This is a genomic window from Pseudorhodobacter sp. E13, assembly GCF_003991405.1.
In the GTDB taxonomy this organism is placed as follows: Bacteria; Pseudomonadota; Alphaproteobacteria; order Rhodobacterales; family Rhodobacteraceae; genus Pseudorhodobacter.
Map to the genome: position 1 here is coordinate 1 of NZ_RPEN01000147.1, position 56,445 is coordinate 56,445.

The window sequence follows — 56,445 nt, forward strand, 5'->3', positions numbered from 1 at the left end:
ATTTGCTTTGCACATCGCCTGCCGGGCAACGGTCGAAAGCTTCTTCAAGTCGCTGAAAGCCGAACTGGTCTGGCGAAGGAACTGGCAGACCCGCCGCGAGGTCGAGATCGCCCTCTTCGAATATATAAACGGCTTCTACAACCCGCGCCGGAAACACTCAGCCCTCGGCTGGAAATCACCCGTGGCCTTCGAACAGAGGGCCGCTTAACATGAGCACCTGACCGGAACAGAACCGGTGCAGGTCCAATGCGCTCCTCGTCGGCCGGTTTCATGGTTCGCGCCTCTTTGGATCGTTCGACAGGGGCTTCACGAACAACTTGGCGAGAGCCAACTCCGCTCGCGCCAGTCCATCTTCCGTCAGGGCGAGCGATTTCGCCTTGCCGATGGGATCGTGGATCAGCCCCTTGGCGTGCAGCCGGTCGGTGATCGACCAGTCGATCCCTTTCCAGACGCGATTGCCGTCATGCAACGTCAGGCTGAGGATCGCCAGCGCCGCGTCGTCGAGCTTGTCGGTGTCAAGGTCCGGTTCCGCCATGTATTGCCTCCTTCACCGACAGGATGCCGTCGTCTCCGGAAATTCTCAATGGCGGAAGGGGCTTGCGAGGCTGCAGGGAAAAAGAACGGTTGGATTTCTGTTCCTTTCCACAAACGCCACTGGCATCGAAGTGTTCAGGTGGTGCGAGGAACTGACCCTATATTTTCAAATGGTTACGGGCTCTACACCGAATGCGCGCAGTCGAGAGTTTCAGAGAATATCGGGGGCAAGAGAACGTGTTCGGCCGCTGTGGTGAGGACGCCAGTGCAAAGCCACACCCGCATAACCCTTGAATATAACGGAAAAATCTGGCCGCATCCGGATCGGGAGAACGCTTTCGAGAGGGCAAGTGGCGGATGGGGTGGGATTCGAACCCACGGTAGAGTTCCCCCTACGCTAGTTTTCAAGACTAGAGCCTTAAACCACTCGGCCACCCATCCCGCTCGCAGTTCTGATACCACGGGGTGTGGGGATTTCAAGGCTGTGTCGTGGCTATTTTGAGGGATGCCGCAGGGTTTTGTGCGGCTGTTCACCAGAAATTAAGGCGCCCGCGATCAAATGGGAAAACAGGCCCCGGTTTTCGCCAAGGTCTAGGAAGGAGGCCTCATGACATGTCGGTAGACTGCAAGATCACAGCGGCAGAGGGTGAGCGGTTGCGCCATGTGGTGCAGGGGCGAATTGCTGCGACGGATGAACCCGGTTTGGTGTACACCGCAATCCTTGGGGCAGGGGTGTTCGTGTGCTTGCATGATCCAGTCAGTGCGGCGGGCGGGGTTGCGCATTTTCTCTTTCCGGCTGGCGGCGCTCAGGGGCGCGACGATATGCGGTTCGGGGCGTCTGCGATTTCCGGCTTGGTGGCGCAACTGGCCGCCCTTGGTGCGCAGCCTTCTCGGCTTGTCGGCTGCGTTTATGGCGGCGCAAAGCTGCATGTCGGTCAGCGCGATCTGGAGCAACGCAACATCGCCTTTACGCTGGCTTATCTGCACCAGTGCGGCATTGACCGTATCACACAAGGCACCGGGGGCGATCAGGTGCGGCGCGTCCGCTTTTGCCCAACCACCGGCGCGCATGAGGAGGTGTTTCTGACCGAGGGTTTGCCGCATGAGACTTTGGCAGGGTTTGGGGCGGGCTGAGAGCCGCCGAAGGCCTGCATCAAGACAAGCGAGGCTCGCGTTGCAGGATGTAGATATCCATGATCCAGCCATGCGCCTCGCGCAATGCCTTGCGGCGGGCCACAATGGCGGGCGCCGTGTCGGTCAAGGGGCCGGACAGGATGCATTGCTGCGGCATTCCGACATAGGCGCCCCACCAGATTGTCACGCCCGCCGCCGCGATGTGTTGGAAAGAGGTTTCACCGTCCAGCATAACCGCAATCCGGTCGCTGCCGGGGGGCCAGCCCTTGTCGCGCAACTGCCGCCCTGTGGTCACGGTAAAGGGTGCGGCCAGATCATTCAGCGGGATAGCATGCGCCGCCGTCAGCCCTTGTAATGAGGTGATGCCCGGCACAACGGTGATATTGGGCTGTGGCCGCAGCCGCGATGCGATGCGCAATGTGCTGTCATAGAGCGAAGGGTCGCCCCAGACCAGCAGCGCCACCCGGCCTTTTGGTGCAGGTGCCGCAGCGATGGCCTTGGCCCAGACGGCGGCGATGGCGTCATGCCAATCTTCGACACGCTGCACATAATCGGGCGTTGCCGGGTCGCGCTGGGGCAGGTCAAATTCAACGATGCGCGTTGCCGTGTTGGTCAGCACATCGGCACAGATGCTGCGGCGAATCTGGGCAAGCTCGGCTTTTTCGTCGCCTTTGCGGGGGATCAGGATCAGGTCGGCGGCGTTCAGCGCCTTGATCGCTTGCAAGGTCAGGTGGTCGGGGTTGCCGGTGCCGATACCGATCAAGAACAGCTCTGTCATGGTTGTCTCTGCCCCCGAAAGCTGAACCCGGCGGGCAATGTGCCGCCGGGTCCGGTGTTCACTCTGCGTCTTTTGCCCACAATTGGCCGGCAAGCCAACCCAGCACTGCCCAGACCACCAGCGCCGTTCCCAGCACGCGGGCCGAAAAGATCGCCCCAACCTCTGGCGGGGCAGAGCCCCAATAGGCATCGGGCAGTGGTGCGCCGATCACATGCGGTGCCGCCAACAAGACAACGGCGGCGACCGTGGCAATATAATCCTTGCCATAGGCCAGCAGCGCAAGCCCTGTTCCGGTGGCCAGCACCGTGCCCCACCACCAGATTTGCCGCGCGGTCAAATCAGCGGCAATGGTGCCCGGCAGTTCCGGCGCAAGGCCAATCGCAGGGGCAAGCTGAAAGCTGAAGAACCCCGCTATGCCCCAGAGCAACCCTTTGCGGGCGTCAATCAAAATGCCGAAGCTTTGCGCAAGCCCGAAGCCCGCGGTCAGCAGCAGCGCATAAGCGACATAGATCAACCCGGCAAACAGCACCGTCAGCGCATTGCGGGTCAGGCCCGTTGGGGCTGCATCGCCGTCATGCGAATGGGTGCCGTGATCATGCTCTGCGGTTGCGGCGTGGTCACTGTGTTCGGCGACAGGGGCGGGCGTGTTGAAATGGGTCAGCGCGCCGGATTCATATTGTTCGCCCAGCAGAATATACTGTTGGACAAAAGCGAAATGCAGCAGGGCCGCAAGCAGACCTGCCACAAAACCAGCGATCAACGCGCTGGTTACCATTCTTTGGATCATCTGACTGTTGCGTCTGCCTTAGTGGCAGGGAAAGCCAGTTGCGTGGCGAATGTCATGCGCCGCATCATGCAGCACCGAAGATTGCGCATGGCCTGCCACGAACAGCACCGTGCCACCCAACAGGGCAACGAACAGCACCGACAGCAAGGCCGAGGATTTTGCGGTGGCTTGGGTTTTCGTCGTCATCATTCTTCTCCTGACCGTCACACCCGACGGCGTTAATGTTTCCTTCGCAGGGCCGGTCTCCTGACTCGCGGGTCGTCGCTGCTTTCCGCCTTCCCAACCGGAACCCCGGTCAGTGGCAATTTGGAAAGCCGCTCGCCGCATACAGTCGCGGGGGCGGTTGGGGTTTGGGCGCCGCATTTGGTCCGCCCGTTCCCATTCCCGTTTCAGTTCGGGCGCTTTGCGCCAGTCGAACACCTTGCCCTTCCATTTGCCGCGTTTGCGAAGGTCGGGTCAAGGTGAAATGCGGCGCAGGCTGGGGGATTTGCGACCAACACGCCGCTTAACCGGGAATTCGCGCCAAAGCCTTGAGCCGGAGCGCCCCCAACAGCCGGGCATCGGCAAAGTTTCCATCCGGGCTTTGCAGATAAAGCCGCAGGAAGGTCAGGATATCGTTCAGATCGGCCTCGGTGATATCGCCGAACAGATAGGCGGTTTTGCCCGTGGCACGGCAGGCCAGCGTGGAAGGGCGCGCGCAGCCCGACATACACTCCACCCCCGCGATCGTCACGGGCAAGCCTGCCGCCGCAATGGCATCGCCCAGCCGCGCGGCAAGCGGTGTCTGGCCCGCGGGGCAAGACTGGCAGAGCGTCAGCGTTGTCATTCTGCCTGCGCCAATGGGCCGATAAGGATCAGCGCGGGGCCGTCCGTTTCCTCTTGCGCGACCAGCCCGGCCAGCCCGGCCAATGTGCTGCGGTGCAAGGATTGATCGGGTTTTGAGATGTTCTGCGCCAGCAGCACCGGCGTGTCAGCGCCCAGCCCATGCGCCTGCAACTGATCCGCCAGCACGCCGCAGGTGCGTTTGCCCATGTAAACCACGGTGGTTGCCGCCGGGTCCGCCAAGGCGGCCCAGTTCAGGCCTTCGGGCAAGTCGCCCGTTACATCCGCCCCGGTCAGAAACTGCACCCGGCGCGAGGTCAACCGCCGTGTCAACGGAATCCCCGCCGCCGCCGCCGCCGCAGAGGCCGCAGTGACACCGGGGATGATTTCAAACTTGATCCCGGCATTGCGCAGGGCGGTGATTTCTTCTTCCAGCCGCCCAAAGATACCTGCATCGCCGGATTTCAGCCGCACCACATGCGCCCCGGTCGCCGCATAATCGACCAGCAGGCGGCTGACATGGTCTTGCTTGGGCGAGGCGCGGCCTGCGCGTTTGCCCACGCCCACAAGGTCCGCCCCGCGTTTGGCATGTTCCAGTATCGGCCCCGAAGACAGATCATCAAACAGCACCGCATCGGCCATTTGCAGGCGTTTGACGGCAGCAAGCGTCAGCAGATCCGGGTCGCCGGGACCAGAGGAAACGAAGGAAACAAAGCCGGTCATGTTGCGTGCCCGATCAGGTGGAAATAGGTGCCCGTTGCCATGCCACCTTGTGGATTGCGGCGCAAGGACCCGGTTTCGGGAACAGTAGCGCCTGTGGCATCGCGGGTTTCGGCCAAGGGCGCGTCAGGTTGCTCCAGAATCGTGGAATAGTGAAACTCATGCCCGCGCAGCTTTGTGCCGGGGGCATGGCCGGGAATGGGATGGGCCAGCGTGGCGTGGCGATAGCCAAGGTGCATCTTGCGCTTCTCGTAAGAGGTGACAAGCCCCAGCAAGCCCGCCATTTCGTGCCGCGTGCCGTCCTTGTCCACCAGCGCCGCGCCCATGGCCATATAGCCCCCGCATTCGCCATGCACCGGGCGGGTTTGGGCAAAGGCCCTGATTTTGCGCCGGAAAACAGCGGCGCTTGCCAGTTTGCCTGCATGTAGTTCCGGGTAGCCGCCGGGCAGCCAGCAGCAATGGGCGCTGTCATCGGGGCCTTCATCCGCCAGCGGGGAAAACGGCAGAATGGTCGCGCCGCCTGCGCGCCAGCCCGCGATCAGATGCGGATAGACAAAGGAAAACGCCGTGTCGCGCGCAAGGGCGATGCGCTGACCGGGCGGCGGGGTTTGTGGCTGTGGCAGGCTTGGGGCCGGGGCCGAAGCGCTTGCCGCCACAAGTGCCGCAATATCAAGATGCGTGCTGATAAATTGGGCCGCACGGTCCAGCATGGCCGCAAGCTCGGGGTTTTCTTCGGCTTGCACCAGCCCTAGATGCCGTTCGGGCAGTGTGATGTCAGGGTTACGCGGCAAGGCCCCGAAAACCGTGATGCCTGCTGCCTCCATCCCCGCGCGCACCAGCGCTTCGTGCCGGGGGGAGGCGACGCGGTTCAGGACAACCCCGGCAAAGGGCAGGTCGGGGCGCAGCTTGGCAAAACCCAGTGCTACCGCCGCCGCCGATTGCGCCTGCCCGGACACGTCGATCACCAGAACCACGGGCCAGCCCATCAGGGTGGCGATATCGGCGCTGGCCCCGCTTCCGGTTTCCCCCGGTTGGGACACACCGTCAAACAACCCCATGGAGCCTTCGGCAAGGATCAGCTCTGCGCCTTCAGCCTGCGCGCGCAGGTCGAACAGCAGCGATTGCGGCATTGCCCAGCTATCAAGGTTGAACGAGGCGCGGCCCGACGCGGCGCTGTGAAAGGCAGGGTCGATATAATCCGGCCCGCTTTTGAACGGCTGCACCGCTACGCCCTGCGCCCGCAGCGCCGCCAAAAGCCCCAGCGTCACCGTGGTTTTCCCGGTGCCCGAGGCAGGGGCGGAGATCAGCAATCCCTTGGGCATCAGACCGTATCCGGAAAGCGCGGATCGGTGCCGACCGGGCGATAGCGGCGGTCATAGTCGCCCGCGTAAAGGCGGCTTTCGTCAAAGCTTTCGGCCCCGATGGCGCGGCCCACAAGGATCAGCGCCGTGCGCTCCATCTCGGCCCCGATCGCGGTTTCCAGCGTGTCCAGCGTGGCCTTGACCACGCGCTGATCGGGCCAGCTTGCGCGCCAAACCACCGCCACCGGGCAATCGGGCCCGTAATGCGGTGTCAGTTCGGCAATCACCCGGTCCAGCACATGCACCGAAAGATGGATCGCCAGCGTGGCCCCGGTGGCCGCAAAAGCGGCAAGGGTTTCACCTTCCGGCATGGCCGAAGCACGCCCCGAGGTGCGCGTCAGGATCACCGATTGCGCCACGCCGGGCAAGGTCAGTTCCGCCCCCAAGGCCGCAGCGGCAGCCGCAAAGGACGGCACGCCGGGGGTTACATCATACGGAATGCCAAGCGCGCGCAGGCGGCGCAACTGCTCTCCCATCGCTGACCAGACCGACAGATCGCCGGAATGCAGCCGCGCCACGTCATGGCCTGCCGCATGGGCCGCAGCGATTTCGGCCATGATCTCATCCAGCGACAGGGGGGCCGTGTTCACGATATGCGCGCCGGGTGGGCAATGCGCCAGCAGCGCCTGCGGCACAAGCGAGCCTGCGTAAAGGCAGACCGGGCTTGCCGCGATCAGGTCACGGCCCCGCAGGGTGATCAGATCGGCAGCCCCTGGGCCTGCGCCAATGAAGTGAACGGTCATGGGGTTTTTCCTTCAGCAATTGCCATCGTCGCGCTGCCATCGGGGGCGATGATGCGGGGACGTATCAAGATGGAATAAGGGCCAGCAGCGGCCAGTGCCGCAGCCTCGGCCACAGACGTCGGGCCGTAGCGGTCGGGCTGTTGCGGGGCAGGCGTTTGGGCGCGGTCTGTCGCCAGATCGGCCAAGGCGACCCGCAACAGCGGGCGCCTTATTTGCGCGGCCAGCGCGTTCAGCGCGGGGTGGTCGGCCTTGTCGGCAACGACGGCCAAAGCATCCACCGCCACATTGCCCAGCAAGGCCCGCAGCGTGGGCAGGCTGGCCGTGGCGCGAATCCCGAAACCTGCCACGATCATAGCACCACACTCCATTGCACCACGGGGCGGGCAGGCACCCAGCCGCGCATGCCGCCAAGCGGTGCTGCATTGGCCAGTTCCACCCGCAGCAGGGTGCCGCCCTTGGCCGCGTGCCATTTTGCCAACAGCATTTCGGTTTCCAGCGTCACGCCGTTCATCACCAGCCGTGTGCCTGTGGGCAAGCGGTCAAACAGGCTTTGCACCAGCGCCTCTGACCCGCCGCCACCGATGAACACCGCATCGGGTGGTGGCAAGTCTGCGGGAAGGGCGGGCGCGGCCACTTCGGCGCAGATCACCTGCATCTGCTGGCCCAACCCAAAGCGGGCGATGTTTTCGCGGATATTGGTGACCCGTGCGGGCTTTGCCTCCATCGCCACAGCGCGCCCCCCCGCAAGGCACCATTCCACCGAGATAGAGCCGGAGCCTGCGCCGATATCCCACAGCACCTCCTCCGGGCGGGGGGACAGGGCGCAAAGGGTCAGGGCACGCACCGGGCGTTTGGTGATCTGGCCGTCATGGGCAAAGGCGTCATCCGGCAGGCCGGGGGTGGCGGGCAGGCCGATGGCGGTGGCAACCTCCAGCCCCACCGTGACGGGGGCGGTGATGTCGGTCAACGCGAAACCGTCGGCCTTGGTGCTGCGACAGCGTTGCCGCGGCCCACCGAGGCGTTCCAGCACATGCAGCCGCGTCTCGCCTCCGCCGCGCTGGCAAAGCCATGCGGCCAGTTCGGCAGGGCTTTGCCCATCGCGCAACAGGCACAGAACCTTTGCCCCCCGGTGCAGCGCCGGCAACAGCCGTTCAAAGGGCGCGGCATGCAGGCCAAAGCAGCGCAGCGATTCCAGCCGCCAGCCCAGATGATTGGCCGCCAGCGCAAAGGTCGACGGCGCGGGAAAGCTGCGCCAGTCCCCTTTGGCCAGATGCGGCAGCAATGACCCGCCTGCGCCAAACCAGAACGGATCCCCCGAAGCCAGAACGACCACAGGCCGCCCGCGCCATTCCAGCACCGGGTCCACCGAGAACGGCACTGGCCAAGGCCGCCCCCGCGCCCCCGCCGCCACCAGTTCAAGGTGGCGCGGGCCGCCAAAGATTGCTTCGGCGCGGTCCAGTGCGGCGCGGCTATCGCTTGACAAACCGGCCAAGCCGTCTTCATTCAACCCGATGATGCTTAGCCAAGGGTCAGCCATGCGCATCCTCCTGTTGGGTGGAACCACCGAAGCCTCTGCGCTTGCCCGCAGTCTTGCGGCGCAGGGCGTGGCGGCTGTGTTCTCCTATGCCGGGCGCACCGATCATCCCGTGGCCCAGCCCTTGCCCACGCGCATCGGCGGCTTTGGCGGTGTGGCGGGCCTGTGCGATTATATCCGCGCCGAAGCCATAAGCCATATCATTGATGCCACGCACCCATTTGCCGCGCAAATGAGCCGTAATGCGGTCGAGGCAAGCCTTGCCTGCGGCGTGCAGCTTCTGGCGCTGGAACGCGCGCCGTGGCAGGCCGCGCCGGCGGATGACTGGACCCATGTGCCCGATATGGCCGGGGCCGTTGCCGCCTTGCCTGATGCGCCGGACCGGGTGTTTCTGGCCATCGGCAAGCAGTCCCTTGATGCCTTTGCCGCCAAGCCGCAGCACCATTACCTGTTGCGGCTGGTCGACCCACCCGGCGCGCTGCCGCTTCCCGATGCCCATGCCATCATCGCGCGCGGCCCGTTTGACGTGGCGGGTGATACCGCGCTGCTGCGCGCGCATGGCATCCGCCATATCATTGCCAAGAACGCAGGCGGCAGCGGGGCCGCGGCCAAGATTCTGGCCGCCCGCGCGCTGGGCCTGCATGTGGTGATGATCGACAGGCCGGTTTTGCCGCCGCGACAGGTGGTTGGCACTGCGGGCGCGGTGATGGCGTGGCTGGGTCATAGCGCGGATCGCGGTGTGTAAACATGCGGCCCGATGCGCCGGGTCTGGCTGTTGCCCACGATCACCACGGTGCGCATATCGGCCATGTCGGGCGTGGCTTCGGCCAGGGTCACGGTGCGGATCGCCTCATCAGCCGTGGACACCGCGCGGGCAAAGGTGATCAGGCGGCCGGGGTCACAATGCGCGCGCAACACCTCCAGCACGCGGGTGAATTGATGCGGGCGGCTGGCGGAACGCGGGTTGTAAAACGCCATCGCGAAATCGCCCTGCGCGGCAAGGGCCACCCGTTTTTCCACCGTGGCAAAGGGTTTGAGGTTGTCGCTCAGGTTGATCGCGCAAAAATCATGGCCCAGCGGCGCGCCCGCCCGTGCCGCCGCCGCCAGCATCGCGGTGATGCCGGGCAGGATACGGATATCCAGATCCAGAAACTGGGGGGCCGCCTCCAACGCCTCGAAAATCGCAGAGGCCATGGCGAACACACCGGGATCGCCAGAGGAGACGACAACCACGCGCTTACCCTCGGCAGCCATGCGGAGCGCATGTTGGGCGCGGTCCATCTCGACCCGGTTGTCAGACGGGTGCAGCGTCAGGCCGGGGCGCGGGGCCACGCGGGCGACATAGGGAATATAGCCGACAACATCGGTCGCTTGCGCCAGTGCCTCTGTCACCTCTGGTGTGACGAGGCTTTCCGAACCGGGGCCAAGCCCGGCCACGATGACCCAACCGCTCATTCCGCCACCTCTGGCCGCCGGCCATGACCATGCACAAGGACGATGGCGAAATAGGGCGTCTCGGCACCGTTCACCTCTGCCAGTTTCACCACGCGCTGCTTGGGCATGGTGCCATGTTCCACCAGCCACGCCGCATCCAGCCTGCCCGTTGCTTCCAGCGCGCGGCGCACCTTGGGCAAGTTGCGCCCGGTTTTCATGATCACCAACGCGTCCGCGCCTGCCATATGCTGCACCAGATCGTCCTCGGGCAGGGTGGCCATCAGCACCGTCATCACATCATCGCCCCAAGTGATCGGCACACCAGTCGCGTTCCAGCAGCCCGTCATGCCCGTGATGCCGGGGATCACCTCCATTTCGGCGCGGCCTTGCAAGCGGGTGTAAAGATGCATGAAAGACCCGTAAAAGAAGGGGTCCCCTTCGCACAGCACCACCACCTCCCCCGGCAGCGCCGCCAGACGGTCGGCCCAATCATCATAGAAATGCGCCAGAATGTCGTTATATTCCGCCGTGTTGAACAGAATTTCCGTGGTGACGGGGTATTCCATCGCATATTCGGTCGCACCGGGGGCAAGCAGCCCCTCAACGATCTGGCGCGCTTGCCCCTTGCGGCCCGCTTTGCGGAAATAGGCGATCTGGGTCGCCGCCCGGATCACGCGGTCCGATTTCACCGAGAGCAGATCGGGGTCGCCCGGCCCAAGGCCTGCGCAGATGATGCGGGCCATGGTTATTCCTTCCGGCTGGCAAGGGCGTTGACCGCCGCAACCGTGATCGCAGACCCGCCAAGCCGCCCCGAAACCACCAGTGACGGCACCGGCGGCGCGGTGATCAGCGCCTCTTTGCTTTCGGCCGCCCCGACAAAGCCTACAGGGCAGCCAATGATCGCGGCAGGGCGTGGGCAGCTTGGGTCTTCCAGCATGTTCAGCAGGTGGAACAACGCAGTCGGCGCATTGCCAATCGCCACCACAGCCCCGGCGAGTTTGGGTCGCCACAACTCCAGCGCCGCCGCCGAGCGGGTGTTCTGCATTTCGGCGGCCAGTGCGGGAACAGAGGGATCGCGCAGGGTGCAGATCACCTCATTGTCCTTTGGCAGACGTTTGCGGGTGATGCCTTCGGAGACCATATAGGCATCGCACAGGATCGGCGCGCCATCCTCCAGCGCCGCGCGCGCGGCAATCGCCATGCCCGTCGTGAACTGGATAAACTGTTCCAACCCCACCATCCCCGCCGCATGTATCATGCGCACGGCGACAATCTCCTCTTCCGGGGTGAAGCGGGCCAGATCGGCCTCGGCGCGGATCATCGCAAAGGATTGCAGGTAGATGGCAGCGCCGTCGGTCTCATAGCTATGGGGCATTGGCTGTCTCAAACATCAGGTCAGGGTTTGCCGAAAGATCGGCAAAGGTGAAGTGCTGCGGCGCAAGATCAGAGGCGCGCGCATTGTGCAAGAGCCCATAGCCGCCTTGTATGGCGACCAGAACCTTATCGGTGGGGGCGGGCAGGGCGCAGCCTTTGGCGCAGCCCGACACATGCAGCACCTCGCCTTGCGGCACATGCGGGGCCAAGGCACGGGCAAGGGCGCGGGTGGCACCCAGCGCTTGCGGGCAACCGGGGGCACCGGTGCAGGCGATCACCCGCAACAAGGGGTCATCGGGGCGGGCGATCATCTCGGGCAGGGCCGGGTCATCGCGCAGGCCTTCAACCAGCACCAGCCGCCACGGGGTCGCGCGAAGATTGCCAAGCGCGGCAAGGGCACGCAGGCTTGATGCAGAAAGCTGGCCAAAGGCAGGGCCAAGCAAAAGGCCCTGCGCTGTGGGGCCGGGTGCGAAAACGGGCAGCGCGGTCTGCGCCATCGCTTCGGTCGCGGCTTCGGGCCGCGCGCCTGTGGCGATATGGGCCGCCATACGGCCACGCCCCTGCGGGCAGCCGCCGCTGTCCACGAACCAACGGGCCAGCGCCACGGCCCGTTGTGCGGCATTTTCTTGTGTCACTTTCTCGCCCCGGTCCATCCCATCCGCGCGCAGGATCAAGCCTGCGCCCGCCCGCTCTATCCGAATATCGGCAGAGGCGGCGCGCAACACGGGCACAGGCCCGGTATCCACTGCATAGCCAAACTTGGCCGGGGTGTCCGGCGCATCGGGCGCGGCGAGTGCGACCTCCAACGCGGCGGCGATGATTGGCGCGGCATCGCCTGTTTGCCAGAACGGCGTGGTCAGAATGTTGCGGCGGGTTTCAGCCTCGGCGCTGGCATCCAACAGCCCCAAATCGCGCAATCCGGCGATCAGCGGGGGGTGGCTCTGCGCGGTCACACCCCGGATTTGCAGGTTCGCGCGTGAGGACAGGTCCACCAGACCGTTGCCATGCGCCTCGGCCAGATCGGCCAAGCCGCTGGCCTGCGCTTGGGTCAACCGTCCGGCATGGGGGCGCACCCGCACGACCAAACCATCGCCCGACATCATCGGGCGCAAGGCACCGGGGCACCAGCCCTGTATGATGGGGCCAGTCATGCGCCTGCCTCCAGCGTGGCGGCGATGGAATTGCGCCGCGTCAGCCACAGGCCCGCATCGCGCAGGGCCTGAAACCGGGCCTGCATCGCGGCCAAGGCATCGGGATTTTCCCGCGCCATGAACTCGACCAGATCGTCGCGGCCCAAAGTCGCCTCGTGGTAAAGATCAAACAGATGCGGCGGCACCGCGCGGGTCAGATGCGCGAAAGAGGCAAGGTGATCCAGCGTTGCGGCCACCTCGGCGGCACCGCGAAAGCCGTGGTTCATCATGCTGGTCGCCCAATTGGGATTGGCGGCGCGGGCACGGATGACGCGGGCAATCTCTTCGGCCAGACTGCGGGCGCGGGGGGTGTCGGGGCGGGTGGCATCCAGATGATAAAGCGCGGGGGCCTGCCCGCCCAAAGCCGCCACAGCCGCCGCAAACCCGCCTTCATGCGCGGCATAATCGGAGGCGACCAGCACATCGGTTTCCGCCAGATCCTGCACATGGGCAAAGCCATCGGCGGCCAGCACGCGGGCCTCTAACGCTTCGCGGGCGTGATGGGCGCTGCCTTGCGCGTCAATCGCCCATTCCGACCCTTTCAGCCAAGCCTCGCCCGCCTGCGCGCGGCCTGCATCGGAATAATCCTCCAGCGCGTCGGTCATCGCCATGCCGTAAAGCCCCGGTTTCGGGCCAAAAACCCGGTGGGTGCGCAGGGTGTAGGGGTTATCCTCGGGGGCTTCATCGCGCTCGGCCAAAGCCTCTGCCGCCGCTTCGAACAATTGCGCAAGGCCAGGAAAAACATCGCGAAACAGGCCGGAAACGCGCAGTGTCACATCTATCCTGGGGCGGCGCAGCAGGGCCAGCGGCGTAATCTCGAACCCCGACACGCGTTCGGACCCTTCGTCCCAGCGCGGGGCCATGCCTGCCAAATGCATCGCCATCGCGAACTCCTCGCCCGAGGTGCGCATAGAGGCCGATCCCCACAGGTCGATCACCAACCCGCGCGGCCAGTCGCCATGGTCTTGCAAATGGCGGCGCAGCAGCTCCTCGGCCAGTTTCACGCCTTGGGCATAGGCGCTGCGGGACGGCACGGCGCGCGGGTCCACCGAAAACAGGTTGCGGCCCGTGGGCAGCACATCGCTGCGGCCCCGATAGGGCGAGCCTGATGGGCCGGGGGCCACGCGGCGGCCTGACAGCGCGGTCAGCAGACCCGCCATCTCTCCGCCCGCGCCGAACACATGCAGCCCTTCGCCATATTGGCTTTCCTTGACGTCACAGACGAAACGGTCAATCCGGGTGATCGCCTCGGCGGGGGAGGCATCGGGCGCAAGGCCAAGATCATCCTCCACCCCTGCGGCCTGCGCCTCGGCCCGCACATCGGCGATCAGGCGGCTGCGGCGCGCGGGGTCCAGCCCATCAGCGGTGGAATATTCATCCAGCAGCCGTTCCAGCCGGGTCAGCGCCACGGGCGTTTCCGATTGCGCCATCGGCGGCGGCATATGGCCCAGCGTCACGGCACCGATGCGGCGCTTGGCCTGCGCGGCCTCACCCGGATCGTTGACGATGAAGGGGTAGATCACGGGCAAAGCCCCGGTCAGCGCCTCGGGCCAGCAATTGGCCGACAGCGCCACGGATTTGCCCGGCAACCATTCCAGCGTGCCATGCGCGCCGATATGGACCAGCGCATGCAGCCCTTGCGCCCGCAGCCACAGGTAAAAGGCCACATAGGCATGGCGCGGCGTGCGCGAAACATCGTGATAGTCATCGTCGCGGGACTTCACCTCGCCGCGTTCGGGTTGCAGCGCCACCAAGGTTTCGCCGCGCTTCAGCGCCTTGAACTGGAAGGCATCGCCTTGAACATCGGGGTCAGCCTCGGGTTGGCCCCAAGCGGTGGTCAAAGAGGTTCGCAAATCCGCGGGCAGGGTTTGCAGCGCCGCGCGATAGGCCGCCAGCGGCCAAGTCAGCACGCTTTGCGTCAGGGCGGTGCCAAGCGCCGCGCCCGGTTCGGCGGCATAGCCTTCGGCCTGCAATCCGGCCAAAATCGCCTCGGCTGAGGCCAGCGCATCAAGCCCTACCGCATGGGCAAGCTGATAGGTCTTGCCGGGATAGGTCGACAGGATGAGCGCCAGCAGGCGCGAAGACGGGGGCGTTTGTGCCAGCCGGTGCCAAGCCGCCACCTTTTCAATCGCGGCCTCGATCAAGGCTGCATCGGCGCGGTGGGTAAAGCGGGAATATTGCAGATCAGGGTCGCGCGGGGTGGGGGATTTGAAGCTGACAGCCCCGGCAAAAATGCGGCCATCCACCTCGGGCAAAACCACATGCATCGCCAGATCCGCAGGCGAAAGCCCCCGGTCCGCCGCCGCCCATTCCTTGCGGCGCGCGGTGGACAGGCCAACCTGAAACACCGGGCATCCCGGCGTATCAAGCGGCGAGGTGCCATCCGGTCCCTTGGCCGAAAACGCCGTGGCGTTGATAATCGCAACCGGGGCCAGTCGGTCCAGCGCCGCGCGCACCCAATCGGCGGAAACCGGTGCCTTCAGCGAATTGGCAAACAGTCCGACCGCGTTGAAGCCGCGCGCGCGCAGGCCATGGATCAGCGCATCGACCGGGGCCGTATCGGCAGAGGTCAGATAACTGCGATAGAAGGTCACGGCGACCGTAGGGCCATCCCCCACAGGTTCCTGCACCACACCTTTCGCTGGGTCATACCAGCCACATTCCGGCACCGATTTATCGCCCGGCACCGGCCCGGCATAAAGCCCAGCGGCCAGTGCAAGTTGCGCCAAGGCCGCCTGCGCCGCCACCGCGCCGCCTGCCTCGCACAGGGCCGAAAGCCTGCGCAGGGTGGAAACCGGCAGGGTCGACAGCGCATCCAGCCGCGCATCGGGGCGGCCATCGGCAGGCAGCACCGCCAGCGCGATGCCCCGGCGGCGGGCAAGGTCTTGCACCTGTGCCAGCCCGTAAGCCCAATAACTTTCACCACCGATCAACCGGATCAGAATGGCCTTTGCCCCCACCAGCGTCTGTTCGACATAGGTATCCACCGACAAGGGATGCCGCAGCGCCACAAGATTTGCCAAACGGGTCGAGGGCAGGCTGGCCCGCCCCCGTTCCCAGCCTGCCGCGAAAGCGCCAAGGTCACTGTCGGAAAAGGACAACACCACCAGATCGGCAGGGCTTTGCCCCACGTCAAACGGCGTGTCCGTTTCCTCTAGCCCATGGCTTTCGCGAAAGACGACATGCATGGTTCAGGCCTCAAGCACCGCGCGGATGGCGGCTTCGTTGATGTCATCATGCTCGGCGATGACCACCAGACGGGTCTGGCGCGGGGTATCGCCCCAAGGCCGGTCATATTGTGCGCGGAGACGCGCGCCAACGGCTTGCACCAGCATCCGCATCGGTTTGCCCTGCACGGCGACATAGCCTTTGACGCGCAGGATGTTCTGTTCCTGCGCCAGCCGGACAATGGCGGCTTGCAGCGCCTCGGGGTTGGCGACCTCGGGCAGATCAATCACCACGCTTTCGAAATCGTCATGTTCGTGGTCATCATGGCCATCGTGATGGCTGGGGCGGGCGTCAATGTCATCTTCCGCCGCAGCCCCCAGCCCAAGGATCACGCGCGGGTCGATCACGCCATCGGTCATGGCGATCATCGGCAAGTCACGCGGGGTTTCGGCGGCAATGACGCGGCGCGCCTCGGCCAAGCCAGCGTCGCCCGCCAGATCTGCCTTGGACAAAAGGATGATATCGGCGCAGGCGATTTGGTCCTCGAACACCTCGGACAGCGGGGTTTCGTGGTCGATGCTGTCATCGGCGGCGCGCTGGGCATCCACCGCCGCCACATCCGGCGCAAAGCGGCCAGCGGCCACGGCCTCGGCATCGGCCAGCGCGATCACCCCATCCACGGTGATCTTGGACCGGATCGCGGGCCAGTCAAACGCCTTGAGCAAAGGTTTCGGCAGCGCAAGGCCCGAGGTTTCGATCAGGATATGATCGGGGCGCTGCGGCAGGGCCATCAATGCCTCGATCGTCGGGATGAAATCATCGGCCACGGTGCAGCAGATGCAGCCATTTGCCAGTTCCACGATGTTTTCTACCGGGCAGCTTTCATCGGCGCAGGATTTCAGAATATCGCCATCAACCCCCACGGTGCCAAATTCATTGACCAACACGGCAAGACGCTTGCCTTGCGGGTTCATCATCAGATGCCGGATCAGCGTGGTCTTGCCAGAGCCGAGGAAGCCAGTGATCACAGTGACCGGGATTTTGGACAGATCAGACATGCGGGGCCTCCTCGGGCAGGGTCAGGGGGGGAATGCGGGCAATGCAATTCTTGCGGAAGTGTTCGGACCTTTCGCGCCACGGCACTAGCCCATCCGCGGCGGCTTGATAGCGGGCAGCGCCATCCAGAACCAATTCGGCCTGTGCTGGCGTCAGGTTGCCATAGACATAAGACCAACGGTCGCCACCACCGCGCAGCGCCACGGTGCACCCGCGCGTGCAATTGGACAGACATTCCACCGCACGGATGCGCAGACCCGCAGGCGCGGGCTGGGCCCGCATCGCCGCCAGAAGCTGCGCGCCGGGGCGGGTTTCCGCTTCGACTCCCCCCTCGGTGTCCACAGACGCGGATTTACAGGTCACACAGACCAGCAGCTCTGCCGGGGGCAGATCGGCGGGGATGGGTTTTGGCGCGGTCGGTTCTGTCACGCGTGGTCCTTTTGTCTTGGCGGACCGGGGCAAAGGACGGGCTGATAACAGCGCCCGACACCGGGGCACCCCGCCCGGAATTCGTCTCATCTTCGGCTGGCAGGTCTCCCGGCTTGCGGATGTCAGGGCGGTTGCCCTGTCGGTTCCCCCTCCTTCCCAGCATCTCGCCAGTGGATTTGGGCAACCTCTCCGGTCACGGTCGCGGGGGCGGCTGTGTTTGGGGCCGCGTTGACGACCTTGGCACATTCCCTTTTCACCCGATAAGAACCGGGCACCAGCAGGGCACACTTGGCGTATCTGCTTGGCCGGAGTCAAGCGCTGCATTGCCGCTATTGGTGGGGCAAGGGGCGCGGCCTTGGGTTGTAGTGGCCGCCAAGCGGTGCCAAAGATGCAGCACCCAGTTACCAAGAGGACCGCCGCCATGGACGAAAAGCCCCCCGTCGACAACGCCCGCCACGCCAGCAAAATGGCCAAGAAGAAGGTCGCGCGCGACAAGATCATGGCGACCAAGGCAGGCGACAAGGGTTTGGTGATTGTCCATACCGGGGCGGGGAAGGGCAAATCTTCGTCCGGGTTCGGGATGATCCTGCGCTGCATCGCGCATGGCATGCCCTGCGCGGTGGTCCAGTTCATCAAAGGCGCATGGGATACCGGCGAGCGGCGGCTTATCGAGGCGAATTTCTCCGAGCTTTGCCAGTTTTACGCGATGGGCGAAGGTTTTACATGGGAAACCCAGGACCGCGAGCGGGACGTGGCGGCGGCAGCGGCGGGTTGGGCCAAGGCCAAGGAGTTGATCCTTGATCCCTCTGTTCAATTCGTGCTGCTGGATGAAATCAACATCGCCCTGCGCTACGATTACCTTGATATCGCCGAGGTCGTGGCCTTCCTGCGCGACCACAAGCCGCCGATGACCCATGTCGTGCTGACTGGCCGCAATGCCAAAGACGAGCTGATCGAACTGGCCGATCTGGTGACAGAGATGACGCTGATCAAGCATCCGTTCCGGTCTGGCATCAAGGCGCAAAAAGGCGTGGAGTTCTGAATGAAAAAACGCATGCTGACCGAGATGGGCATGGGCACATCGCTCCGCCGTCAGGATTATACCGAAGCGGCGGTGCGCGCGGTGAAAGACGCGCTGTGGCATAATTCGATCAATCTGGCCGAACTCTTTGGCCGCGATAAGGCCGAGATGCTGATTGATCTGGAAATCGGCGTGCAGCAACCCGACCGGGTGGATACGGCGGCGCTGGCGGCGGTGTTTCCGTATGGTCAGGTTACGGTTTCGGTGGTCAAAGGCGGCTTGGACGTGCCGCGCGCCGATGGTGGCAAGCCCACCGTGATTGCCAATGCCGCGATTTCTGTGTCGTTTGAGATGGGGGCCTGAATGCAGCGCTTCATCATCGAAATGGGTATGGGCAATGACCAATACGGCCAAGATTATACCAAGGCCGCCGCCCGCGCGATTGAAGACGCGATCCGCCATTCCGCTATCCCGATGTTCGAGGCGATCGGCCTTGCGCTTTCGGAGATGGAGGTGCGCGTGACCGTGGGCGTGCAAAACCCGCAGGCGGTGGATTGTGCGGCGCTGGCGTCCAAACTGCCGCGCGGCAAAGTGACGGTCACGGCAACCCATGGCGGCTTGAACGTGGTCAACCCCGATAGCGGCAACACGCTTGTCATCGCCACCGCGGCGGTGGAGGCCTTTCTGCCGAAACAAGGCTGACCCCATGCCAGCGATCATGATCCAGGGTGCAGGCTCCAACGTCGGCAAGTCGATGCTGGTGGCGGGGCTGTGCCGGGCGGCCCGGTTGCGCGGGCTGTCGGTGCGGCCGTTCAAGCCGCAGAACATGTCCAACAATGCCGCCGTAACGGCAGATGGCGGCGAGATTGGCCGCGCGCAGGCCTTGCAGGCCATGGCCTGCGGGGTGGAGCCGTTGGTGGATATGAACCCGGTGCTGCTGAAACCTGAAACCGATATCGGTGCGCAGGTGGTGGTGCAGGGCAAACGCATTGCCACGGTAAAGGCGCGGGAGTATTCGGCGCTGAAGCCATCCTTGATGGCCCCGGTGCTGGACAGTTTCAACCGCTTGAAATCGCAGTGTGATCTGGTGATCGTCGAAGGCGCGGGCAGCCCCGCCGAGGTGAACCTGCGTGCAGGCGATATCGCCAATATGGGCTTTGCACTGGCAGGTGATGTGCCAGTGGTTCTGGTCGGTGATATCGACCGGGGCGGGGTGATCGCGCAGATCGTCGGCACTCAAGCCGTGCTGGACCCCGCAGATAACGCCCAGATCGCGGGCTTTATCATCAACAAGTTTCGCGGCGATGTGTCCCTGTTCGACGATGGCTATGCGCTGATTGAAGGCCGGACGGGCTGGCGCGGCTTTGGCGTGGTGCCCTTTTTTCCCGAAGCCTTCCGCCTGCCCGCCGAAGATGCGCTGGATATTGCCAAAGCCGCAGGGGGGGGCGCCTATAAGATCGCTTGCCTGACGCTGTCGCGCATTGCCAATTTCGATGATCTGGACCCGCTGGCGCAGGAACCGGGCGTCTCGCTTCGGATGATCCGCGCGGGTGAGGCGGTGCCGGGCGATACCGATCTGGTCATTATCCCCGGCTCCAAATCCACGCGGGGCGATCTGGCTTATCTGCGCGCGCAGGGCTGGGATGTGGATATCGCGGCGCATGTGCGGCGCGGCGGCGCGGTTCTGGGAATTTGCGGCGGGTATCAGATGCTGGGCCAATGGGTGCGCGACCCGCAGGGCCTTGAAGGCGCGGCAGGGGATACGCCGGGCCTTGGCCTGCTGGATATCGAAACGGTGATGAGCGCGGATAAAACCCTGACGCGGGTGCAGGCGCAGCATGTGGAAACCAGTTGTCCGATTTCAGGCTATGAGATTCACATCGGGCGCAGCGATGGCCGCGACCGCGCGCGCCCCTTTGCGCGGGTGGACGGCGTGGCCGAAGGTGCGGTTTCGGCGGATGGGCGCATCATGGGCAGCTATCTGCATGGCATGTTCTCGGATGACCGCTTTCGCGCGGCGTTTCTGACCGCCCGCGGCGCGGCCCCTTCGGGCCAAAGCTATAGCGAAACGGTGGAACGCACGCTGGACGCCTTGGCCGCCCATCTGGAGGCGCATCTGGACATCGACGCCCTGTTCCGCCTTGCCCGTTAGGCCCGGTTTCGTTGACCTGAAGGCCAATTTGGCGTATCCTTCCTTTATTGATTTAAGAGGAGTTTTGACCATGCGCAGATTAATGTGCCCGGCGGTATTTGCCCTTTCGGTGCTGGGCGGTGGTGCAGCCTATGCCCAAAGCGCCTATACCACCGAAGAACTCGTTGATTTCTACATCAATTCCATCGACATGGGCGCGACCCGTGGCATTTGCATCGGCACGCCGCAGGAATGTGAAAAACCTGCCGCCCCGGCTGGGCTGGATATGCTGGTCACGTTTGAACTCGATTCGGCCGATCTGACTGCCGAGGCCCAGCAAAACCTCGCGGTTTTTGCGCAGATGATGCAGGATGAACGGCTGGAAATCGCGCGTTTCGTGGTTGAAGGCCATACTGACGCGCTGGGCACCGATGAATATAACGTCGAATTGTCCGAGGCGCGCGCGGTCGCGGTGAAAACCTTCCTGACCGGGATGGGGGTATCCGAAGATCGCCTCTCCTCGATCGGTCTGGGCAAATCCAAGCCGCGCACGGGTAATGAATATGACCCCGAAAACCGGCGCGTGGAGCTGCGCATAGACCTGCGCTGAACGCCTGAACCATCAACAAAAAACGCCCCCGAAATTGGGGGCGTTTTTTTTGTGCTGCATCAAAGGATCAGAACGAGCCAGAGCCGAGCAAGGATTTCTTGATCTCTTTCTTCACCTTGGCCGGGGCGTTGATCTTGCGCTTGGTAACAGGGTTGATCTTGCGCTTTGCCGCCACAGGCTCGGCGCTGGCCCGGGTGGCTTGCACCTTTTCCTGCGCCTTGGCCCGCACCGAAGGGGCAACCCGCGACACGCGCACCGCGCAAACGACATTCTTGTCGGCGGACAGTTGCTTGATCAGGTCTTCGGTGGGTTCCAACGTGTCAGGCACGATCCGCTTGGCAAGGAAATAGCTGGTCAAAGCCGTCCGCGACCCCCGGCCCCAGTCGCCATCGATGGCCAGTTGATAGCAACCAAGGCGACGCAATTCGGTTTGCGCCAACATGGCCAGATCGCGGCTGTCCTGTTCCGGTGTGGTTTGGTCTTGCAACAAGGTCGGGTCGATGGAAGCCAGCAGATTGCGGTTGGCCTCGGTGTCGGGCGTGATCTCGCTGCCGGCAACGCGCAGCCGTTCCACCGTGACCGCGTTGATCCCGATTATGCCGCGGGTTTCCCAGGACAGCGCCGCCAAGCGGATCGGCGGTAATTCACCATCGGCAGCCCCTTCGGCAACCGGTTCCTGCGGCAGCAGCGTGACATTGGTTTCCGGGATGGAGGCGATGGTTTCCCCGGTCGTCGGCGCAGGCGGTGCCGCCTCTGGCGTCACGGCGGCGGTTTCGATCGTGGCGGGTTCTGCTGCGGGGGCTTCGGGCACATCGCCGATGGTCACGCCACCATCCACCACTTCCAGACTGTCCAGCCCCACCGTCGGGGCCTCGGTCGGCACTTCGGTTGCCACGGTTTCCAGCGTGCTGGGGTCCACTGCGGCAACGGTGACAACCTCAGCCGTTTCGGGGCTGGCATCGCCAATCGTCACACCGCCATCATCGGCGGCCATTTCAAGCCCAAGGCTGGCCACCTCAATCGCGGCATCCGCAGCCTGCAAGGAGCTTTCGGAAAAGCCCGAGGCGCGCAGCAGGTCCAGAAATTTCTTGCGATCATCCGGGGCCAATTGCGCCAGCAATTCATAGTCGGCATCGCTCAGCTCTTGCTTGGCCTCAGCGACGGGGTTGAAATAAAACTGTTCGCGCAGCGACGATTGATCCCATGGGGTTTGCCGCCGGAAGGTGCGTTCCTCGACCTCGTTGCGCACCCGGATCATCATATCGGAAATAGAGATGCCGGGCGTTTCGATATGTTCCAGCAGCGCGGTGGTAAAGGGGCTGTTGGGGGCCTCTCCGGCGCCGTCAAAGGTTACGGCGCCCGGTTCGGTGGCAAAGGCCACAAAGGTGCCAACCCCGGTTTGCAACCGTGCCAGACCATCCGCCGCCGCCCCCGTGCCCCGCACCGATTGCGGCACCGGGTCATTGCGGCAGGCGTCCAGAAAAATCAGCGTCTGGCGGCGGCGATCCTGCAGCCGCGCGATGATGCCATCAAGGTTCCACGTTTCTTGCTGGATCGCCTCGCGGCTGGACAGTTTTGCATCCACCGGCACCAGATAGTTGGAACCGTTCATCTGAAACGCATGGCCGGAGTAGAAAAACACCGTGCTGTCCGCGCTTTCCGCCTCTACCGCGAAGGCATCCACCTTATCCCAGAACGCCTCTGCGCCGACATCGGTGAGCAGCGTCACCTCAAACCCCAGCCGTTTGAGCGATTCCGAAATATCGGTGGCATCGCGTGAGGCGTTTTTCAGCGGCGATACGGTCGTGTAGTCAGAGTTTCCGACCACAAGCGCGAGTTTTCGCGCTTCGGCCTCGGACAGGCCAGCGGTGACAAAGCACAGCACCAGCGCAGGCAAAATCTTGGCCCGGCGCGTGGCGGGGCCCCGGAAGGCAAGGGGAGGAATGGTCAATGTCTTGCAATTCATCAAGCTTTTCCAAAATCTCGGGACAATACCTTACCCTACAGGTTTTTCGGCATTTTCGCGAGTCCGAATGACAAAATGTGAACGGTTTGGCCCTTGGGTCTGGGCCGATTCCCGCGCAGACCGTGTTTTCTTGAGCGGTGCGTGATTTTCTGCTATGGATGTTGCAGGGGGCTTGGGCGGCACACCGAGTATTGACGGTGGCTGCTTTGGCTTATGGAGAAGCGATTATGCGCGTCATCTCACTTTTTGGCTTGGGTATTCCGGTTTTGGCGGTGTCCGGCGCAGTGGCCTATGGGTCGATCCGGGAAATCTCGCGCAGTTTGGCGCCGGCCCCGGTGGCAGAAAGCCGCTTGTCAAACTTTGGTCATCCGGCGCAGGGTGCCGCCGCCCGCACACAGGCTGCACTGACGCAAGTTGCCCCCCAGGCGGCGCAATCCTTTGTGGCCGCAGGGCAAACGGCTTGGGACATGCCGCAGCCCGCCACCTTTCAGGCCCCGCGGTTTACTGATGATCCTTTGTCCCCGGCCCGCATTGTCGCGCTGAGCGGACCGGTGCCAGAGGGGCAGGGGCGTGAAGCCAGCCCCGCCTATGGTCAGATCGTGGTAGAGGAGGCCGCAGCAGGCAGCTTTGGCACTGCCCGAAAGCCCCGGGTTGTGGTGACAGCCAAGCCTCGGGCTGACCGTCCGCGTGCGGCAGTGGAAAACCGGGTAAAGCGCCCGTTCAAGATGCCGTGGCAAACCGGGATTTTCCAGTAACCCCCACCCGCCGTAACCTGCGATGGGCGCGCTTATATCATCCTTTTGCCGCAAGCGGCGGCTGTTTATGTTGACATGCAGCCGGTGCTTGCCGCTATTCTAACCAGATCGACGCTTGCCACATCCGGTGGGCCTTATTCACTTTTGACTGAGGGAGTTTCTGCAAGTGTTTACCTCTCGACGTTTTTTCACGGCGATGTTTGCGGCGATGGTTTCAACGGTCGCTATGGGGATTTCAGACCCAGCCCTTGCGCAAACGGGCAATATTGAACTGGAACTGAACACCGCCAATGACGAAGGCGCAGGCTGTCGCCTGACCTATGTTGCCACCAACAACACCTCTGTCGCGCTGGAAAAATCCTCGTATGAGGTGGCGGTTTACAACACCGAAGGCATCGTGCAGCGGCTTTTGGTGCTGGAATTTGGCTGGTTGCCCGTGGGCAAGACGCGGGTGGTGCAATTTGATTTGCCCGAACAGGGCTGCGCGGCGATTTCGCGGATTTCGGTCAACGGTCCGGTTGAATGCCTGTCAGAAGCGGGTGAGCAAGATGTTTGCCGCGACAATCAACTGCTCAGCAGCCGGGTTCGAACGATTCAGTTCAACTAAGCCTCCTTTGCCCGCGGTAACGCAGGGGCAGGCACAAGCCGAGGATGGGACATGCCTGATATTGCAGGTTTCGACGCTGTCACCCTTTTGGTGTTTGCGGCGCTTATTGTGCTGTCAGCCGTGGCGCTGACGGTGACCTTGTTCAAGATCGCACAGTTTGCCTTGCTTGGGCTGGGACGCAAGCGCGTGGCCATGGCAGCGCTGGGCCAGTGGCAGGCGGGGCAAAAGGACAAGGCGCTGGCGGCAACGGCGGAAAAAGGTGTGCAATTGCGGGTTTTGCATGCCGTGCTTGCCGCATTGACCCAAAAGCCCGAAGCCGCCGATTGGGCCGAGGAGTTGGGCCGCCAAGCCGCGCTTGCCGAACTCGGGGCGATGTCGAAATGGATGCGGGTGCTGGAGGCCGTGGTGCAGGCCGCCCCGATGCTGGGCCTTTTGGGCACGGTCGTCGGCATGATTGACGCCTTCGGCACCTTGGCGCAAAGCACGGGTGGGGTGGACCCGGCGCTGCTGGCAGGCGGCATCTGGACCGCACTGACCACAACCGCCATCGGGCTTGCGATTGCTTTGGTCTTCTATTTCGTCGCGATCTGGCTGGAAGGGCGGATTGACAGTGAACGGCAGGATCTGGAAACCTTGCTGTCTGTCGCGATCCATGGGGCCGCCAAAACCGCAGCGCAGCGCGGGGGGTAGGGCATGGCAGCGCAGGGCGGGCTTTCATTGCTGGATGCAGGGCAGCGCCCGCGCCGCTATGGCTTTGCCCTGACGCCTTTGGCCGATGCCATGTTCCAATTGCTGATCTTTTTCATGCTGTCCTCCACCCTCTCGCCTTATTCGCTGATCGCGCTGACGGGGGGGGCGGCGGCGGGGCAATCTGCCATCACCGGGCAAGCGGATGCGCAGGCGCAAAGCCCCAGCCCCGATGATGCACTGGTGATCTGGCACCTGTCGCGCGGGCAGATCCGCGCGGGCGATCAAAGCCTGCCCCTGTCTGATCTTGCCAGCCTGATGCCCGCGCTGGAACAGCAAGGCATTGATGAGGTTCTGGTTTTCCCGACCCGGTCCGCCACCGTCCAGGATATCGCCACGGTGCTGGAGGTGTTGGGCCTGCATGGCGTGGCAAAGGTGCGGCTGGTTGCGGGCAGTCAGGTCGGGGGGGGCTGAGGGATGCGTGCCGCCCGTCTTGCCCCGCACCGTCCGCGCCGCCAGCCGGATTTTTCGCTGGCCATTGTGAATATCGTTTTGCTGCTGGTGTTCTTTTTCCTGATCACCGGCTCGCTGGTGCAGCAGGGGGAAACCAGTGTGAACCTTGCCGAAACCTCTGACCTGCCGTTGGAACGCTTGCCGCGCCCCTTGCTGCTGATCGACAGGCAAGGGGGGATGGCGCTGGATGGCCAAGCGGTCACGGCAGATCGGCTTGCCGCCGCCCTTGGCCAAACCCTGCCCGAGGCGCTTTATGTGCTGGCCGATAGCGCGCTGACCGCCGACCGCTTGATGGCGCTGACCACGCGCCCGGATTTGCAAGGCGTTTCCCTGCGGCTTGTCACGTTGCATATCCGGCCAGAGGCAAGGCCATGACGCAGCGCAGCACCATCGGCCTTTGGGCCGGATCAGGGGCGATTGCCACGGCGGTGCATCTGGTTTTGGTGCAGCAAGGGCTTGCCGCTTATGGCGCGCGCAATCAGGTCGCGCCGCCGCCGGTGATGCCACAGGTCGAGATTCTGGCCGTTGCAAGCTCTGTCGCCGGAGAGCAGCGCCCAGTGGAAACCGTCGCCGCCGTGCCAAGCGCCCGATTGCAGCCCAAAACCAGCACCGAGCAGCGGGCAGAAACCGCCACAGCGGCGCGGCTGGCCGCCAAACCGGCAGAGGCGTCACGTCTGGGGGCGGTGGCAAAAGCCGCCACCGTGGCCCCCGCACCGCGCCAGACCACAGCGCCCAGCCCTGCGGCACAGGCTGTGGCCGTGGCCCCCGCACGCGCCGCGACCGAGGCAAGCAGCGTCACCCCAACGCGCCCCAGTGCGCCTTCGGTTACCAGTGTGAAAAGCACGGCGCAGGTGGTGACCGCAGTGCCAAAGCAGGCACCTGGCCTGTCCCCGCCCGCGCTTGCGCCCGTGGCTGTGGCACCAGTGTCCGTGGCGGCGGCCCCCGCCCCCGCGACTGCGACCGTGGCACCAGTCTCTCCCATATCTGCCCCGGACAGGGCTGCGGTGCAACCCGTGGCCCCCGTCAGCGCCGCTGCGCCCGAAACGGTTGCCGCAGTGGCCGAACCGGTGCCATCCCTGCCACCCCGCGCCGATACACTTGCCCGGGACGGCATTGCCGCACCCGAACCGGACCAGACGCCGCAAGAAAATGTGCAAACCTATCAATCGGTTCTGGATGTTCTGGCGGAAATGCCCAAGGCCCCTTGCTTTGCCGCCTTGCCCACACTTTCCGACGAAAGCGCCTTTCAGCTAGAGGTTTTCGCCCAAACCACACAAGAGCTGTCGGCCTTCGCCAGCGCGCTTGCGGCCAAGATCGGCCAGCCACCCAACACCACGATGAAGCCGATCAGCGCGGCGCAATGCGCGGCGGCGGCCTATGTGATCGACGGGCCTGCCTATCCGCGCTTTGATCTGTTCTTTGACATCCCGCAGCGCGAGATCAAAAGCGGTGAGGCGCTGGAAGGGCGCATCGGCAATACCTCTGGCGGGTTCATCAGCTTTTTGGTGATTGATGACGAAGGCACGGTGCAAGACCTTGCCGGCTATCTGCAATTCGTGCCGGGCGGGGCAAAGTTCCGCATTCCGCTGTCCCTGACAGGCAGCCCGGTGGTGACGCAGCAATTGCTGATGGCGATTTCTACCCCGGCGCTTTTGCAAACGGTGATTGATATGAACGGCACCAAGGCAGAGGATTTCTTTCCTGCCCTTGCCGCCGAATTGCGCAGCAAGGGCCAATCCGAAGATGTGGCCCTTGTCGCGTTTTCAGTGGAATGAGGCTTAGTTTTCCAGCCGGAAAAAGCGCAGCGCGCCGATGGCGGTCTGGCGTTCGCGGTCCAGTTCTGAGGTCATGAAGGGCACCAAGGCGCGCGCCGTCACCCCATTTGGCACCGCATCCAGCTTTTCAACCGGGCGCTCGGTCACAACCGCCAAGATCATCTGCGGTGTCGGCTCTGCCCCCGCTGCCAGATTGACTGTAAAGCTGAAACCCAGCGTGCCATCAGAGCTGCGCGACAGCCAAGGTTTGAGGTTGGTCGCCCCGCCCGCCCCATTCACAAGGAACAGCGACACCGCGCGCCCGGCCAAGCCTTCGACCCGGCCTGAAACGGTTTCCCCGCTTTTCAGCACATCGGTTTGATTTTCAAGGATAAGGCTCGGCGCGATGCCCCGGTTTTCGCGTAGACTGTTCATGAAATCCAGCACCGGGCATTGCGTGTCATTGATCAGGCGAACGCCGACATTCGGTTCCACCCCGAATTCGGTTTTGAACGCAGACACCAGCGCCGAGAACGGCTCGACCTGCGTGCCGAACCCTTCAAGTTCCACCTGCCCGTTGGACGAGGACACCAAGGAGATATGACTGCATTCCCCGGCGTTAAAGGTTTTCACCCAAGCGATCTGGCGGCCCAATTCGTCCAGCGGATTGGCGCTTTCCTGCGCGGCCCGTGCGGCGGCCTCTGCCTCGGCTTTTTCGGCATCCGCTGCAGCTTGTTTTTCGGCGGCAAGCCGGTCTGCCTCGGCTTTGGCGGCTTCCTCGGCGGCGCGGGCGGCGTCTTCGGCGGCTTTGGTATCGACGGCTTGCTGGTCGGGCACCGCAGGCGCCGGCGCGGGGGCCGGATCAAATACCCCGGCCAGCCATGCCCCCCCACCGCCAATGGCCAGCACCCCCACCAAAGCGGCCGCAATCATTCCGCCTTTGCCGGATTTCGCGGGGCCCGCAGCGGGTTGGGTTGTGGTTTTGGGGTCAGGAATACCGACAAACTGCGCCGAGGTGACAGCAGGCTGCGGCGCAGAACCCTTGGCAGCAGGCAGGGTAGAGGCGATAATGGTGCGGTCGGGGTCGTGATCTTCGGCGTAGCTTAGCGGATCGGGGATCAGCGAAGGGTCTTCCAGCATCGCGATGACCGCATCCATGCTGGCAGGGCGGTTGACCGGATTGGGCTGCAACATATGTGCCAGCAAGGGGCGCAAACCATCGTAAACGCCGCTGACATCCGGCACTTTGGAGCGGCTGCGCACCGCCTCGACCATATTGCCGCCCATGCTGACGGTTTTGCCCTGACAGGCCGCGACCATCAGCAGCGCAAGGCTGTAAATATCGGTGCGCCCGTCAATGCCGCCATCATAGGCGCCCAGTTGTTCCGGCGCGACAAAGCTGAACTTGCCCGCAAACTGCCCTTGCAGCAGCGTGCGGTCGCCCTTCATCGAGGATTTGGCGATGCCAAAGTCGATCAGCTTGGCATGTTCAACCCGTTCCCCTTCCAGAATGACGTTATCGGGCGACAGATCGCGGTGCACAACGCCCGCGCCATGCGCGCGGCTTAGGCCCGAGGCAAGGCGGGCCAGCAAGATCCGCACCTCGGCTTCGGGCATCGGCCCTTCCTTTATGCGGTCGCTCAGCGATTTGCCTTCGACGAATTCCATGATCAGGCTGGGGCGGCCGATCTCGGGCGGGTTCATATAGGTGTGATAGCGCACGATCGCATCATGCGCCAAACGGCCCAGAACCTTGGCTTCCTTCTGGAACAGCGCCTCGATCATCGGGTCATGCGCCAGTGCAGGCAGCACGATTTTCATCGCCACCGGATCGCCGGTATGGATGTTGCGGCCGCGATACACCTCGCCCATGCCGCCCCGGTTAATCAGTTGCTCAATCTCATAGGTTCCGGCAATCACCATGCCAGACGTCACCGTCGTCGCCACGGGTGTCTGCGTCACTGGCGGCTTGCTGGTCGGAGTGACTGACGCCGCCGGATTTGCAGAGGGTTCCCCACCATTGGGAGGGATGGAATTTTCATCGGCCATTATGTTCAGTCTTCCGCTTTCCAGTCGTGCATCGCAATTGGTGGCCCATAGCCCGGATTGGTGGGCGCGTCGGCGTTGTCATAGGCATCACTGGGCAAGCAGCGCACCACCAAAACCGTCACATTATCCTTGGCCCCGCGTGACAGTGTCAACTCGATCAGCCTGTCGCACGCTTCCTGTGCCCCGTAGTTCTGCAAAAATTCGGCGATTTCTTCGTCAGATACATGGCCTGTCAGCCCGTCAGAGCACAATAAGAAAACGTCGCCCACCTGCAAAACGCCGTAGTTTTCATCGGTCATGGGCATGTCAGATACACCTATCGCCCGTGTAATGACATTTTTGCGCGGCCAATGGGCGGCCTCTTCCTCGGTAATCGCGCCTTCGCGCAACAGTTCCATCGCTTCGGTATGGTCTGTTGTCATTTGCTGGAACACATCGCCGCGCATCAGATAGATGCGGCTGTCGCCTGACCAGATGCAGGCGAAATGCTGTTCATAGGCCAACAGCGCAACCACTGTTGCGCCCACCGTGGCCCCGTCCAGCTTGGCGGAATGGTTGCGGATATCTTCATGCGCGATGGCCAGACGGTCGATGAAACGGGTTTTCAGATCCAGCGCCGAGGTTGGAATCCCCGTCCATTGCGCGCTTTCGGCGATGGCCCGGCTGGCAAAATCGCCGGCCTTGTGGCCCCCCATGCCATCGGCCACCAGCCATAATCCGGCGGCTGGCCGGGCCAGATAACTGTCTTCATTATGGTCGCGAACGCGCCCCTGATGCGTCGCTGCACCGGTATCAAATGCGAAACTAACCTGGTGCATCCCTTTCTCCCTGAATAATGATCTTTAGGCCGCAAAGGCATTGGAAAATGATTTGATCCTTTGAGAATAGGCAGAAATCCATCCAGACGCAAAGGCGCTCTGTGCCTTTGCCAAAGAATTTGCGCGCAACGGTCGGCGGGGCAGGGGGCAAGGGCGGCCGCATGAAAAAGGCCCGAGACAGCGTCCCGGGCCTTTGATTGCCGTGATCGATGGCGTCAGAACGACAGGCGGATCTGGGCCGTAACACTGGAAGATTTCTTCACATTGCTGCCAAAGCGCGTATCCAGCCGGACGTTGGCGTTCAACTGCTTTGCCCCTGCGCCGCCACCTTCCAGAATACGCACATAGTTCACACCCATGCTCAGCTCGCCGAAGCCGCCGATATTCTTGGTGGTGATGGTCTGCGTGCCACCCAGACGGTCGGTAAAGACCGATTTCCGATCCGATGCGAAATCGTGGTAGTAGTTCGCACTGCCGAAATAAGTGGTGCCCGCATTGCCTGCCGGGGCGATGATGGTTTTCGCAATCGTGCCACCGACAAAGCCGACGATGGAGTTAAAGCCCTCGATCCGCAGCGTTTCGCCATTGTCGAAGTTGACGGTCGCCGCCGATGTCCGCGTGTAAGACAGACCACCGGTCGGAACAAAGTTCAGCCCGTCATCATTCAGGTCCATCCGATAGCTCAGGCGGCCCGTCACGTTAACCGAATTGGTGCTGAACTTCGATTTGGCGGCGGACAGGCCAAGGCCGAAGAAGCCCGGATTAACCGTCTCGCTCAGGGTGAAGTCGGACTTTTCAACCCGAACCTGCACATCTGCCGTGATCCGGTCTTTGCTGAAGGCCGCATAGGCGCCCACGTATTTCTGGTCGAAATCCGAATGGGTCACGCTGGCAACTGCCGTGCCGCCACCGCTGACGCCGATAGACACATCCTGATCAGAGCTGCCCTTGTTATAGCCGATCATGGCACCGAAAGAGCCATCCCAGCCATCAAAGAAGCGCCCATCGTTGCAGCCAAAGTCATAGCCGCCCTGCACCCCGAAATATTTGGCCCGAACCGAGCTTTCAGAGGTAGAGACGCCGTTGTTGCTGGTGCCCGATACGGTGCTGTTGCCATAGGTGCCACGGAAATACCCGCCATGTGAGCAGCCTTCCTCGGATGCAAGGCCGCTGACGAAGGGGCTGGTCGGCCGGTTCACGACTGTGCCGATCAGCGATTGCACCAACGACGCATTGGCCGCAACGCCGCCGATCCCGGCGCTGGTCTGGCTGACGATTTCCAGATCATCGCCATTCTGGGCAAGCGAATAGATCACCGCACCGCCGGCCCCAAGGCCGGAATAGGTGAAGCTGTAGCTTGAAGGCACATTGCCATCCAGCACCTTGATCGGCGTGCCCAGATAAGGGGCGACCCCGTTGGGCAGCTTGTTCTGGAAGTCAAAGTTCAATGTGCCGCTGATCGCGCCCGTCACCGTCACAAGATCGCTTGTGCCGCCATTCGGGTTGATCAGCGCGCCACCGCCATCGGTTGCCAGCGGCGAACCCATGTTCAGATCCAACACAAAATTGGTATTGCTCAGATTGCCGTTGATCACCATACGATCCGTGGTGGCATTGGCAAAATCCGGGCCTGAGGGCAATTCCGGCGTCAGCAAGCTGACCGTGCCGCCCCCAGTCAGCCCGCCCAGCGATGTATTGCCCAAAGCGGTCAATCCCAGGAAGGGCTGGGCCACTGTCGCCGTCCCCGTATTGGTGAACACACCCGAAACAGACCCGTTCGTCAGGATGAATGTGCCTGCATTGGTGGCCGGGCCCGTCAGCGCGCCGCCCGTCAGGTCAAACACCCCGGTCGTAGAGTTGTTGACCGAACCCGACAGGGTGGCCCCCTGCGCGTTGAAGGTTGCGTTGTTGGTCATCGCACCCGAAACCGTGGCACCATTCGCATTCACGATGCCATTGTTGGTCAGCGTGGTGGTGCCAAGTGTGCCACCCGCCGCCAGATCAACAACCCCGGCCCCGCCATTGGTCAGCGTGCCGATCCCAGTATAGCTGTTCGCCCCGATGTTCAGGTTTGCCATGTTGGCAAAGCTTTGTCCGGTTGCGGTCAGCGGCCCCAACACATTGAAGGCCGCAGTGTTCGTCACGGCAGAGTTCAAAGCCCCTTGCGCATTCACGCTGCCGCTATTGGTCAGCCCGCCACTGGTGCTGATGGTGCCCGTTGTGGTCAGGGTTGCGGTGTTGGTGATGGACCCGGTCAAGGCAAGGTTGTCCGGTGCCGTTACCAGCATCGTCGCAGCGTTCGTGATATTGCCTGTCACCGCGCCCGTTGCCGTCAGCACGCCAGTGTTATTGGCCACGCCACCGGTAAACGTGCCGCCGTCAATATTCAGCACACCACCAGCGTTGGTCGTCGCACCCGTGACACTACCGCCATTCACGTCGGCCGTGCCGTTCACGCCTACGTTCAGCGCACCGCCAATGCTGCCGGAATGGGTCAGCGTGCCATCAGTCACATCCGCATCGCCAGTGATCGTTCCGCTGTTGACAAAGCCGACCGCGTTTTGCGCCAACGAGGCGATGGTGCCGCTATTATCCCCTGTCCCGGTATTGGTGACAGCCCCGGCCGTGCCAGTGTTGGTAAAGCTGCCCGCGTTGGTGACATCGGCAACCACGCCATTGTTGGTCATCGTGCCCGAGCCGGAAACCGTGGTCGCCCCGGCAATCTCGCCGGTCACAGTTAACAAGCCGTTTACCGTGGTGTCACCGGCATAGTTATTCGCGCCCGACAGGGTGGTCGTAGAGCCGCCATTGACATTCAGGCCACCGCTGCCAGTGATGATGCCCGAAATCGTGGAGCCGCCGCTCAGCAAAGTCAGGTTCCCGCCATCAAGGGTGATGCCGCCTGCGCCAGAGACGCTGGCCACGGCTTCATTGCCGCTGATGTCCAGGGTGCCTGCGTTGGTCACAGCCGCTGCCGCCGCCAGCGCGCCACCATCGGTGGACAGCGTTCCGCCGGTGATGTTCAAAACGGTGGAGGCCAAGGTGCCCGCGCCATTTACCGCCAGTTCGCCACCGCTGACGGTGGTCGCGCCGGAATAGGTGTTGGCCCCGGTCAGCACCTGCGTGCCGCCCGTCACCTCCAACGTGCCCGCATCCGCGATCACGCCCGAGAAGGTGCCGCCGGTGGTGCCCAAGGTCAGCGCATTGCCGCCGTTGTTCACCGCGCCCGCCCCGTTCAGCCCCGACAGAACCTCGTCGCCGCCAAGGTTGAGCGTGCCATCGACGGTGATAAGGGCCAGATTGTCGATCTGATCGTTGCCACCGGTCGCCAAAGTCGCCCCTGTATCCACATCGACCGAGGCCATGTCTGTGATCGAACCAAATGCCCCGATGGTGGTGGTGCCCCCCGCGATTGTGGTCGCCCCGGTGCCATTGGCCACCCGATCCCCCGCCAAGGTGCCGTTGATCGAATTGGTGCCGTTCAGCACTGCGGTATCCGTTGCGGTGATCAAACCGCCCAGATCAATGGTGCCATCGGTCATCGTGACCGTCTCAGCCTTGACGCTGCCCGCGACCGAACCTGCGGTCTGGATGAAATCGGTTGCCGTCAGCACATCGCCGCCGTCGATCAAGCCGCCGTCTTGGGTAACCGTGGCTTGCGTCACGGCTGTGTCGATGGTCAGCGTGCCATTGGTCAGCGTGGTGTTGGCCGCGGTATCCCCAAGGCTGCCGCCCGCCGCAACGGTCAAGCCGCCTGTGGTGTTGATCGTTGTGTCACCGCTATAGGTGTTCAAGCCCGACAGGGTGGTGTCAGAGCTGCCATTGACATTCAGACCACCGCTGCCAGCGATGATGCCCGAAATCGAGGAGGTGCCGCTCAGCAAGGTCAGATCACCGCCATCAAGCGTGATGCCACCTGCGCCAGAGACGCTGGCGATGGTTTCATCGCCGCTGATGTCCAGGGTGCCTGCGTTGGTCACAACCGCTGCCGCTGCCAGCGCGCCGCCATCGGTGGACAGCGTTCCGCCGGTGATGTTCAAAACGGTGGAGGCCAAGGTGCCCGCGCCATCCACGTTCAGGACGCCACCCGAAACGGTCGCCGCCCCGGTAAAGCCGTTGGCCCCGGTCAGGGTCTGTTCGCCGCCCGCGACGGTGAACGATCCTGTGCCGTTAATCTGGCCTGCGAAAAGGTCGTTGCTGGGGGTGTTCACTGTCAGGTTCGACCCTGCCGTATTCACAACGCCCGTGCCCGCGCCATTCAGGCCCAACAGGGTTTCATTGCCGCCAAGGGTCAGCGTGCCGTCAAGCGTGATTTCGGCCAGATCGTCGATCTGATCATTGCCCCCGGTCGCCAAAGTCGCCCCCGCATCCACCGTGACCGAGGCCATATTGGTGATTGCGCCGGTCGCCCCGATAGTCGTGGTGCCGGTGGCTATTGTTGTCGCCCCGGTGCCATTGGCCACCCGATCCCCCGCCAAGGTGCCGTTGATCGAGTTAGCATCGTTCAGCGTTGCCGTGCTTGTCGCCGTCACAAGGCCGGTGTTGCTGATCGTGCCATTGGTCATGTTGTAGACAGGCGTTGTGACGGTGCCTGCCACCACGCCACCGCCTTGGGTGAACGAAGTTGCCGCCGTCAGCGTGCCGCCCCCGGTAATGGACCCTGCGTCTTGGGTGACAATGGCTTGCGTGGTATCCGCAATCACATCCAAAACACCATTGGTAAGCGTGGTGTTGCCTGTCGTCGCCCCAAGTGAGCCGTTTGCCGTGACCGTGCCGGTGGTGTTGATCACCGTGCCGCCGGTATAGGCGCTTGGCGCGTTGATGGTGGCCGAGGCGGTGCCCGTCACCGACACCCCCCCTGCAAAGCTGTTCGGTCCGTTCACCGTGGCATTGGCCGCGCCAGACACCGACAAACCGCCGGCAAAGGTGTTGTTGCCGTTCAGCGTGGTGTCGGAGGTGCCCGTCACCGTTACGCCGCCAGCCCCGCTGATGACTGCATCAACCACCGATGCGCCAGTGTTCAGCGTCAGGTCCGTTGTGGCCCCTGTCAGGGTAACAAAACCCGATCCGTTGAACGAGGCAATCTCCTCTGCGCCGGTCAGGGCGAGGGTGCCGCCTGCGCTGGTCATCGCTGTTGCCGTGTCCAGCGCGCCGCCATCGGTGGACAGCGTATTTGCGCCAAGCGCGACACTGGTAGAGACCAATGCACCATTCCCGGTCAGGGTCAGGTTGCCACCTGCCAGCGTGGTTGCCCCTGTGTAGGCTTGCGCTTCTGTCAGCGTCAGCGCGCCGCCCATCACCTCAAGCGAGGTTGGGCCGGTGGGACCAGCCGCGATCACGCCGTCAAAGGTGCTGGTGCCAGTGGTCCGCAAGGCGGCAGCCCCGCCGGAGTTGATCACGCCGCCGGGTCCGGTCAGCGCATTCACAGTGGTGTCGGTTCCGTTCAGATCAAGGAAACCCGGGCCTGCGATATTCGTTCCGGCAATGCCGCTCAGCAGCAGGGCGCCTGCTGCGGCATTGCCAATCTGCAACGTGCCATTGACGATAGAGACTTGCGCCGTGCCGTCCGACACGCCACCGGTCGGGGCGGCGACAACAGTGCCTGCGTTGCCTGCGTTCCCGATGGTCAACGTGGTGCCGACCCCGGTAATTGTCGCATTTCCGGCAAGCGTCAGGCTGGTGCCTGTTGCTGCGGCAATCGTGCTATCCGCCAAAAGGGTGAAATCGGCTTTGGTCAACACGGTATTCGCCGTGCCCAACAGGGTGCCACCGTTCAGGACAACCGATCCGGCCGCGGCCCCCAAGGCATTGGCGTTATCAATCGCCAAAGTCCCGTCGGTGATGGTGGTTGTGCCAGTATAATTGCTGGTGGTGCCGGTCAGGTTCAGAATACCGGAGCCAACTTTGGTGATCCCGCCGGTGCCGGTGATCTGGCCTGCCATTGTGGTGGTTGCCGTGGCATCGCCCACCGTCAGCGTGTTGCCGTTCAGCGCCAGCGTGCTGCCCGCAGCCCCCGCCAGCGACCCGATCGTTTCGCTGTTGACATTGGCAAGCGTCATGGTGCCGGTGTCATTCAACACGACCGCCGCCGTATCCAGCAGCGCATCGCCGTTGTCCAGAATCAACTCACCCGCATTGCTTACCGTCACAAGCGCCGAGTCGATGGAACCCGTCAGCGTCAGCGTGGAGTTGCCATTCACGCCGGTCGCGCCTGTGTAAAGGTTCGTTCCGGTCAGTTCCAATGCGTTGTTGCCAGAGGTGTTCAGCCCGCCCGTGCCCTGCATGACGCCGTTGAAAACCGTGCTGAAATTGCCAGAGGTTGTCAGGTTCGCTGCGGTCAGGTTCACCGTGCCGGTGCCGTCGATCGCGGCAATGGTTTCATCGCCCTCAACGTTGAAAATGGCCGTGCCAGTCATGCGCACGCCATCATCATCCGCAATGCCGCCGCCGCCGGTTGCGCCATCGGTGGTCAGAATACCGCCCGCATTGATATCAATCGGGTCTGCGCCGGAAACATCAATCACACCTGCGCCCGTCACCGTGACGGTCGCCCCCGTGATGTTCAGATCCGAAGACGTGATCGCGCCGGTGACCGAGGTGGTTCCCGCTGTCGCTTCCGCTGCTGCCGCCCCGGTCAGGGTGCCGCTGATCGACCCGCCCTGCAAGGACGCCGTTGTGGCCGCCGAAACGGTGCCAGACAGCGTGCCGGTGTTCTGGGTGAAATTGCTTGTGTTCAGCGTCGCATTGCCGCTGATCGTGCCATTGTTGTTCAGGTTTACCGTGGCTACGGTGTCTGCTGCGGTGCTGACATCCAGCGTGCCGCCAGCCACATCCACCGTTGCGGCAGCAGCAAGGCCGCCATTGGTCACGTTCAGGGTGCCATTGGTGTTCACGTTCACATCGGTAGAGCCGATTGCGCCCGTCAGCGCAATCGTGCCTGCGTTCACGGTAAGCGCCCCGGTGGCAGCCGCACTCGTGCCCGAAATCGTAACGGTGCTGGTGCCCTGCTTGGTCATGTCACCCGCGCCGGTGATGACGCTGGTAATTTCTGTATCCGTGGCATCCCCAAAGGTCAGCCCCTCGTTCAGTGTAACGGTCGTGCCCGCCACACCGGCCAGACGGCCAATCGTTTCAACCGCAGTGTTCACCGTCAGGTTGCTCGTGCCCGCCAGGCTTACCGATGCCGTATCCGCCAAAGAGGCACCATCCACGATCAGGCGCGCATCGTTTTGCGCCACAATCTGCGTCGATGCGATAGACCCCGTGACGTTCAATGTGCCGCCGGAAATATCAGTCAGGCCCGTGTATGTGTTCGTCGCAGACAGCGTCAGCGTGCCAGAACCGATTTTCTCAATCGGACGCGCACCGCCGGTCTGGGAGATTTCGCCAGATTGCTGTGCCGTATCAGCGCCCAGAACTTCCAGCCGCGTGTCATTGCTGTTCAGCACGATCGGCGTCGCCATATTGACGTTGTCGCCATAGGAAATATCAGACCCGAGCGTGGTGATCTGTTGACCGCCGACAAAACCTGCCGCGCCTTCAACGCGCAAGCGCGCAGTGCCGACCCCGCCGCCGACAGTTACCGTGGCCACGCCCGCGTTATCGCCGTTCAGGCGCAAGGTGCCATCCTGCACCGTCAGGTTGGTGGCGGTGTTGGTGCCCGAAAGGGTTTGGGTGCCGGTCCCGACCTTGATCAGGCTGCCCGCGCCGCTGACCGCACCTGAAAGGGCGGTATCGGTGTTCAGCCCGCCTGTGGTCAGGGTGCGGGTGCTCAGATCAACCGTGCCGGTCCCGTCAAGGCTGCCAATGGTGTCGTTCCCGGTCAGCACCAGCGCGCCATCGTTGACCAGAACCGTTCCCGTCGCCAAACCGCCTTGGGTCGTCAGCGTCTGCGTGGCGTTGATCGTCACATCGGTCGATGTAAGCGCGCCCGTTCCCGAAAGCGTCAGGTTGCCGCCCGACAGGGTGGTGGTGCCGGTATAGGTGTTCGCGCCGGTCAGCGTGGTCGTGCCGCCTGTCACCGCGAGCGATAGCGCGCCGCCCCCATCTTGAATCACGCCGCCGAAATTGGTCGTCCCTAGCGTGTTCAATGTCCCTGCTGCGCCGGAGTTGGTCACGGTGCCCGTGCCTGTCAGGTTCACAACAGATGTCGCGTTTCCGTTGATGTCGAGCGTTCCGCCGCTCGCGATATTCGTTCCGTCAAAGTCGAACGAAAGCAACCCGTTGCCAGTGAAGGCATTGCCAATACGCAATGTGCCGCCAGCGATGTTTGCGCTGAGTGTGCTTGGACTAGATGAAATGGAAGTGGTCGCCGCAATCTCAACCACACCTGTTTCGGTGCCGCTGCCGAATGTCACCGTTGTGGGAGCGGCATGCGAAAAGTCAAGGTTGGTTGCTGAAAGCGATAGTGTCTGCAATGTGCTGGCAGCAAGGGTGGAGCTTCCATCAATGCTGATGTTCGTTTTGGTCACGGTCGCATTGGAAGTGGCGAGTAGCCTCCCACCGTTCAGAACAAGATCGCCCGCGCCAAGCGCTGCGTCGTTGTTTATGGCAACGGTGCCGCCGGTGATCGTGGTGTCACCGTTATAGGTGTTGGTGCCGCTCAGCGTCAGCGTGCCTGCGCCGGTTTTGGTCAACGCGCCGCCCACGCCCGAAATCGTGCCCGCAACCGCAGAATTTCCCGCGCCTGCAACCGTCAGGGCGTTGCCACCCAACTGCACGGTCGAGGTTCCGGTGGCCGCTGTAATCGTGCCGATAGTTTCGCTTTGCGTCAGCGTCAGATCCGCCGCACCATCCAGAATGATGGCCGCATCGTCCTTTACCGCACCATCCGCCGATGCCGAAACGCTGCCCAAGGTCAGCCCGGCACCCGTTGCAACAAATACCGTGTTGCTGTCGATGCTGCCGGTGATGGTCAGACGCCCCGCCGTAACGGTTGTGCCCTGTGCCGCGCCGACGCCGCTGTTGCCATAGGTGTTGTCCGCCGACAAGATCAACTCACCCGCGCCGATCTTTTCCAAGGGGCGCACGCCGCCGACGTCGTCAGAAATTACGCCGGATTGCGTGCGGGCCGGGCCTGCATCCACTTGCAGCTGGGTGTCATTGCTGGTCAGGTTGATCAGCGCGGCGCTGTCTGCCAGATATTCGATCACCGACCCTTGGGTCGTGATAGTCGTGCCGTTGTTCAGGGCTGTGCCAATGATCAAACGGTCCGTTCCCGGCCCGGCCGTGCCATCGCCGACCTGAACCGAAGTCAGGCCGCCAACCCCTGCATTCAGGGTCAATGTGCCATTGTTAATGGTCGCCGTGGTCAAGCCTGTTGCCGCGCCACCAATCGTCAGGTTGCCGCCATTGACCGCCGCCGTGGTCAGCGCGCCATTGGTGACAGAGGTCGTCCCGGCATTTGCGTTCAGCGTGCCGATAGCATTGGCACCCGTCAGGTTCACTGTCCCGGCGCCCGACCGCGTGAGGCTGCCTCCGGCCCCCGTTGTGATCGCACCAGACAGCGTGGCGGTGCCTGCTGCCTCAATCGTCAAGGCGGTATCGGTCGTGGCCGTAATCGCGGAATTGTTGGTGACAGATCCGATGACCTCAACTGTCGCGGTCGCCCCGGTTGTGATGGCTGCGCTGTTGGTCGTGCCGCTTGCGCCGATCTCAAGCTCACCACCATTGATGCTGATGGCCGTCATCGTGTTGCCTGTGTTCGACAGTTCTAGCGTGCCACCGGTCACACCCACATTTGCCACTGAAACAACACCGCCCAGCGTCAGATCATCCGTTCCGCCTTTGGTAAAGGTCCCGGCACCACCAAGTGTGCCCGCAAAACTGCGCGCCGCGGTATCAGCCGCATTCGTCGTCAAGGTCTGGCCCGCGGCGATGGTTGCGCCGCCGCCCGTACCAGAGAACGCGCCGATGGTCTCGCTCGCGTCGACCGCCAATGTGCCACCGTTGACCACCACAGCGCCCGTATTGGCAATTGCTGCTCCGCCCAAAAGCGTCAGCCCACCTGCCGTCAGTGTCGTCGCGCCTTGATGCGTGTTGGTGCCCGAAAGCGTCAGCACCCCGGCAGATTTACTGACGGTCACCCCACCAGTTCCAGAGATGTTGCCGGAAAACGCCGTTGTCCCCCCGCCCGCAACCGTCAGTGTCCCACCAGTCATCGCGATTGTGCCAGAGCCACTCAGGTCAGCGACCGTTTCATTTCCAGATGATTCCAGCGCGCCATCAACAATCAGATTGGTGCGGTCCGTGGCCGTCGAACGATGGCCAAGCAACGCGCCGCCCGCCGTTTGCAATGTGCCGCTGGCTTGCACATTGATGGTTCCGGCAACGATCGACCCCGTATTTGTAACCTCTGTCGTTCCTGTGTTCACAAGAACCGTTTCAGTGCCATCATCCAAAGCTGGGTTTGTTCCGCCGACCACATCACCCGCAATGACGCCAGCCTGAAGCTCCACATTGGTGGCCTGAACGACGCCAAGCCGGCCAATCTCGGCTGTCCCCGACATGGTATAGGTCGCGGCACCGGTATTAAGCCGAAGATTGGCAACTTGCGTGTCTGTTGCGAAAGTGCCGCCGCTATGGGTCATGGAATTGGCATTTAGCGTACCGCTTTGGGTAATCGTTCCGCCACTTTGAATGATGGTGCCAACCAAATCTGCGCGATTGCCTGTGAATGTACCGGTATCCTGCACCGTGAGTGTGCCCGCGTCATTCATGTTTGGGACTGGCGTGCCGGCGCCGCCATTTATGAACTCACCGTTGCCACTGATTGTGATATTGCCGCCGATAGTGCCGCTACTGTGGTTGGTCAAAACGCCATCAGAAACAATCACATTGCCGGTCACACCTACGCTACCACTCAGCCCAGTTGCGCCACCTGTAACAGTTAGATTGCCGGAAACGCTACCCGCAGCCAAAGTGGAGGTGCCGCCAGAACTAAGATTGCCATCAAAAACACCAGAACTTGATATTGTTGTGCCGGCCACCGATGCGACATCCCCACTCACGGCGCTGTTGGTATCATACAGGAACAGCCCTGCCGCGCCAGAAAGTGCAATTGTCGGACTCGTGAGGGTTGCATTACCATGGATATGAAGTTGCCCGCCGGAGGAAATAACCACCGATGCAACGTTTTGGTTTATGCCAACCATCCTTGGCTGATGCACTGCAGTAGTCCCACTCGGTGCGGTTCCCTGAATAATCACCGCACCTGTCGCGAGAGGAACATTGTCTCCATCCCAGTTCAGCCCGACATTCCAACTATCGGTCGTGGCATTTCCAGCTGTGCCTTCGCCATCCCACGTCTGGCCCAGTGCCGGGCCGCCCAAGGTGATCCCTGCCACCAGCGCCGTGCTGGCCAAAAGCGAGGCCCTGCGCGAGGATTTGGCCGAAGTGGCAAGATCGGTTTTACGAGAGGACGAAGCAACAATAGCGTTCATGGCAGGATCCATCAATTTTAATTGGCGCGCAGGCGCACAGAATACAATTGCTTGCAGCCTAGTCGCGCGGGGGAAGCTAGGGCAACTAAAAACTGTGAAAATACGCAGCTTCTATGCCTTCGGATATCAACATCGGCCCAAATCACACGCTTTTCGCGCAAAAATCCTGCCCAACCAAGCCGTTTAGGCCGCGATCTTCACGCGCAGCCACGGTGCCCGAAGCGGTGCAATTTCAGGCAATTCGGGCCATGCGTGCCGCTGCGGCAGGCAGTGGCCGGATTCCGGCTCAGTTAGCGCGATTTCACTGTCTAACCTTGTGACGAATCGCGAAATGACTTTACCATGTGGTCAAATAAACCAAACAACAGGGATCGGAGCGCAGAATGCACAAGATGAAGTATACGCCGACACGCCGTGCCATACTGATGGGGGCAGGGGCCGTGCTGGGGGCTGGGCTTTTGCCGGGGGCTCTGCGCGCGCAGACCCCGTTGAAAGTTGCGGGCATCTATACGGTTCCGGTGGAACAGCAATGGGTCAGCCGCATTCACATCGCGGCTGAGGCGGCAAAAGCTGCCGGGGTGATCGACTACAGCTATACCGAGAACACCTCCAACACCGATTACCCGCGCGTGATGCGCGAATATGCCGAAAGCGGCGTGCAACTGATCGTGGGTGAAATTTTCGGCGTGGAACAAGAGGCCCGCGAAGTGGCGGCGGATTACCCGGATGTGGCCTTCCTCATGGGCTCCAGCTTCATGCCGGATGAGGCGCTGCCCAATCTTGCGGTGTTTGACAATTACATTCAGGACGCCAGCTATCTGTCTGGAATCATTGCGGGTTCCATGACAAAGGGCAATATCGGCATGGTCGGCGGCTTCCCCATTCCGGAAGTGAACCGCCTGATGAATGCCTTTATGGCGGGCGCGCGCGAAATGAACCCGGAAATCAAGTTTCAGGTCAGCTTCATCGGCTCGTGGTTCGATCCGCCCAAGGCCAAGGAAACCGCTTTCGCGATGATCGAAAACGGGGCGGATATGCTTTATGCCGAACGCTTTGGCGTCTCGGATGCCGCGATGGAAAAAGGCGTGCTGGCGATTGGCAATGTGATCGACACGCAGGCCGATTACCCGCAAACCGTTGTTGCCTCGGCGCTTTGGCATTTTGAACCAACCTTCAACGCCGCCGTTGCGGCGGTGCAGGCGGGCAATTTCAAGGCCGCGAATTATGGCACCTATTCCTTCATGAAAGAGGGGGGCTGTTCGCTGGCCCCCTTGGGCACGTTCGACGGCAAAGTGCCCGAGGCCGCGATGGCGCTTGTCGCGGAGCGCGAAGCCGCGATCAAGGCGGGCACATTCACCGTCGAGATCAACGACACAGAACCGACCGCCTCGTGACAGCCCAAACCTTGGGGGCGCAGGACGTTGTTCTGCGCCTCAACCAGATCACGAAACGTTTCGGCGCGTTAACCGCGAACGACGCGATCAGCCTGACGCTGCATCGTGGCGAAGTCATTGCTTTGCTTGGGGAAAACGGGGCAGGCAAGACCACGCTGATGAATATCCTTTTCGGCCAATATACCGCTGATGAGGGCAGCGTTGAGGTGTTCGGCCACCCCTTGCCCCCCGGCAATCCGCGCGCCGCACTGGCGGCGGGGCTTGGCATGGTGCATCAGCATTTCACCCTCGCCGATAATCTGACGGTGCTGGAGAATATTCAGCTTGGCACCGCGCCGCTGTGGCGCATGGCGCTTGGGGTTGCTGCGGCGCGGGCGAAACTGGCGCGGCTGGCGGCAGATTTCGGGCTGGAGGTGGACCCGGATGCGCAGGTGGGCAGCCTGACGGTGGGCGAACGGCAGCGAGTCGAAATCCTCAAGGCGCTGTATCGGGACGCGCGGATTTTGATCCTTGATGAGCCCACCGCCGTGCTGACCCCGCAGGAAAGCGATGCGCTGTTTGATACCCTGCGCCGGGCGGTGGCGACAGGCCTGTCCGTGATCTTTATTTCCCATAAATTGCATGAGGTTATGGCGCTTTCTAGCCGCGTTCTGGTGCTGCGCCACGGCCGTCTGGTCGGGCAGGTCGCCACGGCCGAGACGGACCGCCACGCGCTGGCCGCGATGATGGTCGGGGCAGAGGTTGCCGCCCCCGCTGTGGCCCCGATGACGCCCGGCCCCGCGCGCCTGACCTTGCAGGCGGCCTGCACCCGCGACCGGGGGACCGCGCCGGGGTTGAAAGCGGTGTCGCTGGCCTTGCGCGCCGGGCAGATTACCGGGCTTGCGGGGGTGTCGGGCAATGGGCAATCGGCGCTGTCCGACCTGATTTCGGGCTTGGAAACCCTGACCTCCGGCAGGTTGGATCTGCCCGCGCCGCCGCCGAAATGGACGCCGCGCGCCGCCGTTGCCGCAGGCATCGCCCGCATCCCCGAAGACCGCCATAAAACCGGCACCATCGCGGATTTTTCACTGACCGAAAACGCCATTCTGGAAACCTATAATCAGCCCCCCTACAGCCATCGCGGCCTGATGAACTGGGCCGCCGCCGAGGCGCATACCGCCAAGCTGATCGAAACCTATGACGTGCGCTGCCCCGGCCCTTCCGGCCCCATCCGGCAGCTTTCGGGGGGCAATATGCAAAAGCTGATCCTCGGTCGGGTGCTGGAGTTGTCGCCTAGGATCATCCTTGCCAATCAACCTGTGCGCGGCCTTGATATTGGCGCGATTACCTATGTGCACGGGCGTTTGCTGGCCGCGCGCGATGCAGGGGCGGCGGTATTGCTGATTTCAGAAGATCTGGATGAAATCATGGGCTTGTCGGATGTCATTCATGTGATGTCCGAGGGGCGGCTGTCGCCGGAATTTGCCCGCGGCGCGCTGTCGGCGGCAGAGCTGGGGCTGTGGATGGCAGGGCAGGGATTTTCCGATGCGGCTTGAACCGATTGCCAATCCGGGCCTTGGCCGCCGCCTTGGCTTTCCCGCGCTGGCGCTGCTGGCAACGGTGGTCATCGCCTCTGCGCTTGCGGCACTGGCCGGGGCGAACCCGCTGGACACTTTGGGGCTGGTTGTCAAAGGTGCTGCGGGGTCAAAGTTCGCGCTGCTGGAAACGCTGAACCGCGCCACACCGCTGATTTTCACCGGGCTGGCCATTGCCGTGGCCTTTCGCGCCAAGCTTTGGAACATCGGGGCCGAGGCGCAGCTTTACGCGGGGGCGATTGTGACGGTGGTGCTGGGCACCTCGGCGCTGTCGGGCATGGGGGGCTGGGCGCTTCCTCTTGTCGCTTTGGCGGCGATGGTGGCAGGTGCGCTGATCCTGCTGGGGCCGGTCATGCTGAAGACCCGCTTTGGCGTGGATGAGGTTGTCACCACGCTTTTGTTCAACTTTATCATGCTGTTGCTGGTGTCCTACCTGCTGGAAGGCCCGATGAAAGACCCGATGGGTATGGGCTGGCCCAAATCCGCCCCCTTGGACAAGGCGCTGCGACTGCCCCGCATTGCCACAGGTCTGCGGCTGCATTGGGGCTTTGCCTTGGGGCTGATCGCGGCGGGGCTGGTGTGGTTTGTGCAGGTCCGCACCACGCTGGGGTATGAGATGCGCGCCGTCGGGCTGAACAGCCAAGCCGCGCGCTTTGCGGGGATTCCGGTCAATCTGGTTCTGGTGAAAACCGCGCTTTTGTCGGGTGGTTTGGCCGCGCTGGCCGGGTTTTCCGAAGTGGCGGGGCTGAAAGGCCACCTGAGCCTCGATCTGTCGCCCGGCTTTGGCTATACCGGTATCATCGTCGCGATGCTGGCGCTGCTGCACCCTTTGGGCGTTGTTATCACCGCGATTTTTGTCGCGGGCATTTTTGTCGGGGCCGATAGCATGAGCCGCGCGGCAGGCGTGCCGACCTATATCGCCGATATGATGCTGGCCACGGCTTTGTTGCTGATGGTTTTGGCGATTGGGCTGACCAAGTTTCGCGTGGTGCGGGGATGAGCTCGGTGTTCGACATTCTGCTGACCGCAAGTTTCTGGGCCGCCGCCGTGCGTATCGCCTCGCCGCTGATCTTTGCCACGATGGGAGAGTTGATTTGCGAACGCGCGGGCGTGCTGAACCTTGGGATCGAAGGGATCATGGTCATCGGCGCGTTTTCGGGTTGGATGGCGGTCTATCTGGGGATGGGCCTTTGGGGCGGCGTGGCGGTGGCGATGCTGGCGGGCATGCTCTTTGGCTTGCTGCATGCCACGCTGACAGTGCCCTTCGGGTTAAGCCAGCATGTCGTGGGGTTGGGTGTCACGCTTCTGGCCACATCTACCAGCTATTTCGCCTATCGGCTGATCTTGCCAGAGGTGATCAGCCCACCAAAAATCGAACCTTTCCAAGTGCTGGAATTCCCGTATCTTGTTGATATTCCTTTGCTCGGCCCGGCGCTTTTTGCACAAACCCCACTTACTTACGCCGCCTTTGCGGTTGTTGCGCTGACCGCGATCACGCTGTATCGCACCCCCCTTGGCCTTGCCATTCGGGCAGCAGGCGAAAGCCCGCAGGCGGTGGCCGCGCAGGGGCTTTCGGTGACGGGGTTGCGGATGGGGGCGGTGATTGTCGGCTCTGGTCTGATGGCGGTGGGGGGCGCGTTTCTGACGCTCTCGGCCTTCTCCAGCTTCTTTTTTGAGATGGTGAACGGGCGGGGCTGGATTTGCATCGCGCTGGTGGTGTTTGGTGCGTGGAAACCGGGCAAGGCGCTGCTGGGGGCGCTGCTGTTTGCAGGGTTTGACGCGCTCCAGATCCGCTTGCAGCAAACGCCAATCGGGCAGGCGGTGCCGTATCAGATCTTCCTGATGGCCCCTTACATCCTGTCGATCCTTGCGCTTATCCTGATGTCACGCCGGGCGCAGGTGCCTGCCGCGCTGATGATCCCGTTCAACAAGGGGGAACGCTGATGTTCGATCTTTTGGTCAAGGGCGGCACGCTGCCCGATGGCACCCGCGCCGATATCGGCATCACAGGCGACCGGATCGCGGCAATCGGCAGCTTACCTGAAAATGCCGTGCAAACCATTGATGCCACAGGCGATTTAGTCAGCCCGCCTTTCGTCGATCCGCATTTTCACATGGATGCCACGCTGTCTTACGGCAAGCCCCGGCTCAACGCGTCTGGCACGCTGCTGGAAGGGATTTCGCTGTGGGGGGAATTGCGCGACCTTGCCACAGTGGATGACATGATCGCCCGCGCGGTGGAATATTGCGATTGGGCGGTGTCGATGGGCTTGCTGGCGATCCGCAGCCATGTCGATACCACGCCCGACCATCTGCGCGGGGTTGAGGCGATGCTGGAGGTTAAGGCCCGCGTTGCCCCCTATCTGGACCTGCAACTCGTGGCCTTTCCGCAAGACGGGCTTTATCGCACGAAAACCGGGCGTGACAACCTGATCCGGGCGCTGGATATGGGTGTCGATGTGGTTGGCGGCATCCCGCATTTCGAACGCACGATGGCCGATGGCGCGTCCTCGGTTGCCGATCTGGCCCGCATCGCTGCCGACCGCGGCCTGATGCTGGACCTGCATTGCGACGAAACCGATGACCCGCTGTCACGCCATGTCGAAACCTTGGCGATGGAGGTGACCCGGCACGGCCTTGGGGGCAGGGCAGCGGGCAGTCATCTGACCTCTATGCATTCGATGGACAATTATTATGTGTCGAAACTGCTGCCCCTGATCGCGGAAAGCGGCATGTGTGCCATTCCCAACCCATTGATAAATATCACACTTCAGGGGCGGCACGATAGCTATCCAAAGCGGCGCGGGCTGACGCGCGTAAAGGAAATGCAGGCCCATGGCATCACCGTTGGCTGGGGGCAGGATTGTGTGCTGGACCCGTGGTATAGCCTTGGCACCGCCGATATGCTCGACGTGGCCTTCATGGGGCTGCATGTGGCACAGATGACATCACCACAAGACATGGCGCGTTGTTTTGATATGGTGACCACGCAAAACGCGGCCATCCTGAACCTTGCCGATTATGGCTTGCGGGTGGGCGCGCAGGCCAGTCTTGTGGTGCTTGATGCTGGCGGCCCGGTAGAGGCGCTGCGCCTGCGGCCCGACCGGCTTTGCGTAATTTCCAAAGGCAAACTGGTGGCGCAACGGGCGCGCAATGACGCGCAGCTGACCTTGCCGGGGCGCCCTGCCTCGGTGCGCCGCCGTCACAGGACCGGCCAAGCCTGACCCAAGGTTACGCCCCCGGCACCCGTTTGCGCCATTTGCGCACCGCAAAGACCGTCAGCACCAGCACCAGCACGACAGGCAGGCCGATTTCCACCCATTCCGGCACATCAAAGCCTTTGAACAGATGGCTGAGAAGATGGCTTGCCTGTTGGCCGACATGCACCAGAATGAAGGACCAGATGAAAGCGGCGATGCCCGTCAGAACCGTGTAGCGCAAAGGCGAAATCGGGGTCGCGGTGGCAAGGGCAACCGGACCCGCTGTGCGCACACCGGGCATGAAGCGGATCGCAAGTGCCAGCAGCATCGGATAGGCAACCGCGATGTTGAAAAACCGCCATTTCCGCGCCGCCTCTACCCCGCGAATGGTGCGCGGGTGGTGCCGGTAGCGCCGCGCGAGGTGATAGATCAACAGATCAGACGCCCAGCCCCCCGCCATCCCGGCAAAGATCACGGGCCATAATGGCAACAGCCCCCGCTGCGTCAGCAGACCCGAGGCGATCACGGCGGCATCCCCTTCGATTGCGGCTGTGCCGAACACAGCAAACAGCCCGAATTGAGAGATCAGATGGGTCGGGTCAAACATGGGGCTTTCCCTTTGGCGCCAGTGTCAGATATGCCTTTGGGCGGTCGCCGCAAGATGTATATTTGGCGCAGATGCGAAAGATTGCCGATGCACAAACGCTTTACGATCCCGACCACGGGCCCCGGCCTTTACGAGATGACGCCAGCGCTTTTGGCTTGGGTGAACAACCATGATTTGGCCGAAGGGTTGCTGACCCTGTTCATCCGCCATACGTCGGCCAGTCTGGTCATTCAGGAAAACGCCGACCCCGATGTTCAGGTGGATTTGCGGGCCTATTTTGACCGCCTTGTGCCGCCCAGCAGCGACCCGTCGATGCGCTATCTGACCCATACCTATGAAGGTCCGGATGATATGCCCGCCCATATCAAGGCGGCATTGCTGCCGACGCATTTGCAAATTCCTGTCATTCAGGGCCGTTTGATGCTGGGAACGTGGCAAGGAATTTACATCTTCGAACATCGCACCAAAGCGCAGCAGCGCGAGGTGGTTGCTTTGCTGCGTTAGGCCAGAATGAGGCGATGCAGCGCGATGTCATGCGGAAGGGGGAAAATGGTCGGGATGGCTTGCGCGGCAAAGCCGATGCCGATCAGCCGGGGGGCATGCCCTGCCAGGCGCAGCGCCTCTATCGTGCGGTCATAATAGCCGCCGCCATAGCCCAGCCGGTAGCCTTGGGTATCCGCCCCCACCACCGCCGCGATAATCAGGTCCGGGTGCAGCACCGCCGCCCCTTCGGCCGGGATGGGAATGTTCCAGATGCCGCGCGCAAGCTCTGCCCCCGGCAGCCATTCGCGAAACACCAGCGGTGCGGCCTTTTCCACCACCACAGGCAGGGCAATCCGCGCCCCTTCCGCCCGGCGGGCTGTGGCCCAAGCGCGTAGGTCAGGCTCTCCCTTGAAGGGCCAGTATATCCCGATGATCTTGCCACGCTCTTCGGCAAGGGCTTGCACAATCGCGGCCTCTGCCTTTTGGCGCTGCGCCACGGGCAGGGCTTGCCGGGCAGCGATCAGGCGCGCGCGCTCGGCCTTGCGCCAGCGCATCACATCGCGGCGCGTCTCGGCATCCTCGGCCATCTGGCAGGGGGAGGAGGCATAGGGAACAGGGTCCATCACTTCGCCTTTCTGTTGGGCACAGTTTTGCAGCCAGAACCCGGTTTGCGGCGCGAAAATCGACCTGTCACGCCCAAGATGCGGCATCCGCGCCTGAGTCCCGCGCGCCACACCTTTTCCCCTATATCTGGCATAGGCAAATATCCGCTACCCAAGACCTGTGCGCCTGCCTATAGTCCTATGGATAAGCAGGGGGGCAAACCCCCGCATTTGAGGCAGTAAAAACAAGAAACGAAGGGGGACCAGCCAATGCGCTGCCCATTCTGCGGGAATATCGACACCCAAGTCAAAGACAGCCGCCCGGCTGAAGATCATGTTTCCATCCGGCGGCGGCGGTTTTGCCCGGCTTGCGGCGGACGATTTACCACCTATGAACGTGTGCAGTTGCGCGATCTCGTCGTCATCAAGACAAATGGCAAACGCGAGGATTTTGACCGCACCAAGCTGGAACGCTCTATCCGTATCGCGCTGCAAAAGCGGCCGATCGACCCCGAGCGGATTGACCAGATGATCTCTGGCATCGTGCGGCGGCTGGAAAGTCTGGGCGAGACGGATATCAATTCCAAGGTGATCGGTGAGATTGTCATGGAATCCCTCGCGCGGATCGACACCGTGGCCTATGTGCGATTTGCCAGCGTTTACAAGAACTTCCAAGCGGCGGATGATTTCGATAAATTCGTGTCAGAGCTGCGCCCCGGCGGTTCCGCAGAGGAATGACCGACCACGAGGCCCATATGCGCCACGCGTTGCAGCTTGCAGCGCGTGGCCTTGGGCGTGTGTGGCCGAACCCGGCAGTCGGCTGCGTGCTGGTGAAAGCGGGCCGGATTGTCGGGCGCGGCTGGACGCAACCGGGCGGGCGGCCCCATGCCGAACGTATGGCGCTGGACCAAGCGGGCGCGCGTGCGCGGGGGGCTTTGGCCTATGTCACGCTGGAGCCTTGCGCCCATCACGGCAAAACCCCGCCTTGCGCCGAAGCCTTGGTCGCAGCCGGGGTTTCCCATGTTTACAGTGCCTTGACAGACCCGGACCCGCGCGTTGCAGGTAAGGGCCATGCCCTGTTGCGCGGCGCGGGCATTGGCGTGACCGAGGGCCTTTGCGCCCAAGACGCACAGCTTTTGAACCGGGGCTTTCTGAAACGGGTGACGCAGGGCCTGCCCTTTGTCACGCTGAAACTCGCCACTACGCTGGATGGTAAGATCGCGCTGGACACAGGCGAAAGCCGTTGGATCACCGGGCCGGGTGCGCGGCGGGCGGTGCACCGTATGCGCATGGCACATGATGCGGTGATGGTTGGGTCCGGCACCGCCTTGGCCGATGACCCGGACCTGACGGTGCGTGATCTGGGCGCGGCCTGGCAACCCCTGCGGATTCTGGTCGATGGCGGTTTGCGGGTGCCTGCCTCGGGGCGTCTGGGCCGCACGGCGCGGGCGCATCCGGTTTGGGTGCTGCATGCGGCGGGGGCCACGGTTGGGGCGTGGCAAGAGGCTGGGGCAAAGCTTCTGGAGGTTGCGCAGATCAATGACCACCTCGACCTGCGGGCAGGCATGGCGGGTTTGGCCGCGCAAGGTGTCACGCGGGTGTTCTGCGAAGGCGGCGCGGGGCTTGCCGCCGCGCTGATCCGCGCCGGGCTGGTGGATGAGGTGATCACCTTTACCGCAGGTGCCTTTATCGGGGCCGAGGGCCGCTCTGCGCTGGGGGCGCTGGGCCTTGCCGCGCTGTCCGATGCGCCGCGTTTGCGGCTGGTGTCACAGCAGGCGGTTGGCGGCGATATGCAAAGCATTTGGCGGTTTGCCTGAAGCCATTTCTGCGCTAGTCTGACCCGGCCTGCACGAGTCCTTCATCCCCCTTCTGTCGTGCCGGGGTGTTCCGATCCACCGAAGGGGGTGGAAAAAGGGGAACGCCAAGTGACAGAAATCCTTATCAGAAATGCCGATGTTGTGGTCACGATGGATGCCCAGCGACGGGAGTTGAAAGGCGCGGATATCTTGCTGCGCGACGGGGTGATTGCCGCCATCGGGCCGGGCCTTGCAAGCGCAGGCCTGGTGATCGAGGCGCGGGGCTGTGTGGTGACGCCGGGCTTGGTGAACACGCATCACCACCTGTATCAAACCCTGACGCGCGCGGTGCCGGGGGGGCAGGATGCGCTTTTGTTCGGCTGGCTGAAAACGCTCTACCCGATCTGGGCGCGCTTTGGGCCAGAGGAAATCTTTACCTCCGCCCAAGTGGGTTTGGCGGAACTGGCGCTGACCGGGTGCAGCATGACCTCGGACCATTTGTATATGTATCCCAATGGCGCGCGGCTGGATGATACAATTGCAGCGGCGGGCGAGGTGGGGCTGCGCTTTCACCCCACGCGCGGCGCGATGAGCATTGGCGAGAGTGATGGCGGCTTGCCCCCGGATGTGCTGGTAGAACGCGAAGCCGCCATTCTGGAAGATTGCATCCGCGTGGTGGACCGGTTTCACGATGCGCGGGAAGGGTCGATGCTGCGCGTGGGGCTGGCACCCTGTTCACCCTTTTCGGTCAGCCGCGACCTGATGCGCGATGCGGCCTTGTTGGCGCGGGACAAGGGCGTGATGCTGCACACCCATCTGGCCGAGAATGAGGAAGATATCGCCTATTCGCTGGAAAAGTTCGGCTGCCGCCCCGGCCAATATGCCGAAGATCTGGGCTGGGTGGGCGATGATGTCTGGCACGCGCATTGCGTCAAGCTTGACGGGCAAGAGATTGATTTGTTTGCGCGAACGGGCACCGGGGTGGCGCATTGCCCCTGCTCGAACTGTCGGCTTGGCTCTGGCATAGCCCCCGTGCGGGCAATGCGGGATGCGGGCGTGAAGGTGGGGCTGGGGGTTGACGGCTCTGCCAGCAATGATGCCGGAAATTTGGTGGCCGAGGCGCGGCAAACGATGCTGCTGCAACGCGTGGCCCGCGGGGCCGATGCCATGGGCGCGCGCGAGGCGCTGGAGATTGCCACCTTGGGCGGCGCGCAGGTGCTGGGCCGCAGCGATTGCGGGGCGCTGGAAGTGGGTAAGCGCGCTGATCTGGCGGTCTGGGATGTCTCTGGCGTAGAGGCGGCGGGGTCGTGGGACCCGGTCGCGTTTTTGCTGGCCGGGCCGATGCGGGTGCGCGATCTGATCGTCGAAGGGCGTGAGGTGGTCCGAGGGGGGCAGATGCTGACGCTCGATTTGCCTGCGGTGGTGGCACGGCAAAATCAGCTTGCACGGCGTTTGATGGAATAGGCCTTGCACAAAAGCGGGGCTTTGGGCAGGAAAGACCCACCCGTTTGACAGGAGCGACCGATGACCCATGACTTCAAGGCGCAACAGGCCGAAACCTTTGAAACCTTTGTCGAGATTGGCAAAATCGAGGACCTGCCGAAGCGGGCCGTGGTGAATTTCCTGTTTCTGGCAGAGGAGGTCGATGCCCCTTTTGCGGCAGCGGCAAAGGCGCTGAAAGCCGCAGGGTTTCAGACCGCGCTGGACGAGGATGGCGAGACGCTGGAGGCGCGGACCGGCGAGATGGAAATCTCAGCCGCTGCGATCTGGGCCGAAGAAAAGCGCGCGACCGAGATTGCGCTGAAATTCGGCTTTGACCCGGATGGGTGGGAATTGGTGGAATAAGGGGCGGGGGCGCTGCCCCCCTTGGCCTTGCGGCCAATTCCCCCCGGGATATTTTTGCCGAAAAGAAAGCGGGATCAGACCCGTTTGCCTGCCACATAGACCGCTGTGATCGCGCGGTCATCGCCCATCATGATGGTGGGGAAGATCGCTTGCCAGATGGTTTCGGCGCGGCGGGTGGCCTGTTCGATGGCAGGGGTGGAGGCGAGGTCTATCACCACAAGATCGGCCTCTGACCCCACGGCGATATTGCCGATTTTGCCTTCGGCGCGCAGGGTGCGGGCAGAGCCCATCGTCGCCAGCCACCACAGTTGCGCCGGGTGCAGGGCGGTGCCGCGCAGTTGCGCCACCTCATAGGCGGCGGCCATGGTGCGCAGCATGGAAAAGGACGACCCGCCGCCGGTATCGGTGGCAAGCCCGACCCGCAGGCCCCGCGCGACCATGGTTTCCATATCAAAGAGGCCGGAGCCGATGAAGGTGTTGGAGGTGGGGCAATGGATCAGGGCGGCGCCGACCTCGGTCAGGCGGTCCACCTCGCGCGGGTCCAGATGGATCGCGTGGCCGTAAAGCCCGCCCATGCCCAGCAGGCCATGTGATTCATAGGTGTCGAGATAATCGCGGGCGGTGGGAAACAGGCTTTTGACCCAAGCGATTTCATCGGGCTGTTCGGACAAGTGGGTTTGCATCAGGCAGGTCTGGTTTTCAGCCCAAAGCGCGCCGAGGGCGGCGAGTTGATCGGGTGTTGAGGTCGGTGAAAAGCGTGGGGTGATGACATAGGACAGCCGGTCCTGCCCGTGCCATTTGTCCAGCAGGTGTTTGCTGTCGTCATAGGCAGATTGTGCCGTGTCTTGCAGACCCTTGGGGGCGTTGCGATCCATGCAGGTTTTGCCGGCATAGGCGCGCAGGCCACGGCTTTGGGCTTGTTCAAAAAAGGCGTCCACGCTGGCCGGGTGAATAGTGGCATAGGAGCAAACGGTGGTGGTGCCATTGGCCAGCGTCAGATCGAAGTAGCGCGCGGCGATGTCGGCTGCATAATCCGGGTCGGCAAAGCGCATTTCTTCGGGAAAAGTGTAGGTGTTGAGCCAGTCGATCAACTGTTTGCCCCAGCTCGCGATGATCGCCGTTTGGGGGTAATGCACATGCGGGTCTATGAAACCGGCTGAAATCAGTGCCTTGCCGTAATCTGTGACCGTGGCTTGCGGATAGGCCGCGCGCAAGGCCGCACCATCGCCCACGGCTGCAATCTCTCCGCCCAGCAGCAAGACGCCGCCTGTCGGGTCCAGCTTGGCGGCTGAGGGCCCTTCGATAAAAGGATCGCCATGGTAGGAAAGAACCTGCCCCAAAATCAATTCCGCCATATTCCCCCGCCTGCTTTCAAGACTGTTCGCGCCCATCCTAAGCCCATTTCACGCGTAGGTAAATTTTCCAGTCACACCTGTTTCTTTGAAGCAGTTTATTCTAAGGTCCGGGCAATCGCGGCCTAGGGGGGAACATGTCTGACGTAATCGACGAAATGGAAGAGGATGTTCTGGACGCCCGCCGGATTGAAGCGATTCAAGAGGCGTTGGAGGCAGAAGACGCGGCACGGCTTGATGAGCTGCTGATTCCGCTGCACCCGGCCGATATCGCCGACCTTCTGGAACAGATGGACCGGTCTGACCGGCGCAACCTGTTGCGGCTTTGGCCCGATGGTATCGACGGGGAGATTCTGTCGGAACTGGACGAGGGCATCCGTGAGGAGGTTATCGACCAGCTATCGCCCGATGTGTTGGCCGAGGCCGTGCGCGAGCTGGACACGGATGACGTTGTCGACATTCTTGAAGACCTTGAGGAAGAAGATCACGGCCGCATTCTGGGTGCGCTGGAGGCGGCGGACAGGGTTGCCGTTGAAAAGGCGCTGTCTTACCCGGACTACTCTGCCGGGCGCTTGATGCAGCGCGAGGTGGTTGTGGCCCCAAGCCATTGGAATGTGGGCCAAGCCATTGATTACATGCGATCAAACGAGGCGCTGCCGGATCAGTTCTATCATGTGATCCTTGTCGATCCGCGGATGAAGCCGCAGGGCTATGTGACGCTGGGGCGGGTGTTGTCGTCGCGCCGGGATGTGTTGCTGAAGGATATCGAGGAGGAAAGTTTCCGCACGATTTCCGCGACAGAGCCAGAGGCCGATGTGGCCTATATCTTCAACCAGTATCACCTGATTTCCTGCCCGGTGGTGGATGAGAATGACCGTCTGGTCGGTGTGATCACGATTGATGACGCCATGAACGTGCTGGACGAGGAGCATGAGGAGGACATGCTGCGGATGGCCGGTGTTGGCGATGAGGCCAGCCTGTCGGACACGGTGTGGGAGGCAACGAAGGGCCGGGCGGTGTGGTTGTTTGTCAACCTGCTGACGGCGATTCTGGCCTCGACCGTGATCGGGGCCTTTGCGGATGAGATCGACAAGATGGTCGCTTTGGCGGTGTTGATGCCGATTGTCGCCTCGATGGGCGGGAATGCGGGAACGCAGACGATGACGGTTGCCGTGCGAGCCTTGGCCACGCGCGACCTGACGGCGCAGAACGCGCTGCGGGTGATTAGGCGCGAGGCGGCGGTAGGTGCGTTGAACGGCTTGGCCTTTGGTGTGTTGATGGCGCTGATTGCAGGCGTTTGGTTCGGGATTCCGATGCTCGCTTTTGTGATCGGGGTGGCCATGGTGATGACGCTGATCGCGGCGGCGGCGGGGGGGATTTTGATCCCGATGGGATTGCAGCGCTTTGGCATTGACCCGGCGCTTGCCTCGGGACCCTTTGTGACGACGGTTACGGATGTCGTTGGTTTCTTTGCCTTTTTGGGGTTGGCCTCATGGATATTGCTGTAAAAAAGGCCGCGCGGGCGGCAGGGTTTGCAGCGCGCAAGGCGGCTTTTGCAGCAGGGCAGGGGCAAGCGGCCGAGATTTTGGCTGACTATCTTGCGGCCCATAGCGGAAAGGCCTTGGCTGGCTATATGCCGATGCGAACCGAGATTGACCCGCTGCGCGCGATGGTGGCGCATCAAGGCGTGGTCGCGGTGCCGGTGATCACGGGCGCGGGGCAGGCCTTGCGGTTTCGTGAATGGTCGCCGGGATGCGCCATGGTGCCCGGGGATTTTGGCGCGCTGATCCCGGCCGAAGGCGCATGGGTGGAGCCGGAGGTGCTGATTGTGCCCTTGGTGGGATTTGACGCGCGCGGCTACCGCTTGGGCTATGGCGGCGGGTTTTACGACCGGACTTTGGAGGGCCTGCGCGCGCGCGGCCCGGTTTTGGCGATTGGCTTTGCTTTTGCCGCGCAAGAACTGCCTGAAGTGCCGATTGAGCCGACGGATCAGCGGTTGGACGTGATTGTCACCGAACGGGGTGTGCTGACGGTTTAACTGGGGGCGCGCCTTGGGGGAGGGGGGCCACCTCTGGGGGGATTGACCCCCCAGTCGGCGGCATTGCCATGGACCGTGGCGCAGGCTGATCTCAAGACCGGGTGGAGCAGGCTTGGTGACGCGTTTGCACTTTGGATA

At 62.8% G+C, this 56,445-nt stretch carries 50 protein-coding genes, 1 tRNA gene and 2 riboswitches; of the genes, 26 read left to right on the top strand and 25 right to left on the bottom strand.

What is annotated here, in order from left to right:
* Positions 1 to 208, top strand: a 208-nt coding sequence (locus EGN72_RS04635; RefSeq protein ID WP_148114244.1) for an IS3 family transposase, incomplete at its 5' end; no start/stop codon positions are given.
* A 60-nt stretch (positions 209 to 268) separates the two neighbouring features.
* On the opposite strand, the gene EGN72_RS04640 is transcribed toward EGN72_RS04635, so the two are convergent.
* Both EGN72_RS04640 and EGN72_RS04645 read right to left on the bottom strand, forming a co-directional pair.
* The gene (locus tag EGN72_RS04640) at positions 269 to 535 is read right to left on the bottom strand and encodes a DUF6429 family protein (RefSeq protein ID WP_127045485.1); all 267 of its coding nucleotides are present in this window, start codon (positions 533 to 535) and stop codon (positions 269 to 271) included.
* A 350-nt stretch (positions 536 to 885) separates the two neighbouring features.
* Positions 886 to 975: transfer RNA gene (locus EGN72_RS04645), tRNA-Ser, on the bottom strand.
* Positions 976 to 1,146: 171 nt separating this feature from the next.
* Here EGN72_RS04645 and EGN72_RS04650 point away from each other — a divergent pair.
* Complete coding sequence (locus tag EGN72_RS04650) at positions 1,147 to 1,668, top strand: chemotaxis protein CheD (RefSeq protein WP_127045486.1); 522 nt, start codon at positions 1,147 to 1,149, stop codon at positions 1,666 to 1,668.
* A gap of 19 nt (positions 1,669 to 1,687) precedes the next feature.
* Here the strand turns inward: EGN72_RS04650 and cobF are convergent, their stop codons facing one another.
* From cobF to cbiE, 9 genes are all read right to left on the bottom strand, one after another.
* The gene (gene cobF, locus EGN72_RS04655; RefSeq protein ID WP_127045487.1) at positions 1,688 to 2,446 is read right to left on the bottom strand and encodes a precorrin-6A synthase (deacetylating); all 759 of its coding nucleotides are present in this window, start codon (positions 2,444 to 2,446) and stop codon (positions 1,688 to 1,690) included.
* A 58-nt stretch (positions 2,447 to 2,504) separates the two neighbouring features.
* Positions 2,505 to 3,221, bottom strand: a complete 717-nt coding sequence (locus tag EGN72_RS04660; RefSeq protein WP_233587031.1) for a CbtA family protein — start codon at positions 3,219 to 3,221, stop codon at positions 2,505 to 2,507.
* A gap of 30 nt (positions 3,222 to 3,251) precedes the next feature.
* A complete protein-coding gene (locus EGN72_RS04665; RefSeq protein ID WP_127045489.1) occupies positions 3,252 to 3,419 on the bottom strand; it encodes a CbtB domain-containing protein in 168 nt (55 codons plus the stop codon).
* A 32-nt stretch (positions 3,420 to 3,451) separates the two neighbouring features.
* A riboswitch (cobalamin riboswitch) is annotated at positions 3,452 to 3,672 on the bottom strand.
* A 66-nt stretch (positions 3,673 to 3,738) separates the two neighbouring features.
* Positions 3,739 to 4,059, bottom strand: a complete 321-nt coding sequence (locus EGN72_RS04670; RefSeq protein ID WP_127045490.1) for a DUF1636 domain-containing protein — start codon at positions 4,057 to 4,059, stop codon at positions 3,739 to 3,741.
* The gene (gene cobA / locus EGN72_RS04675) at positions 4,056 to 4,778 is read right to left on the bottom strand and encodes a uroporphyrinogen-III C-methyltransferase (RefSeq protein ID WP_127045491.1); all 723 of its coding nucleotides are present in this window, start codon (positions 4,776 to 4,778) and stop codon (positions 4,056 to 4,058) included. The genes EGN72_RS04670 and cobA overlap by 4 nt, the downstream gene beginning before the upstream one ends.
* Positions 4,775 to 6,097 (bottom strand): cobyrinate a,c-diamide synthase, encoded by a 1,323-nt coding sequence (locus tag EGN72_RS04680; protein ID WP_127045492.1) that lies wholly within the window; start codon positions 6,095 to 6,097, stop codon positions 4,775 to 4,777. Before EGN72_RS04680 ends, cobA begins: the two co-directional genes overlap by 4 nt.
* Positions 6,097 to 6,879: a precorrin-4 C(11)-methyltransferase gene (cobM, locus tag EGN72_RS04685; protein WP_127045493.1), complete on the bottom strand. Its 783-nt coding sequence runs from the start codon at positions 6,877 to 6,879 to the stop codon at positions 6,097 to 6,099. Before cobM ends, EGN72_RS04680 begins: the two co-directional genes overlap by 1 nt.
* On the bottom strand, positions 6,876 to 7,232 hold the full coding sequence (locus EGN72_RS04690; protein WP_127045494.1) for a cobalamin biosynthesis protein: 357 nt from the start codon (positions 7,230 to 7,232) through the stop codon (positions 6,876 to 6,878). Before EGN72_RS04690 ends, cobM begins: the two co-directional genes overlap by 4 nt.
* Positions 7,229 to 8,416: a precorrin-6y C5,15-methyltransferase (decarboxylating) subunit CbiE gene (gene cbiE / locus EGN72_RS04695; RefSeq protein ID WP_127045495.1), complete on the bottom strand. Its 1,188-nt coding sequence runs from the start codon at positions 8,414 to 8,416 to the stop codon at positions 7,229 to 7,231. Before cbiE ends, EGN72_RS04690 begins: the two co-directional genes overlap by 4 nt.
* Between cbiE and EGN72_RS04700 the strand changes: the two genes are divergently transcribed.
* Entirely contained in the window at positions 8,415 to 9,158 is a 744-nt protein-coding gene (locus EGN72_RS04700; protein WP_127045496.1) for a cobalt-precorrin-6A reductase, read from the top strand. The two genes, cbiE and EGN72_RS04700, sit on opposite strands and share 2 nt — an antisense overlap.
* Here the strand turns inward: EGN72_RS04700 and cobJ are convergent.
* The 7 genes from cobJ to EGN72_RS04735 are packed head-to-tail and all read right to left on the bottom strand — an operon-like array spanning position 9,134 to position 17,064.
* Positions 9,134 to 9,868, bottom strand: a complete 735-nt coding sequence (gene cobJ / locus EGN72_RS04705) for a precorrin-3B C(17)-methyltransferase (protein ID WP_127045497.1) — start codon at positions 9,866 to 9,868, stop codon at positions 9,134 to 9,136. The two genes, EGN72_RS04700 and cobJ, sit on opposite strands and share 25 nt — an antisense overlap.
* Complete coding sequence (locus EGN72_RS04710) at positions 9,865 to 10,590, bottom strand: precorrin-2 C(20)-methyltransferase (protein WP_127045498.1); 726 nt, start codon at positions 10,588 to 10,590, stop codon at positions 9,865 to 9,867. Before EGN72_RS04710 ends, cobJ begins: the two co-directional genes overlap by 4 nt.
* A 2-nt stretch (positions 10,591 to 10,592) precedes the next feature.
* A complete protein-coding gene (locus EGN72_RS04715; RefSeq protein ID WP_127045499.1) occupies positions 10,593 to 11,222 on the bottom strand; it encodes a precorrin-8X methylmutase in 630 nt (209 codons plus the stop codon).
* The gene (gene cobG, locus EGN72_RS04720) at positions 11,212 to 12,372 is read right to left on the bottom strand and encodes a precorrin-3B synthase (protein WP_127045500.1); all 1,161 of its coding nucleotides are present in this window, start codon (positions 12,370 to 12,372) and stop codon (positions 11,212 to 11,214) included. Before cobG ends, EGN72_RS04715 begins: the two co-directional genes overlap by 11 nt.
* A complete protein-coding gene (gene cobN / locus EGN72_RS04725) occupies positions 12,369 to 15,599 on the bottom strand; it encodes a cobaltochelatase subunit CobN (RefSeq protein ID WP_127045501.1) in 3,231 nt (1,076 codons plus the stop codon). The genes cobG and cobN overlap by 4 nt, the downstream gene beginning before the upstream one ends.
* Before the next feature lie 3 nt (positions 15,600 to 15,602).
* The gene (cobW, locus tag EGN72_RS04730; RefSeq protein WP_127045502.1) at positions 15,603 to 16,637 is read right to left on the bottom strand and encodes a cobalamin biosynthesis protein CobW; all 1,035 of its coding nucleotides are present in this window, start codon (positions 16,635 to 16,637) and stop codon (positions 15,603 to 15,605) included.
* Positions 16,630 to 17,064, bottom strand: coding sequence for a DUF1636 domain-containing protein (locus EGN72_RS04735; protein ID WP_233587032.1), 435 nt, complete (start codon positions 17,062 to 17,064; stop codon positions 16,630 to 16,632). The genes cobW and EGN72_RS04735 overlap by 8 nt, the downstream gene beginning before the upstream one ends.
* A gap of 80 nt (positions 17,065 to 17,144) precedes the next feature.
* Positions 17,145 to 17,358: riboswitch (cobalamin riboswitch) on the bottom strand.
* A gap of 127 nt (positions 17,359 to 17,485) precedes the next feature.
* Here EGN72_RS04735 and cobO point away from each other — a divergent pair.
* The 5 genes from cobO to EGN72_RS04760 all read left to right on the top strand — a co-directional run bounded on the left by cobO (position 17,486) and on the right by EGN72_RS04760 (position 20,826).
* The gene (cobO, locus tag EGN72_RS04740; RefSeq protein WP_127045504.1) at positions 17,486 to 18,106 is read left to right on the top strand and encodes a cob(I)yrinic acid a,c-diamide adenosyltransferase; all 621 of its coding nucleotides are present in this window, start codon (positions 17,486 to 17,488) and stop codon (positions 18,104 to 18,106) included.
* Entirely contained in the window at positions 18,107 to 18,448 is a 342-nt protein-coding gene (locus EGN72_RS04745; RefSeq protein ID WP_199743699.1) for a Lin0512 family protein, read from the top strand.
* Positions 18,449 to 18,787, top strand: a complete 339-nt coding sequence (locus EGN72_RS04750) for a Lin0512 family protein (RefSeq protein WP_127045505.1) — start codon at positions 18,449 to 18,451, stop codon at positions 18,785 to 18,787.
* Between the two features lie 4 nt (positions 18,788 to 18,791).
* Positions 18,792 to 20,237: a cobyric acid synthase gene (locus EGN72_RS04755; protein ID WP_127045506.1), complete on the top strand. Its 1,446-nt coding sequence runs from the start codon at positions 18,792 to 18,794 to the stop codon at positions 20,235 to 20,237.
* Positions 20,238 to 20,307: 70 nt separating this feature from the next.
* Complete coding sequence (locus EGN72_RS04760; RefSeq protein WP_199743700.1) at positions 20,308 to 20,826, top strand: OmpA family protein; 519 nt, start codon at positions 20,308 to 20,310, stop codon at positions 20,824 to 20,826.
* Positions 20,827 to 20,893: 67 nt separating this feature from the next.
* Here EGN72_RS04760 and EGN72_RS04765 read toward each other — a convergent pair whose 3' ends face one another.
* Positions 20,894 to 22,777, bottom strand: coding sequence for a caspase family protein (locus EGN72_RS04765; RefSeq protein WP_158623137.1), 1,884 nt, complete (start codon positions 22,775 to 22,777; stop codon positions 20,894 to 20,896).
* 242 nt (positions 22,778 to 23,019) lie between these two features.
* On the opposite strand from EGN72_RS04765, the gene EGN72_RS04770 reads away from it, so the two are divergent.
* The 6 genes from EGN72_RS04770 to EGN72_RS04795 all read left to right on the top strand — a co-directional run bounded on the left by EGN72_RS04770 (position 23,020) and on the right by EGN72_RS04795 (position 27,129).
* Complete coding sequence (locus EGN72_RS04770) at positions 23,020 to 23,547, top strand: hypothetical protein (RefSeq protein WP_127045508.1); 528 nt, start codon at positions 23,020 to 23,022, stop codon at positions 23,545 to 23,547.
* Positions 23,548 to 23,713: 166 nt separating this feature from the next.
* Complete coding sequence (locus EGN72_RS04775) at positions 23,714 to 24,154, top strand: hypothetical protein (RefSeq protein ID WP_233587033.1); 441 nt, start codon at positions 23,714 to 23,716, stop codon at positions 24,152 to 24,154.
* A gap of 51 nt (positions 24,155 to 24,205) precedes the next feature.
* A complete protein-coding gene (locus tag EGN72_RS04780) occupies positions 24,206 to 24,844 on the top strand; it encodes a MotA/TolQ/ExbB proton channel family protein (protein WP_127045509.1) in 639 nt (212 codons plus the stop codon).
* 3 nt (positions 24,845 to 24,847) lie between these two features.
* On the top strand, positions 24,848 to 25,315 hold the full coding sequence (locus tag EGN72_RS04785) for a biopolymer transporter ExbD (protein ID WP_127045510.1): 468 nt from the start codon (positions 24,848 to 24,850) through the stop codon (positions 25,313 to 25,315).
* Between the two features lie 3 nt (positions 25,316 to 25,318).
* Positions 25,319 to 25,729 carry a biopolymer transporter ExbD gene (locus EGN72_RS04790; protein WP_127045511.1) on the top strand — a complete coding sequence of 137 codons (411 nt, stop codon included), beginning with the start codon at positions 25,319 to 25,321 and terminating at the stop codon, positions 25,727 to 25,729.
* Positions 25,726 to 27,129, top strand: a complete 1,404-nt coding sequence (locus EGN72_RS04795) for a hypothetical protein (RefSeq protein WP_127045512.1) — start codon at positions 25,726 to 25,728, stop codon at positions 27,127 to 27,129. The genes EGN72_RS04790 and EGN72_RS04795 overlap by 4 nt, the downstream gene beginning before the upstream one ends.
* 3 nt (positions 27,130 to 27,132) lie before the next feature.
* On the opposite strand, the gene EGN72_RS04800 is transcribed toward EGN72_RS04795, so the two are convergent.
* From EGN72_RS04800 to EGN72_RS04810, 3 genes are all read right to left on the bottom strand, one after another.
* Positions 27,133 to 29,070, bottom strand: coding sequence for a serine/threonine-protein kinase (locus tag EGN72_RS04800; RefSeq protein WP_158623138.1), 1,938 nt, complete (start codon positions 29,068 to 29,070; stop codon positions 27,133 to 27,135).
* A 92-nt stretch (positions 29,071 to 29,162) separates the two neighbouring features.
* Positions 29,163 to 29,975, bottom strand: a complete 813-nt coding sequence (locus EGN72_RS04805) for a PP2C family serine/threonine-protein phosphatase (protein ID WP_127045514.1) — start codon at positions 29,973 to 29,975, stop codon at positions 29,163 to 29,165.
* A 215-nt stretch (positions 29,976 to 30,190) separates the two neighbouring features.
* Positions 30,191 to 41,416, bottom strand: a complete 11,226-nt coding sequence (locus EGN72_RS04810; RefSeq protein ID WP_127045515.1) for an autotransporter-associated beta strand repeat-containing protein — start codon at positions 41,414 to 41,416, stop codon at positions 30,191 to 30,193.
* Between the two features lie 383 nt (positions 41,417 to 41,799).
* On the opposite strand from EGN72_RS04810, the gene EGN72_RS04815 reads away from it, so the two are divergent.
* The 5 genes from EGN72_RS04815 to EGN72_RS04835 are packed head-to-tail and all read left to right on the top strand — an operon-like array spanning position 41,800 to position 47,608.
* A complete protein-coding gene (locus tag EGN72_RS04815) occupies positions 41,800 to 42,810 on the top strand; it encodes a BMP family protein (RefSeq protein WP_370323173.1) in 1,011 nt (336 codons plus the stop codon).
* Positions 42,807 to 44,345, top strand: coding sequence for an ABC transporter ATP-binding protein (locus EGN72_RS04820; protein ID WP_127045516.1), 1,539 nt, complete (start codon positions 42,807 to 42,809; stop codon positions 44,343 to 44,345). The genes EGN72_RS04815 and EGN72_RS04820 overlap by 4 nt, the downstream gene beginning before the upstream one ends.
* A complete protein-coding gene (locus EGN72_RS04825; protein WP_127045517.1) occupies positions 44,335 to 45,384 on the top strand; it encodes an ABC transporter permease in 1,050 nt (349 codons plus the stop codon). The genes EGN72_RS04820 and EGN72_RS04825 overlap by 11 nt, the downstream gene beginning before the upstream one ends.
* Positions 45,381 to 46,328 (top strand): ABC transporter permease, encoded by a 948-nt coding sequence (locus EGN72_RS04830; RefSeq protein ID WP_127045518.1) that lies wholly within the window; start codon positions 45,381 to 45,383, stop codon positions 46,326 to 46,328. The genes EGN72_RS04825 and EGN72_RS04830 overlap by 4 nt, the downstream gene beginning before the upstream one ends.
* Positions 46,328 to 47,608 (top strand): amidohydrolase family protein, encoded by a 1,281-nt coding sequence (locus EGN72_RS04835; RefSeq protein ID WP_127045519.1) that lies wholly within the window; start codon positions 46,328 to 46,330, stop codon positions 47,606 to 47,608. The genes EGN72_RS04830 and EGN72_RS04835 overlap by 1 nt, the downstream gene beginning before the upstream one ends.
* A gap of 7 nt (positions 47,609 to 47,615) precedes the next feature.
* Here the strand turns inward: EGN72_RS04835 and EGN72_RS04840 are convergent, their stop codons facing one another.
* Complete coding sequence (locus EGN72_RS04840; RefSeq protein ID WP_127045520.1) at positions 47,616 to 48,191, bottom strand: DedA family protein; 576 nt, start codon at positions 48,189 to 48,191, stop codon at positions 47,616 to 47,618.
* Between the two features lie 87 nt (positions 48,192 to 48,278).
* Here EGN72_RS04840 and EGN72_RS04845 point away from each other — a divergent pair, with 87 nt between their 5' ends.
* On the top strand, positions 48,279 to 48,695 hold the full coding sequence (locus tag EGN72_RS04845) for a secondary thiamine-phosphate synthase enzyme YjbQ (protein WP_127045521.1): 417 nt from the start codon (positions 48,279 to 48,281) through the stop codon (positions 48,693 to 48,695).
* Here EGN72_RS04845 and EGN72_RS04850 read toward each other — a convergent pair.
* Entirely contained in the window at positions 48,692 to 49,408 is a 717-nt protein-coding gene (locus EGN72_RS04850) for a 5-formyltetrahydrofolate cyclo-ligase (RefSeq protein ID WP_233587034.1), read from the bottom strand. The genes EGN72_RS04845 and EGN72_RS04850 overlap by 4 nt on opposite strands.
* 138 nt (positions 49,409 to 49,546) lie before the next feature.
* On the opposite strand from EGN72_RS04850, the gene nrdR reads away from it, so the two are divergent.
* From nrdR to EGN72_RS04870, 4 genes are all read left to right on the top strand, one after another.
* Positions 49,547 to 50,014 (top strand): transcriptional regulator NrdR, encoded by a 468-nt coding sequence (gene nrdR, locus EGN72_RS04855; protein WP_127045522.1) that lies wholly within the window; start codon positions 49,547 to 49,549, stop codon positions 50,012 to 50,014.
* Positions 50,011 to 51,093 (top strand): bifunctional diaminohydroxyphosphoribosylaminopyrimidine deaminase/5-amino-6-(5-phosphoribosylamino)uracil reductase RibD, encoded by a 1,083-nt coding sequence (ribD, locus tag EGN72_RS04860; RefSeq protein WP_127045523.1) that lies wholly within the window; start codon positions 50,011 to 50,013, stop codon positions 51,091 to 51,093. The genes nrdR and ribD overlap by 4 nt, the downstream gene beginning before the upstream one ends.
* Before the next feature lie 108 nt (positions 51,094 to 51,201).
* On the top strand, positions 51,202 to 52,536 hold the full coding sequence (locus EGN72_RS04865) for an 8-oxoguanine deaminase (protein WP_127045524.1): 1,335 nt from the start codon (positions 51,202 to 51,204) through the stop codon (positions 52,534 to 52,536).
* A 60-nt stretch (positions 52,537 to 52,596) separates the two neighbouring features.
* On the top strand, positions 52,597 to 52,917 hold the full coding sequence (locus tag EGN72_RS04870) for a ribonuclease E inhibitor RraB (protein WP_127045525.1): 321 nt from the start codon (positions 52,597 to 52,599) through the stop codon (positions 52,915 to 52,917).
* A gap of 74 nt (positions 52,918 to 52,991) precedes the next feature.
* Here EGN72_RS04870 and guaD read toward each other — a convergent pair whose 3' ends face one another.
* Entirely contained in the window at positions 52,992 to 54,272 is a 1,281-nt protein-coding gene (gene guaD, locus EGN72_RS04875; protein WP_127045526.1) for a guanine deaminase, read from the bottom strand.
* Positions 54,273 to 54,427: 155 nt separating this feature from the next.
* On the opposite strand from guaD, the gene mgtE reads away from it, so the two are divergent.
* On the top strand, positions 54,428 to 55,777 hold the full coding sequence (gene mgtE / locus EGN72_RS04880; protein WP_370323174.1) for a magnesium transporter: 1,350 nt from the start codon (positions 54,428 to 54,430) through the stop codon (positions 55,775 to 55,777).
* A complete protein-coding gene (locus tag EGN72_RS04885; RefSeq protein ID WP_127045528.1) occupies positions 55,762 to 56,307 on the top strand; it encodes a 5-formyltetrahydrofolate cyclo-ligase in 546 nt (181 codons plus the stop codon). Before mgtE ends, EGN72_RS04885 begins: the two co-directional genes overlap by 16 nt.
* Positions 56,308 to 56,445: the final 138 nt, after the last annotated feature.

What these genes read in the sequence shown, in the direction of transcription:
- EGN72_RS04810 (WP_127045515.1), bottom strand. Translation starts at nt 41,416, where the DNA reads ATGAACGCTATTGTTGCTTCGTCCTCTCGTAAAACCGATCTTGCCACT.
- EGN72_RS04805 (WP_127045514.1), bottom strand. Translation starts at nt 29,975, where the DNA reads ATGCACCAGGTTAGTTTCGCATTTGATACCGGTGCAGCGACGCATCAG.
- ribD (WP_127045523.1), top strand. Translation starts at nt 50,011, where the DNA reads ATGACCGACCACGAGGCCCATATGCGCCACGCGTTGCAGCTTGCAGCG.
- EGN72_RS04700 (WP_127045496.1), top strand. Translation starts at nt 8,415, where the DNA reads ATGCGCATCCTCCTGTTGGGTGGAACCACCGAAGCCTCTGCGCTTGCC.
- cobN (WP_127045501.1), bottom strand. Translation starts at nt 15,599, where the DNA reads ATGCATGTCGTCTTTCGCGAAAGCCATGGGCTAGAGGAAACGGACACG.
- EGN72_RS04885 (WP_127045528.1), top strand. Translation starts at nt 55,762, where the DNA reads ATGGATATTGCTGTAAAAAAGGCCGCGCGGGCGGCAGGGTTTGCAGCG.
- EGN72_RS04815 (WP_370323173.1), top strand. Translation starts at nt 41,800, where the DNA reads ATGCACAAGATGAAGTATACGCCGACACGCCGTGCCATACTGATGGGG.
- EGN72_RS04845 (WP_127045521.1), top strand. Translation starts at nt 48,279, where the DNA reads ATGCACAAACGCTTTACGATCCCGACCACGGGCCCCGGCCTTTACGAG.
- EGN72_RS04870 (WP_127045525.1), top strand. Translation starts at nt 52,597, where the DNA reads ATGACCCATGACTTCAAGGCGCAACAGGCCGAAACCTTTGAAACCTTT.
- EGN72_RS04825 (WP_127045517.1), top strand. Translation starts at nt 44,335, where the DNA reads ATGCGGCTTGAACCGATTGCCAATCCGGGCCTTGGCCGCCGCCTTGGC.
- EGN72_RS04785 (WP_127045510.1), top strand. Translation starts at nt 24,848, where the DNA reads ATGGCAGCGCAGGGCGGGCTTTCATTGCTGGATGCAGGGCAGCGCCCG.
- cobM (WP_127045493.1), bottom strand. Translation starts at nt 6,879, where the DNA reads ATGACCGTTCACTTCATTGGCGCAGGCCCAGGGGCTGCCGATCTGATC.
- guaD (WP_127045526.1), bottom strand. Translation starts at nt 54,272, where the DNA reads ATGGCGGAATTGATTTTGGGGCAGGTTCTTTCCTACCATGGCGATCCT.
- EGN72_RS04665 (WP_127045489.1), bottom strand. Translation starts at nt 3,419, where the DNA reads ATGACGACGAAAACCCAAGCCACCGCAAAATCCTCGGCCTTGCTGTCG.
- EGN72_RS04710 (WP_127045498.1), bottom strand. Translation starts at nt 10,590, where the DNA reads ATGGCCCGCATCATCTGCGCAGGCCTTGGGCCGGGCGACCCCGATCTG.
- EGN72_RS04795 (WP_127045512.1), top strand. Translation starts at nt 25,726, where the DNA reads ATGACGCAGCGCAGCACCATCGGCCTTTGGGCCGGATCAGGGGCGATT.
- EGN72_RS04790 (WP_127045511.1), top strand. Translation starts at nt 25,319, where the DNA reads ATGCGTGCCGCCCGTCTTGCCCCGCACCGTCCGCGCCGCCAGCCGGAT.
- EGN72_RS04690 (WP_127045494.1), bottom strand. Translation starts at nt 7,232, where the DNA reads ATGATCGTGGCAGGTTTCGGGATTCGCGCCACGGCCAGCCTGCCCACG.
- nrdR (WP_127045522.1), top strand. Translation starts at nt 49,547, where the DNA reads ATGCGCTGCCCATTCTGCGGGAATATCGACACCCAAGTCAAAGACAGC.
- EGN72_RS04650 (WP_127045486.1), top strand. Translation starts at nt 1,147, where the DNA reads ATGTCGGTAGACTGCAAGATCACAGCGGCAGAGGGTGAGCGGTTGCGC.
- EGN72_RS04770 (WP_127045508.1), top strand. Translation starts at nt 23,020, where the DNA reads ATGCGCGTCATCTCACTTTTTGGCTTGGGTATTCCGGTTTTGGCGGTG.
- EGN72_RS04680 (WP_127045492.1), bottom strand. Translation starts at nt 6,097, where the DNA reads ATGCCCAAGGGATTGCTGATCTCCGCCCCTGCCTCGGGCACCGGGAAA.
- EGN72_RS04715 (WP_127045499.1), bottom strand. Translation starts at nt 11,222, where the DNA reads ATGCCCCATAGCTATGAGACCGACGGCGCTGCCATCTACCTGCAATCC.
- EGN72_RS04755 (WP_127045506.1), top strand. Translation starts at nt 18,792, where the DNA reads ATGCCAGCGATCATGATCCAGGGTGCAGGCTCCAACGTCGGCAAGTCG.
- cobW (WP_127045502.1), bottom strand. Translation starts at nt 16,637, where the DNA reads ATGTCTGATCTGTCCAAAATCCCGGTCACTGTGATCACTGGCTTCCTC.
- EGN72_RS04660 (WP_233587031.1), bottom strand. Translation starts at nt 3,221, where the DNA reads ATGGTAACCAGCGCGTTGATCGCTGGTTTTGTGGCAGGTCTGCTTGCG.
- cobJ (WP_127045497.1), bottom strand. Translation starts at nt 9,868, where the DNA reads ATGAGCGGTTGGGTCATCGTGGCCGGGCTTGGCCCCGGTTCGGAAAGC.
- cobG (WP_127045500.1), bottom strand. Translation starts at nt 12,372, where the DNA reads ATGACTGGCCCCATCATACAGGGCTGGTGCCCCGGTGCCTTGCGCCCG.
- EGN72_RS04745 (WP_199743699.1), top strand. Translation starts at nt 18,107, where the DNA reads ATGAAAAAACGCATGCTGACCGAGATGGGCATGGGCACATCGCTCCGC.
- EGN72_RS04760 (WP_199743700.1), top strand. Translation starts at nt 20,308, where the DNA reads ATGCGCAGATTAATGTGCCCGGCGGTATTTGCCCTTTCGGTGCTGGGC.
- mgtE (WP_370323174.1), top strand. Translation starts at nt 54,428, where the DNA reads ATGGAAGAGGATGTTCTGGACGCCCGCCGGATTGAAGCGATTCAAGAG.
- EGN72_RS04640 (WP_127045485.1), bottom strand. Translation starts at nt 535, where the DNA reads ATGGCGGAACCGGACCTTGACACCGACAAGCTCGACGACGCGGCGCTG.
- EGN72_RS04670 (WP_127045490.1), bottom strand. Translation starts at nt 4,059, where the DNA reads ATGACAACGCTGACGCTCTGCCAGTCTTGCCCCGCGGGCCAGACACCG.
- cbiE (WP_127045495.1), bottom strand. Translation starts at nt 8,416, where the DNA reads ATGGCTGACCCTTGGCTAAGCATCATCGGGTTGAATGAAGACGGCTTG.
- EGN72_RS04835 (WP_127045519.1), top strand. Translation starts at nt 46,328, where the DNA reads ATGTTCGATCTTTTGGTCAAGGGCGGCACGCTGCCCGATGGCACCCGC.
- cobF (WP_127045487.1), bottom strand. Translation starts at nt 2,446, where the DNA reads ATGACAGAGCTGTTCTTGATCGGTATCGGCACCGGCAACCCCGACCAC.
- cobA (WP_127045491.1), bottom strand. Translation starts at nt 4,778, where the DNA reads ATGACCGGCTTTGTTTCCTTCGTTTCCTCTGGTCCCGGCGACCCGGAT.
- EGN72_RS04840 (WP_127045520.1), bottom strand. Translation starts at nt 48,191, where the DNA reads ATGTTTGACCCGACCCATCTGATCTCTCAATTCGGGCTGTTTGCTGTG.
- EGN72_RS04830 (WP_127045518.1), top strand. Translation starts at nt 45,381, where the DNA reads ATGAGCTCGGTGTTCGACATTCTGCTGACCGCAAGTTTCTGGGCCGCC.
- EGN72_RS04750 (WP_127045505.1), top strand. Translation starts at nt 18,449, where the DNA reads ATGCAGCGCTTCATCATCGAAATGGGTATGGGCAATGACCAATACGGC.
- cobO (WP_127045504.1), top strand. Translation starts at nt 17,486, where the DNA reads ATGGACGAAAAGCCCCCCGTCGACAACGCCCGCCACGCCAGCAAAATG.
- EGN72_RS04780 (WP_127045509.1), top strand. Translation starts at nt 24,206, where the DNA reads ATGCCTGATATTGCAGGTTTCGACGCTGTCACCCTTTTGGTGTTTGCG.